We start from the raw sequence: 57,285 nt of genomic DNA, 5'->3' as shown, positions 1-57,285 counted from the left end.
GAGGTTTCTGAATGTTACCGAGTGGCACAAATGTGTAACCCATCGCCCAAACCTGAGGCAAAGGGCTACGCTTATGCCCCGAAAAACCGCGCCTTAGACACCCCGAGCCATAAGATTAAACGCCACACTTGCCGTGCTAGAAGGGTTTGCGAATAATAGGCCCGCAATTTGCAGCATCAACAGGTTTAATATCTTTTGTCTCTGCATAAAATTCAGAGGCTGTCAATGTGCTGGAACCGCTTTCTCAGTGCTTCTGTAAATTGTTGTCGCATTGAGGAAATATCGGCTTCCGGCCTGTCGTTAGAATGCCGATCACTCGCTCGTCGTCTCCACTGTTGAATTGGTGTAGGACGCAGCACCGCTATTCGGTTTCACTCAGTCGCATCGTGGGCCATGGCTCATACTGCTGTTTTGCCCTATACCGATGGAGTCCCAAGATGAAGAAACTCGTGCTGTTGGGCGCCCTGGCGCTGTCCGTGCTGTCCATGCAGGCTTTCGCTGAAGGCAAGCCCCTGAAAATTGGTATCGAAGCGGCCTACCCTCCGTTTGCCTCCAAGGCACCGGATGGCAGCATCGTCGGTTTTGACTACGACATCGGCAACGCCCTGTGCGAAGAGATGAAGGTCAAGTGCACCTGGGTCGAGCAAGAGTTCGACGGCCTGATCCCTGCGCTCAAAGTGCGCAAGATCGACGCGATCCTGTCGTCCATGTCCATCACGGAAGACCGCAAGAAGTCCGTGGACTTCACCAACCGTTACTACCTCAGCCCAGCGCAACTGGTGATGAAGGAAGGCACCACCGTCAGCGACAGCCTGGATGAATTGAAGGGCAAGAAGATCGGTGTGCAACGCGGTTCGATCCACGATCGTTTCGCCAAGGAAGTCTTGGCTCCTAAAGGCGCCACTGTTGTGCCTTACAGCTCGCAGAACGAAATCTACCTGGACGTGGAAGCCGGTCGCCTCGACGGCACCGTGGCCGACGCCACCCTGCTGCAAGACGGCTTCCTGAAGACGCCAGCCGGTAAAGGCTACGCGTTCGTGGGCCCACAGTTCACCGACGCCAAGTACTTCGGTGACGGCATCGGCATCGCCGTACGCAAAGGCGACAAGGAAAACCTCGACCGCATCAACGCAGCCATTGCCGCGATCCGTGCCAACGGCGAATACAAGAAAATCCAGGACAAGTACTTCGACTTCGATATTTACGGCGCTGACGCCAAGTAAATCGTCGCAGCGATCTGTCCGAAATGGCGCAAGCAACAGAATTCCTGCGGTTTGCGCCATTTTTTCATCCCCCTTTTCGAGGACCTGAATCATGTTGAAAGGCTACGGGGCCGTCATCCTCGATGGCGCATGGTTGACGCTTCAGCTCGCCTTGTCGTCCATGGCCTTGGCCATTGTTCTGGGTCTGATCGGGGTCGCGTTACGCCTGTCGCCGGTGCGCTGGTTGGCCTGGCTGGGTGACTTGTACTCCACGGTGATCCGCGGGATCCCCGACCTGGTGCTGATCCTGCTGATTTTCTACGGTGGTCAGGACCTGCTTAACCGCGTCGCGCCGATGCTCGGCTATGACGACTATATCGACTTGAACCCCTTGGCCGCCGGTATCGGCACCCTGGGTTTCATCTTTGGCGCCTACCTCTCGGAAACCTTCCGTGGCGCCTTCATGGCCATCCCCAAGGGCCAGGCTGAAGCCGGCCTGGCGTATGGCATGAGCAGCTTCCAGGTGTTTTTCCGGGTGATGGTGCCGCAGATGATCCGGCTGGCGATCCCCGGGTTTACCAACAACTGGCTGGTACTCACCAAGGCCACCGCGCTGATCTCGGTGGTGGGCCTGCAAGACATGATGTTCAAGGCCAAGCAGGCGGCTGATGCCACCCGCGAGCCTTTTACCTTCTTCCTCGCAGTGGCGGCGATGTACCTGGTGATCACCAGCGTGTCGTTGCTGGCCCTGCGTCATCTTGAGAAGCGCTACTCGGTAGGCGTAAGGGCGGCTGATCTATGATCTTCGACTACAACGTCATCTGGGAGGCCATGCCGCTGTACCTTGGCGGCCTGCTGACCACCCTGAAACTGCTCGCCATCTCGCTGTTCTTCGGCCTGCTCGCCGCCTTGCCCCTGGGCTTGATGCGTGTGTCCAAGCAACCGGTCGTCAACGGCGTTGCCTGGCTCTACACCTACGTGATCCGCGGCACGCCGATGCTGGTGCAGCTGTTCCTGATCTACTACGGCCTGGCGCAGTTCGAAGCGGTGCGCGAGAGCTTCCTGTGGCCGCTGCTGTCCAGTGCGACCTTCTGCGCGTGCCTGGCCTTTGCGATCAACACCAGCGCCTACACCGCCGAGATCATTGCCGGTAGCCTGTAGAACCGTAGACATCGTTTACATCTGAAACCGGGGACATCGTTTACACATTTGAGGCCTGGACGCGGGTCATACCTCGTCCAAGCCTCCCCAAGGGATAATCACACAGGTACAAATCCCAAGCTTCATCTTCAGCTTCTTTGAGCCCTATCCTTTCCCCGGACAGCGCCTCGCTGATAAATACCAACTTGCCGTTCCACTTGATCGATCCGTCCTGCCTGACGCTTCGAACTTTCATTTCTGCCGGATATTCCACATCGGGCAAGCATCCTGGATAAATTCGGGTGGACGGCACATACAAGTCTCCTGGACGTTTCATGCCGAGCGCTTCGTGAGGGCGTACGTAATTAAACTCATGCCTGAAATGCTCCAGCAAAAGCTGCTGCTCGACTAAGTTTTTCCCTAAGGGCAACTCAAGTTTCAAGCTACGGTGCATTCGTTCATGGCGACCATTCTGGGCGGGTCTTCCCGGCATGGTTCGCTCGGGATAAATACCCAGCCGAATCCACCAAACTGCCAGTGTGGATATTCTTGCCAGGCCAGGAGAGGCGAACGGTACCCCGTTGTCCGAACGGATAACTTCCGGCATGCCGTACTCCTGAAAAAGCCTCTCAAAGGCCTGTTTTACAGGCTGGGTCATGATCTTGGGATGGGCCCTGCACGCTAAAATCAGACGCGACGCATGGTCTGTGACGGTCAAAGGGAAGCACATCTGAGCATTAAGCATCTTGAACTGCCCTTTGTAGTCAGCACACCACGTCTTGTTAGGTTCGTCGGCCTTTCGCATTTGTGCGTGGGAAATGCTGTGTCGGCGTTTGAAGCGCCGCTTTTTGACGAGCCCAAGTCGGTCAAGCCATTGACCGGCCGTACTTGGAGAGGGCCAGGTGACGGAGGGATCTTCCAGCCGTAATAGTTCGAGAAGCTTTTTCGGCCCCCATTTATCGTGAGCCTCCTTCATCGCGACTACACGGGCCAAAATCTCGTCGTCGGTTTTATTTGGGCTGTTGTGAGGTCGCCGGGACAGTTCGGATAAAGACCTCAAGTCGCCGTCGTGCCGGGCAATCCACTTATCGACGGTAGGTCGGCTAACGTCAAAGCGGCGTGCCAACTGGCTTTTGGTGAAGTTGCCAGAAAGCCAATCAGCTACCAGCTTGATTCTTTGATTCATGGGGGACTCTTGGTTCCAGGGCATGATCAGTTACCTCCTGATCATGCGTATTAGCCTGTAAACCATGTCCCCGGTTAGAAATGTAAACGATGTCCCCGGTTTGTACCGCCTCAAGGCCACCCCCAATGGCGAGATCGAAGCGGCCAAGGCCATGGGCATGTCGCGCTACAAGCTGTACCGCCGCATCCTGCTGCCGTCGGCCCTGCGCCGCGCGCTACCGCAGTACAGCAACGAAGTGATCATGATGCTGCAGACCACCAGTCTCGCGTCCATCGTCACCCTGATCGACATCACCGGTGCCGCGCGCACGGTCAACGCGCAGTTTTACCTGCCGTTCGAAGCCTACATCACCGCCGGCGTGTTCTACCTGTGCCTGACCTTTATCCTGGTGCGCCTGTTCAAGTTGGCCGAGCGCCGCTGGCTGAGCTACCTGGCTCCACGGAAGCACTGATATGGAACGTATCGATCACCTGTTGCCCTGGGGCCACCTGGGCTGCGAGCGCCAACTGAGCGTGTTCCGTTTCGGCAGTGGCGAGCGCAAGGCCTATATCCAGGCCAGCCTGCACGCCGATGAATTGCCCGGCATGCGCGCCGCGTGGGAGCTGAAAAAACGCCTCGCCGAACTTGAAGCGCAAGGTGGCCTCAACGGCGTGATCGAGCTGGTGCCGGTGGCCAACCCGATGGGCCTGGGCCAGTTGCTGCAAGGCAGCCACCAGGGCCGTTTCGAAGTGGGCAGCGGCAAGAATTTCAACCGCGATTTCGTTGAGTTGAGCGAGCCGGTGGCCGAGTTGCTCACAGGCAAGCTGGGGGATGATGCTCACGCCAACGTGCGCATGATTCGCCAAGCGATGGCCGATGCGCTCAACGCATTGCCCGAGCCGAGCAGCCAATTGCAAGGCATGCAACGCATCCTGCTGAGCCATGCGTGCAGCGCCGATATCGTCCTCGACCTGCACTGCGACGCCGAAGCCGCACTGCACATGTACGCGCTGCCCCAGCACTGGCCGCAGTGGCGTTCGCTGTCGGCGCACTTGAATGTGAAAGTCGGTCTGCTCGCGGAAGATTCCGGCGGCAGCTCGTTTGATGAGGCCTGCTCGTTGCCGTGGCTGCGTCTGTCCCGCGCCTTTCCTGACGCGCAGATCCCGCTGGCCTGCCTGGCGACTACCTTGGAGTTGGGCGGTCAAGCGGACACCGGTCGTGACGAAGCGATCTTCCACGCCGAAGGCATCCTCGCGTTTCTCGCCGAGCAAGGCCTGATCAAGGGCGAATGGCCGGCGCCGCAACACGAACCGTGTGAAGGCGTGCCCTTCGAAGGCACCGAATTGCTGTTCGCGCCCCACGCCGGGGTGATCAGTTACCTGCGTAAAGCCGGCGACTGGATCGAGAAGGGCGAGCCGATTTTTGAAGTGATTGACCCCCTGGAAGACCGCGTGAGCATTATCTGCGCAGGCACCTCGGGGGTGTTGTTTGCCGTTGAACGGCTACGTTATGCCCAAGCGGGTTTCTGGCTGGCCAAGGTGGCGGGGCGCGAAGCGCTGCGTCACGGGCGCTTGCTCAACGACTGACCACCTGTTTTTGTGAGAACCGACCGCATGTACAAACTTGAAGTCCAAGACCTGCATAAACGCTATGGCAGTCATGAAGTGCTCAAAGGCGTGTCCCTGGCCGCCGCGGCCGGTGATGTGATCAGCATCATCGGTTCCAGTGGTTCGGGCAAAAGTACCTTTTTGCGCTGCATCAACCTGCTGGAGCAACCCCACGCCGGCAAGATCCTGCTCAATAACGAAGAGCTGAAACTGGTGGCCAACAAGGACGGCGCCATGAAGGCCGCCGACCCTAAGCAACTGCAACGCATGCGCTCGCGCCTGTCGATGGTGTTCCAGCATTTCAACCTGTGGTCGCACATGACCGCGATTGAAAACGTGATGGAAGCCCCGGTGCATGTGCTGGGCGTGTCGAAGAAAGAGGCCCGTGAAAAGGCCGAGCACTATTTGGCCAAGGTCGGCGTGGGCCATCGCAAGGATGCGTTCCCCGGCCACATGTCCGGGGGCGAGCAGCAGCGCGTGGCGATCGCCCGTGCCCTGGCGATGGAGCCTGAGGTGATGCTGTTCGACGAACCCACCTCGGCGCTGGACCCAGAGTTGGTCGGCGAAGTGCTCAAGGTGATGCAGGACCTGGCCCAGGAAGGCCGCACCATGGTGGTGGTGACCCACGAAATGGGCTTTGCCCGTGAAGTGTCCAACCAGCTGGTGTTCTTGCATAAAGGCATCGTCGAAGAGCGTGGCAACCCGCGGGAAGTGCTGGTCAACCCGCAGTCCGAGCGGTTGCAGCAGTTCCTGTCCGGCAGCTTGAAATAATCAAGGCCGCTGCTTTCCCCCTGTAGGAGCGAGCTTGCTCGCGAAGATCGTCAACGATAACGCGGGAAGCCTGATGCCCCGTGGTGTTCTCAGGTTTTTCGCGAGCAAGCTCGCTCCTACAGGAAAGCAGGTCTTTATCGTTTTTGAGCTTTGTGTTGGTTTACGGGCTAGCATTGGCCCACGGCTTCTTTCACTGTTTTCGCTCCGGATAGCACTCCATGACCGCCCATAAAATTGGTTTCCTGATTTGGCCCAGCACAAAAGCACTCACGCTTGCGCTGGCTGAGGAGGCCTTGCGCGTTGCTCAGCGGGTGCATCCGGATGTGGTCTACGAGTTGTCGTTTCTGCTCGCAGAACCGGCGACCGAAGGGGCCTGGCAATTGCCGGGTGAGCCGTGGGCCGGCAAGCTGGAAGGTTTCCAGAAGCTGTTCCTGTTGGCTGACGAACCGCCCACGGCTATTGCCTCCCAGCTCAGCACTGCGCTCAAGCAGTTGGTGCGTGCTGGTTGTGTGATCGGCGGCTTGTCAGCGGGTGTGTACCCGCTGGCTCAGTTGGGTCTGCTGGATGGCTACCGCGCCGCTGTGCACTGGCGCTGGCAGGACGATTTTGCCGAGCGCTTCCCTAAGGTCATTGCCACCAGCCACCTGTTCGACTGGGACCGTGACCGTTTGAGCGCCTGCGGTGGCATGTCGGTACTCGACCTGTTGCTGGCGGTGCTGGCCCGCGACCACGGCGCCGAGCTGGCGGGCGCGGTGTCGGAAGAACTGGTGGTGGAGCGCATCCGCGAAGGCGGCGAGCGCCAGCGCATTCCCTTGCAAAATCGCCTGGGCTCCAGCCATCCGAAGCTGACCCAGGCGGTGTTGCTGATGGAAGCCAACATCGAAGAACCGCTTACCACCGACGAGATCGCCCAGCACGTGTGCGTGTCGCGACGACAACTGGAACGGATCTTCAAGCAATACCTCAATCGCGTTCCCAGCCAGTACTACCTGGAACTGCGCCTGAACAAGGCGCGCCAGATGTTGATGCAAACCAGCAAATCGATCATCCAGATCGGCCTGTCCTGCGGCTTCTCGTCGGGGCCGCATTTCTCCAGCGCCTACCGCAACTTCTTTGGCGCCACCCCACGTGAAGATCGCAACCAGCGGCGCAGCAGCAGCCCGTTCGAGTTGTCGTCAGTGCCGTCCGAGCGCGGCTGAGCATCCTCGCTTATTCCTCCATGGGTCTCGGGGTTCCCGGGGCCATCAGCGCCACGCCGAACTCGTCGAACATCGCCTCTTCCACGCCCAGTTCGTAGCCTGTCTGGCGGTAATAGTCGCGCAGCAGCTCGATGCTCTGATCGGACAGTGGGTTGCCGCTGAGGTCGGAGTCATCGTTGAGTGGCAACGGCATTTCCAACAGGTCGCTGGGCACATCGACGATTTCGTTGTCACTCAAGTCCAGCACCCGCAGGCGGCCCAGGGCAAAGACGCCTTCCGGCACGTGTGTCAGCCCGCAGTTGTGCAGGTAGATCGACACTAGCCGTCCAAGGTTGCGGATGTCGGGAATAAATATCAGCGGGTTGTCACTCAGGTCCAGGTATTCCAGGTGGATAAGGCGTGAGAGCTGCTCTTTGCTCTCGCGGGTCAGACGGATATGGTTTTCCGCCAGCTTCAGATAGCGCAGGCGTCGGAGGCCGAACACCGAGGCGGGGATATCCAGCAGTGTGTGGCGTTCGAGGGTCAGGCTGACAAGGTTGGGGAAGCAGCGCAGCAGACCGTCCACTTGCTGGTTGGTACCGTCTCCGATGATCTCCAGCAGGCTCACGTGATCGAACTGCGCACTCAGCATCGGCATGTCCCCCAATAACTGGCCGTGGAACACCAGTTTATGGCTGTGGCGGGTGAAACCGTTGGAGTCGTCCAACTCGCCCTCCCGGCGCCAGCAGCGTTCGAGCAAATCCTTGAAGCCCAGGCGACGGATTTGTTCTTCGGCCCGCGCGCCCTCGTCCAGCACGGTGTCGAGCAGTGGGTCTCTGGAGGGGACCTCCATAGCCCAGGCTTGGAGGTGTGCCTGCAGGTCCTGATACTCGCCATCCAGGCGCGTGATGTGCAGGTCTACGGTGTCCAGGTCGCCCGGTAACTGGAAGTACACACGGCTGACCTCGCGGTTGTTGAGGCTTGGGTACAGTGCTTGTAGCTGTTGCAGTTGGGGTTGGGGGGCCGGCGCGTTCCAGTGCTCGCCAGTGGCCTGGCAGTAGGTTTTGATGCGGGCGAGGGTGTGCCGTGACAACGGATTATCCGACAGGTCAAAGGCTGCGCTGAGGGTGGCGGGCAGTTGGAAGCCTTGATCGGGAATCTGCTCGATGGCGTTGTGACTCAGGTCTACCCGTGTCCGGGCGATGTTGCCCGCCAGCAGCGCCGGTGGAATTTCCCGCAGGCCGGTGTTGCTCAGTGACAGGCTGGTCAGGGCTGTCAGGCGATTGAAGTCCGGTAGCCAGACCAGGCGGTTATTGGCCAGGTCCAGGTGTTGGAGGTGGGTCATGCTGGAAAGCACCTGGGCGCTGGCGGGGTTCAGTTCAATGGCGCAGCGATCCAGGCGCAGATGGGTCAGCCGCTCCAGTTGCGGCAGGGTCCTGGGCAAATGCATCAGGGTATAGCGCTCGATGGACAGGCGCTCCAACTGTGGAAAGCTGCGCAGAAACGCGTTGGGCTGCAGGGTGGATGCATTGCCGGACAGGCTCAGTGATGAGACATGGGGGAAGGGCGTGCTCAGGGCGGGAATATCGCCGCTGATGGGGTAGGGCAGGTTGAGTGTGAAGCGCGGGAGACGCCCTGGGGCGTGTGTGTCCTGCTCGGTTTCCCGACGCCAGCCGGCTTCGAGCGTGTCCACGAACAGTGAGCGATAGGTGCGCTCCTGGGCGGACACTTGCTCGTCGTCGGCCCAAGGTGCCAGCGTTTGGCGAATCCGCGGGTAGTCGATTTCAAGCTGCGCCAGCGCTGCGCGGCCTGCGTCCAGGTTGCCCGGGAAATCGAAGATGAGCTGATTGATGTCATTGTCCGACAGCGTTGGGTAAAGGCGTCTGGCGCTTTGGATTTCGGTGCCGGGCGCGTCAATGTCCCAGCGGCCACCGGTTCTTTGGTAGTACCCCTTGACCCGCTCCAGCGTGGGTCCCGACAGCGGGTTGCTGGAGAGGTCGAACTTGCGGCTGGTTTCTACCGGCAACTCGAACAGCGCCGGAGGCAGTTCGCGGATCTGGTTATTGGACAAAACCGCCAGTTCCAACTGTGGACGGTTCAGCAGGCCTGGCGGCAAATCACGGATGCCGGTGTAGCTCAGGTCCAAGTGTTGCAGGTGGGCCATGTGGGTAACGCTGGGCGTCAGGCCCAGAGGGTTGTTATACAGGTCCAGGGTCTTCAGGCGAGTCATGCTGCCAAGGGCCACCCGAGTTTCTTCGGTCAGGGTAATGTTGCAGTCGCTCAATATCAGCACGTCGAGGCTGGGCAGTTGCGCGATGCTTGGCGCAAGGCCACCCAGGTAAAACTGGCTGACGTTCAGGTGACGCAGGCGTGGGAACAACTGCACGAAGTCATTGATCTGCAGTGCGGTGTGCTGACCCTTGAGCTCCAGCAGGCTGATGTGCTCGAAGCGTGCCGTGAGCCTGGGCAGTTCGCCGTAGATCGGGATCGTCAGTTGCAGCTTGTGGCCATTGAGGAGCAGTTGGTCATGGTAGTGATCAATCGCGGTTTCCTGGCGCCAGCCGCGCCTGACCTCCTGGGCCCACAGGGCACGGTTGCGTCGCACGTACTGGTATTCCCGGGGCGTCAGTGGTGCTTCAGTGATGGGGTGGAAGGTGGGCGTCATGTGTTCCCAGACGGCGAGGTCGGTGTCCAGTTTGTTGTATTCGACCTGCAGGGTTATCAGGGTCGCCAAGGCGCCGCCGGGACGGCTTTCCAGGGTCTGTACCAGGTCGGCGATCTGTTCCGCAGGGAGGCTGGGCAGCAAGTGCTGGGCGCGCTGCTCAAGCGTGGGCTGCGGCTCGGCGGCTGGTGGCCGTGACGGCCCTGCTGCCTGATAACCGTCCATGCCGCCACGCAGGCGCATGACTGTGGGGTCGAACGTCGGTTTGCGGTAAGTGTCTGCGCTGAGCAAGGTGCGCAGCCTCTCGCGATCGAGCACGTGCTCGCCAATCGCCTGGCGCAGGCGCTCGCCCTGGCCGATGTGGATGTTCAGGGCGTCGCGCTGGCTATCGGGGATCGCCTGGAGGATGGCGGTGAAGAAATCGGTGTCGCCAAACACCGGGCCCTTCTCATCGACAGGCGTATAGCGGCCCGATTCGGTATGGATGACGATTCGCTTGAGCGGCGCGTCTTCGGCGCCGATAGCCTCCAGCAACGGGCCGTCGCTACGGTACTGCCGGACTTCCAGGCGCATGCGCGTCGACCATCCGGGCAGGCGCTCCAGGGACAGCAGCGCGAGCAGGTGAGTGTCGGGGTTGTCGACGGCGTCCAGGTAGAGCCCTTCGTAAGCACGGGTGGTGCGCACATCCAGTTGGGCGGCTGCGGCTTGCTCGGCTATATGCGTCGGCACCTTGCCTTGGTCGATGGCTTGCAACTCGTCGCCGGTGGCATTGGCCAGCAGTTCATGGGCGACGCTGACGGGCAGGCCGGGCTCGGGGGCGGCGTCGATGATTTTTTGCAGCGCTGCCCCCGGGCTATGTTCTTCGCTGCGGTAGCGGGAATCGAACAGCGAGAAGCGTTTTTCGTGGGCAAGGCGGGCGATCTTTTTGCGCAGGGCCGCGGCGCGAATAGACGCATGGGAGGCGGGCTGGTCGGCGGGTTCTTCAAGCAGTGCTTTACGCTCGGCTTCATCCAAACTCTCCACCAGCACGCGTAGCAGATCACCATTTTCCAATTGGCTTTCATGGATCTGTACCACGCTAGCGTCGGGCCGGCCAAGAAACTCCCATTGGGTTTTCCCTTGGGTATCCAGGAACCGCAAGGTCTTGGAGGCGGGCCACAGGCCGTAGCTGGTGAGTATCTGCAACTGTGTCTGAACGTCCGCCTGGCCATAGATGAGCGGGTCATCGCTGTTGAGTTGCGTGATGAAGTCTTGCAGCGCTAGATCGATCTTGAAGCGCTTGAGGGTATCGGCCAGCAGCGGCGGCGGCGTTTGCCCGGTGTGGTGCATCTGGCGCAGCGCGTTGTCGTGGGTACCGCTGACGCTGCGCGCCTGCTGCAAGCGCGCGTCATCCAGGCCTTCGGCCGGGTAGCCGAGACGCCGCATCAGTGTGGCGCTGTCCCAGCTCAGCGGGCGGTCCAACTCGGTAATCCAGGCGCCCTGGCCGTTGCTGATCACCTGCGGCTGGTAGGCCGACGCACGGCTGGGGTGCTGCACAAAATAGCGCTGGCTGATGGGGTCTTGCCGGACGGTGTAATAGTCGTCGCCCACCTGCAGCAGGTTTTTGCCGTTGAAGCGGTACACGCCTTTCTCATCAGGACGTACGCCGCTGGGCGGGCTCTGTTTGAGACGATAAGGCTCAAGATCGGGCTTCCACAGGCGTTCGCCGCCATCGGGTCTGGTCACGGGTGTGAGGCCATCCAGAAACCCCAGGCACTCACTCGGCAGCACTTTGCGCAGAATGCCCTGGGCGATGGGGATGCCTGTGGCAAACAGGCCCAATTGCACCAGTTGCTCGATAAACCCCATAGCATGTCCGAAGGCTTCCTGCACCTGGCCTTCAGCCCAGTCGATAACCCCTTCGAAGGCTTCGTCCAGCAATTGGTAGGCGGTGTAGCCGAGCATGAGCATGCCCAGTGGCGGCACAAAGGGGGTGGCAATCAGGGCGACGACTTGCAGCAGTGCCGAGGCGATTTTTTGCACCAGGTCCCAGCGCTCCCAGCGCGCTTTCTGGTTGGCGCTGGCGGTGCTCACTGCCTGGCTGCGCGCGTCGTTCAGCAGTTTGCTCAACTTCATCTGATGCAGGTAATGGAACAGCGGCTGCTTGATGGGAATGCCACGAAACTGCAGGTTTGCTCGCTCCACCTCGCTGCCGCGCCAACTGGGCAGCGGATCGCCCGGTGTATGCGAGTGCCAGGTCACTTGGCTCAGGCGGCCCGTGAGGTCGGCGAAAAAACGCCCCAGGTCGGCATGGTCGACAAAGCGGCTGAAGAAGTGCTGAAAGTCCGAGGCGCGCAACCGTGCGGTGAGCGCCTGGATAAACGCCTGCGTGCTGGCGTATTGCTTGATGGGGTGCTGCGGGTCGTCAGGGATATAGACGATCACCGGCACCGGCTCGCGGCTTGCATCCAGGTCCTGGGAAAACAGTACGATCCCGGTCAGGCGGCTGGACATGATCACCAGCTCATGAGCGACCCACATCGGGCAGTGCTGTCCGTGATCAATCAGGCTGTGGACCGCGTCGTAGCCGGTTTGCGGGATGTCGCCCTTGAGCAGTGCCATGTACAGCGAGCGTTTGAGCGCGCTGCTCAGGCTCTGCTCGACCTTGTATTGCAGGGCGGCCATGGCCACAGGGTTGTCCAGCCCCAGGTAATCTTCGAGATAGCGCTGATAGCGCCCGCCGATATCCAATTCACGGCAGAGGGTGGCAAATTGGGCAATGGTGATGCGTGCGTCAACCGCCGGCAGGCTTTGGAAATGCCCGGCGGCGTTGGGTTGGCTGCTGAAACCGGAGTTGCGCTCGTAGGCATCGGGCTGTGCTTCGGCGGGCTCGAAGTTGTGCAGCGCGGCGTTGAGCAGTGAAACGCTCCACGTACGCGAGGCCCCGGCCTGAACCCGAAACCCCGCAAGCGTCAATGGCACATAGAGTTGCAGCCAGGTGCTGCGCACATCCAGATCGACGCTGTATTGGCGCTTCAGCGCCGGTTGCAGCAGTTCGGCGCCGAAGGTTTGCGGGCTTTTGAGGCCGGCCAGAGCTTTGTCTACCTGATTCTGCCGGGTCCAGGCTTCGCCGTTGAGACGCTTGAGTTCGGCGTGCTGGGTGGCGGAGGCGTTTTTGTACCAGTCGGGAAAACTCCCGGACACTTCGCCCAGGGTGGAACGCCTGGCTGGCGTGGCGTCACCCAGCCAGTGGGGAATGGCCTGCATGACAATGGTGTGGCGAACTTCGCCGTTGGCGGGTGCGGGGAGGGGAGGCATGGGATCGATCCTTGACAGTATGAGTGTCTTTTCAGCAGACCAGTCGGCACGCGATCGACGGCGGTAGATAGTTGGTGCGGTGTGCTTCTGCGGATTCGCGAACATCACCTGCCCATGGAGCCGGCACACGGTTTAAACTGCGCCATTGCGACGCTATTTGTCGCATTGGCGTAAACCCGCCTAAATCGCGGGTTGGCGCTATAAGAAGTTGTCGCTTGGCGGCAAGGCCGCTCTGAAAACTGTCCTTACAATCCCTGCATCGCCCGCCAGTTCCAGGCAGGCGTTCCTCTTCAGGAGACTCCGATGTCCGTTGAGCAAGCCCCGGTGCAACGTGCCGATTTCGACCAGGTCATGGTTCCCAACTACGCCCCTGCTGCGTTCATCCCCGTGCGCGGCGCAGGTTCGCGCGTATGGGACCAGGCGGGTCGCGAGCTGATCGACTTTGCCGGCGGCATCGCGGTCAACGTATTGGGCCACGCCCATCCGGCGCTGGTCGGTGCATTGACCGAGCAGGCCAACAAGCTGTGGCACGTCTCCAACGTCTTCACCAATGAGCCGGCCCTGCGCCTGGCCCATAAGTTGATCGACGCCACGTTTGCCGAGCGCGTGTTCTTCTGCAACTCGGGCGCTGAGGCCAACGAGGCCGCATTCAAGCTGGCCCGTCGCGTGGCGTTCGACCGTTTCGGCAGCGAGAAGTACGAGATCATTGCCGCGCTGAACAGCTTCCACGGCCGTACCCTGTTCACCGTCAACGTCGGTGGCCAGTCGAAGTACTCCGATGGTTTCGGGCCTAAAATCACCGGCATCACCCACGTCCCTTATAACGACCTGGAAGCGCTGAAAGCCGCCGTATCGGACAAGACCTGCGCCGTGGTGCTGGAACCGATCCAGGGCGAAGGCGGCGTACTGCCGGCCGAACTGGCTTACCTGCAAGGTGCCCGCGAACTGTGCGACGCCAACAATGCGCTGCTGGTTTTCGACGAAGTGCAGACCGGCATGGGCCGCAGCGGCCATCTGTTTGCCTACCAGCACTACGGCGTGGTGCCCGACATCCTCACCAGCGCCAAGAGCCTGGGCGGCGGTTTCCCGATCGCGGCGATGCTCACCCGTGAAGACCTGGCCAAGCACCTGGTGGTCGGTACCCACGGCACCACCTACGGCGGCAACCCGCTGGCGTGCGCAGTGGCCGAAGCGGTCATCGACGTGATCAACACCCCTGAGGTGCTGGCCGGCGTCAACGCCAAGCACGACCTGTTCAAGGCGCGCCTGGAGCAGATCGGCAAGCAGTACGGCATCTTCACCGAAGTGCGCGGCATGGGCCTGCTGATCGGTTGCGTACTGAGCGATGCGTTCAAAGGCAAGGCCAAGGACGTGTTCAACGCGGCCGAGAAAGAAAACCTGATGATCCTGCAAGCCGGCCCCGACGTGGTGCGTTTTGCGCCGAGCCTGGTGGTGGAAGACGCGGACATCAACGAAGGCCTGGATCGTTTCGAGCGTGCGGTAAAAACGCTGACCCAAGCCTGATAGCGACACCTTCTGCCGGCTGGACTGGGTCAAAAATGTGGGAGGGGCGGTGCGACGATTCGACTTGCCCCCTCCCACACTGGAATATGCCCCACATGAAGATATGGGGTGTTCCTGACCTGTTCGGTATTTTTTTCCTGTGAGTTCTAGAGTTAAGGAGTGACACCATGCTGGTGATGCGCCCCGCGCAAATGGCTGATCTGGGCGAGGTACAGCGTCTGGCTGCGGACAGCCCGATTGGTGTCACCTCCTTGCCGGATGATGTGGAACGCCTGAGCGACAAGATCGCCGCCAGCGAAGCGTCCTTCGCGGCCGAGGTGAGTTTCAACGGTGAAGAAAGCTATTTCTTCGTGCTGGAAGACACCGAGACCGGCAAGCTCGCCGGCTGCTCGGCCATTGTCGCCTCGGCCGGTTACTCGGAGCCGTTCTACAGTTTTCGTAACGAGACCTTCGTGCACGCCTCCCGCGAGCTGAAGATCCACAACAAGATCCACGTGCTTTCCCAGTGCCATGACCTCACCGGAAACAGCCTGCTCACCAGCTTCTACGTGGTGCCGGAGCTGGTCGGTTCGCCGTGGTCGGAACTCAATTCCCGTGGCCGCCTGTTGTTCGTCGCCAGCCACCCCGAGCGCTTTGCCGACTCGGTGGTGACCGAGATTGTCGGCTACAGCGACGAGAACGGTGATTCGCCGTTCTGGGATGCCATCGGCCGCAACTTCTTCGACCTCAACTACGCTGCCGCCGAGCGCCTGTGCGGGCTGAAAAGCCGTACGTTCCTCGCCGAGCTGATGCCGCATTACCCGATCTACGTGCCGCTGTTGCCGGACGAAGCCCAGGAAGCCATGGGCCAGGTGCACCCGCGTGCGCAGATCACCTTCGACATCCTGATGCGCGAAGGCTTCGAGACTGACCACTACATCGACATCTTCGACGGCGGCCCAACGCTGCACGCACGGGTCTCGGGCATTCGCTCGATCGCCCAGAGCCGTGTGGTGCCGGTGAAGATCGGCGAGATGGTCAAGGGTGTCGGCCGCCAGTACCTGGTGAGCAACGCGCAGTTGCAGGATTACCGCGCGGTGATGCTGGAGCTGGACTACGCGCCGGGCAAACCGGTGACCCTGGACCTGGCAGCCGCCGAAGCCCTGGGTGTTGGTGAAGGTGCGAGTGTGCGCCTGGTAGCGGTATAAACAGAGTGTCGCGGGTGGCTGGCAGCAGCGGCCCGTCTGAGGAGATAGCATGATCGTTCGTCCCGTACGCAGCAGCGATTTACCGGCCCTGATTGATCTGGCGCGCAGCACCGGCACCGGCCTCACCACCTTGCCGGCCAACGAAGAGCGCCTGACCCACCGGGTTGGCTGGGCGGAAAAAACCTTTCGTGGCGACGCCGGGCGCGGTGATGCCGACTACCTGTTCGTGCTGGAAAACGACGAAGGTCGCGTGGTGGGGATTTCCGCCATCGCCGGTGCCGTCGGCCTGCGCGAGCCGTGGTACAACTTCCGGGTCGGCCTGACGGTCAGCGCCTCCCAGGAACTGAATATCTACCGTGAAATTCCGACGCTGTTCCTGGCCAACGACCTCACCGGCAATTCCGAGCTGTGCTCGTTGTTCCTGCATGCCGATTACCGCAACGGCCTCAACGGCCGCATGCTGGCCAAGGCGCGCCTGCTGTTTATCGCCGAGTTCCCACAGCTGTTTGGCAACAAGATCATCGCCGAGATGCGTGGCGTGTCCAACGACGCCGGGCGTTCGCCGTTCTGGGAAAGCCTGGGCCGGCACTTCTTCAAGATGGAATTCAGCCAGGCCGACTACCTGACCGGCGTGGGCAACAAGGCGTTTATCGCTGAGCTGATGCCCAAGTTTCCGTTGTACAGCTGCTTCCTTTCCGAGGACGCGCGCAACGTGATCGGCAAGGTCCACCCGGACACCGAGCCGGCGTTGAGCATGCTCAAGAGCGAAGGCTTCAGCTACCAGGGCTACGTCGATATTTTCGACGCCGGCCCGGCGGTGGAGTGCGAGACCGCCAAGATCCGTGCGGTGCGCGACAGCCAATCATTGGTGTTGGCCATCGGCACACCGGGGGACGACGCCACGCCGTTCCTGATCCATAACCGCAAACGCGAAGATTGCCGCATCACCGCCGCACCGGCGCGCCTGGCGGCAGGCACGCTGGTGGTCGATCCGCAAACCGCCAAGCGCCTGCAACTGGTGGTGGGTGATCAAGTGCGTGCCGTACCGTTGTCTGCTGCTCGGGAGTCGAAATAATGAATTCGTTGTATATCGCAGGTAGCTGGCTGGCTGGCCAGGGTGAGCTGTTTGAATCGCGTAACCCGGTGACCCAGCAGGTGCTGTGGGTCGGTAATGGCGCCACGGTCGAGCAGGTCGAGTCGGCCGTGCAGGCCGCGCGCCAGGCGTTCCCGGCCTGGGCCCGGCGCCCGCTGGAAGAGCGCATCAGCGTGCTGGAAGCCTTCGCCGCGAGCCTGAAAAGCCGCGCCGATGAAATCGCCCGCTGCATCGGCGAGGAGACCGGCAAGCCGCTGTGGGAGTCGGCCACCGAAGTCACCAGCATGGCCAACAAGATCGCGATCTCGGTGCAAAGCTACCGCGAGCGTACCGGCGAGAAGAGCGGCCCCCTGGGCGACGCCACCGCCGTATTGCGCCACAAGCCCCACGGCGTGGTGGCGGTGTTTGGTCCTTACAACTTCCCCGGTCACCTGCCCAACGGGCATATCGTCCCGGCGTTGCTGGCGGGTAACACCGTACTGTTCAAGCCCAGCGAGCTGACCCCGAAAGTCGCCGAGCTGACCGTGCAGTGCTGGATCGACGCCGGTTTGCCGGCGGGCGTGTTGAACCTGCTGCAAGGTGCGCGCGAGACCGGCATTGCGTTGGCCGCCAACCCCGGTATCGATGGGTTGTTCTTCACCGGTTCCAGCCGTACCGGCAATCATCTGCACCAGCAGTTCTCCGGGCGCCCGGACAAGATCCTGGCCCTGGAAATGGGCGGCAACAACCCACTGGTGGTGGACGAGGTGGCCGACGTGGATGCGGCGGTCTACACCATCATCCAATCGGCGTTTATCTCCGCCGGCCAGCGTTGCACCTGTGCCCGTCGCCTGCTGGTGCCGGAAGGCGCCTGGGGCGATGCGCTGCTGGCGCGGCTGGTGGCGGTGAGTGCGACGATTGAAGTCGGCGCGTTCGACCAGCAACCGCCGCCGTTCATGGGCTCGGTGATTTCCCTGGCAGCGGCAAAAGCCCTGATGGAGGCCCAGGAACTGATGTTGGCCAATGGCGCCGTGGCACTGTTGGAGATGACCCAGCCCCAGGACCAGGCCGCCTTGCTGACCCCAGGCATCATCGACGTAACCGGCGTGACCGAGCGCGAAGACGAAGAGCTGTTCGGCCCGTTGTTGCAGGTGATCCGCTACGCCGATTTCGCGGCGGCGATTGCCGAAGCCAACAACACCCAGTACGGCCTGGCCGCGGGCCTGTTGTCCGATTCCGAGGTGCGTTACAAGCAATTCTGGCTGGAAAGCCGTGCTGGCATCGTCAACTGGAACAAACAGCTGACCGGCGCCGCCAGCACCGCGCCATTTGGTGGGGTAGGGGCCTCGGGCAACCATCGCGCCAGTGCGTATTACGCGGCGGATTATTGTGCGTACCCGGTGGCGTCGCTTGAAACGCCAAGCCTGGTGGTACCGGCCACGCTAACCCCCGGCATTACGCTGATCTAAATGTGGGAGGGGGCTTGCTCCCGATGGCGATGTGTCAGTCACCTGATTGATCAACTGACAGACTGCTATCGGGAGCAAGCCCCATCCCACACTGGATTTGTGGTGTGTTGAAGATTTTTGAAGCCTATAAAAACAGATGTTCGTGGAGCCTCGCCGATGAAATCCTATGAAGTCAATTTTGACGGTCTAGTGGGGCCGACCCATAACTACGGCGGTTTGTCCTTCGGCAACGTCGCGTCCCAGAGCAACAGCCAGCAGCATTCCAACCCCAGGGAAGCGGCGTTGCAGGGCCTGCAGAAAATGAAAGCCCTGATGGACATGGGCTTTGTGCAAGGCGTGCTCGCGCCCCAGGAGCGTCCGGACGTAGCGGCGTTGCGCAACCTCGGTTTCAGCGGCACCGACGCCCAGGTCATCCAGCAGGCGGCCAAGCAGGCCATGCCGTTGTTGGTCGCCAGTTGCTCGGCATCGAGCATGTGGGTGGCCAACGCCGCCACCGTCAGCCCGAGCGCCGACACGGCAGATGGCCGCGTGCATTTCACCGCCGCCAACCTCAATTGCAAATACCACCGCAGCATCGAACACCCCACCACCAGCCGCGTGCTGGGGGCGATGTTTGCCGACCAGAAGCACTTTGCCCACCACGCCGCGTTACCGGCGGTGGCGCAGTTCGGCGACGAAGGTGCGGCCAACCACACGCGTTTCTGCCGTGAGTACGGCGACGCGGGCGTGGAGTTTTTCGTGTTCGGGCGCAGCGCGTTCGACCCCCGTTACCCGGCCCCGCAGAAGTACCCGGCGCGCCAGACCCTCGAAGCCTCCCAGGCCGTCGCCCGCCTGCATGGCCTGAAGGATGAAGGCGTGGTCTACGCCCAGCAGAACCCGGCGGTGATCGATGCCGGCGTGTTCCACAACGACGTGATCGCGGTGGGCAACGGCGAGGTGCTGTTCTATCACGAGGACGCATTCCTCAATACCGAACAGATGCTGGCCGAGTTGCAGGGCAAGTTGGGCAAGCTGGGCGGCAACTTCCAGGCGGTGTGTGTGCCGCGTGCCCAGGTCAGCGTCGAGGACGCGGTGCGTTCCTACCTGTTCAACAGCCAGTTGCTGACCCGCGCCGACGGTTCGATGTTGCTGATCGTGCCGGAGGAGTGCCGCGCCAACGAGCGCGTCTGGCAGTACCTGCAAGGCCTGACGGCGTCCGCTGGGCTGATCCGCGAAGTCAAAGTCTTCGACCTCAAGCAAAGCATGCAGAACGGCGGAGGCCCGGCGTGCCTGCGCCTGCGCGTGGCCCTGAACGAAACCGAGCTGGCAGCGGTGAACCCAGGGGTTATCATGACCGCGCCGTTGTACGACACACTGACCCAATGGGTCGACAAGCACTACCGCGACAGCCTGCGCGAAACCGACCTGGCTGACCCGCAATTGCTGCTTGAGTGCCGGACGGCACTGGATGAACTGACGCAAATCCTTAAACTGGGCTCGGTTTATCCTTTCCAGATCAATTAACGCCACCTCTTTTTACACCCTATGGCTGAGAATTATTTATGAGCACCGACACCCTGCAACTGATCCTTGAAGACACCGACGGTACCCAGCTGGAAACCTCCTGCACCCGCGTCGCCGTGGTCTGGCAGGGCAAGGAAATCTGGATCCAGCACGACGGCCGTGGCCAACTGCTGATCGGCGTGGACGTGGAAGAAGGCGACGCCGAATACGCCAACCTGTTGATGCGCCCCCTGGCCACCAACCTGATGAGCCTGCAACTGGAAATGGAACCGGCCGACGTTGAAGGTGATGACGACGATCACGTCCATGGCCCAGGCTGCAACCACTAAGGAAGCTGCGTATGCTCGCCCTCGGCAAACTGCTTGAACTGACCCTCGCCGGTCGCGAACCGGCGCAAAAAATTCAACTGACTGTCGACGGCGTGCAGATGCGCTGGCTCAGCGAGGGCGCACTCGAAGTGCGCCCGCCGCAGGCAACGGACAATGGCAGCGACCTGCTGCTGTCGTCCGGCATCCATGGCAACGAAACCGCGCCGATCGAATTGCTCGACCGCCTGTTGCATGGCATCGCCCGTGGGGAGATCAAGCCCCGCACCCGTATTCTGTTCCTGTTCGGCAACCCTGAGGCCATGCGCCGCGGCGAGCGTTACCTTGAACTGGACGTCAACCGGCTGTTCAACGGCCGGCATGAAAAAAACATCGGCCCCGAAGCCATGCGCGCCGCCGAGCTTGAACAACTGGCCCGCAGCTTCTTCAGCTTGCCTGGCCGTTCGCGCCTGCATTACGACCTGCACACCGCCATCCGCGGCTCGAAGATCGAGCAGTTTGCGCTGTACCCCTGGAAGGAGGGGCGCCAGCATTCACGTCACGAACTGGCGCGCCTGAACGCCGCTGGCATGGAAGCGGTGCTGCTGCAGAACAAGAGCTCGATCACCTTTACCGCGTTTACCTATGAGCAGCTGGAGGCCGAGGCTTTCACCCTGGAACTGGGCAAGGCACGGCCGTTCGGGCACAACCAGGGCGTGAATGTCTCCCGCCTGGAGCTGCGCCTCAAGCAGATCATCGAAGGCACCGAGCCTGAGACTGACAGCCTGGACGGGTTGAAATTGTTCGCCGTGTCGCGGGAAGTCATCAAGCACAGCGATGCATTCCTGCTGCACTTGCCGGCGGACGTGGAAAACTTTTCGGAATTGGAAAAGGGTTATCTGCTGGCCGAAGACGTGGCCAAGACCCGTTGGGTGATCGAGGAGGAGGGGGCGCGCATCATCTTCCCCAACCCGAAGGTGAAGAATGGCTTGCGGGCGGGGATATTGATTGTGCCAACCACAGAGGCCGGGTTGGCGTAGATCTGAGCCTTAACCTGGTCCAAATGTGGGAGGGGTGTAGCCCCCTCCCTCATCTTGTTTTGCAGTGTTGCTTAGACCGCTACCGCCCGTGGCTCGCTGCGACGGATCGCCCGCACCTTGTGCAGGGTGTCGGCGCATGTACGTGCAGCTTCCTGGCCCTTGTGCACGAAGTGCTCATGGAAGAACGCGGTGTGTTCGCTGCCGGCATGGAAGTGATGCGGCGTCAGGGACACCGAGAACACCGGCACTTCGGTTTCCAGCTGCACCTGCATCAGGCCGCTGACCACCGACTGGGCCACGAACTCGTGACGGTAGATCCCGCCGTCCACCACCAGCGCGGCGGCCACGATACCGGCGTAACGACCGGTCTTGGCCAGCAGCTTGGCGTGCAGGGGCATTTCAAAGGCGCCGCCGACTTCGAAGAAATCGATGTCCGATTCCTGGTAGCCCTGGGCGATCATTTCGGCGAGGAAGCCTTTGCGGGATTGGTCGACAATATCCTTGTGCCAGCAGGCCTGGATAAACGCGACGCGCTCGCCGTGATGGTTTTTGCTTTTGCTGTCGATTGCGGTGGGTTGCATGTTCTGACTCCTGTTTAAGAAAAAAACAGGGCGTTATGAATCGAATGGGATTTAAGGGTACGAACCGCCGAGTCATGCAGGCATGCGCTCGGCGTGCGGCCCTTAGGTGCCAATCCCGTTCTCTCTTCATCCGGACTATGACCGTCGGCCCCGGGATCACACCGGGTCTGCTGACCTTGTCGCCGTCCTGCGTGAGCAGTTCGAGGCGCCAAGCGCTCGCGGGCTATGCACCTTGCGTGCAATTACCGCCGGTGGGGAATTGCACCCCGCCCTGAGAACGTTGCCACCAGAACCCTGGTGGCGGAGAGTTTTTAACATGGTTTTTCATAAACTGCACGAGCGTCGTATCGATAAGCTATATCGGTTTGTTTGGTTGGTATTCGATTGAGAACGCGTGGGGCTTGATATTCCGCGGCTTTGCCCGCAGTAATCATCCTCATAAGAATCTTAATGAACCCCTTCGAGGCTTGTTTCATGTCTGTGATCGACCTGCGCAGCGACACCGTGACCCAACCCACCGCCGGCATGCTCGACGCCATGGCCAATGCCGCCAGCGGCGATGACGTCTACGGCGAAGACCCCAGCGTCAACCGCCTGGAGGCCGAGCTGGCCAAGCGCCTGGGCTTTGCGGCCGCGCTGTTCGTGCCCACCGGCACCATGAGCAACCTGCTGGCGCTGATGGCCCACTGTGAGCGTGGCGAGGAGTACATCGTCGGCCAGCAGGCCCACACCTATAAATACGAGGGCGGCGGCGCGGCCGTGCTGGGTTCGATCCAGCCGCAGCCGCTGGACGTGCAGGCGGATGGCTCCCTCGACCTGAATCAGGTGCTCGAGGCCATCAAGCCCGACGACTTCCACTTCGCCCGCACCCGCCTGCTGGCCCTGGAAAACACCATGCAGGGCAAGGTGCTGCCGCTGGACTACCTGGCGAAGGCGCGGGCGTTTACCCGCGAACATGGCCTGGCCCTGCACCTGGATGGCGCGCGACTCTACAACGCGGCGGTCAAGCTTGGGGTCGATGCGCGGGAGATCGCCCAGCATTTCGACTCGGTGTCGGTGTGCCTGTCCAAGGGCCTCGGTGCGCCGATCGGCTCGGTGCTGTGCGGCTCCACGGCGTTGATCGCCAAGGCACGCCGTTTGCGCAAGATGGTCGGCGGTGGCATGCGCCAGGCCGGTTCCCTGGCGGCAGCAGGGCTGTATGCCCTGGATCACCAGGTGCAGCGCCTGGCCGACGACCACGCCAATGCGCAATGGCTGGGCGATGAGCTGCGCAACGCCGGTTACGCGGTGGAGCCGGTGCAGACCAACATGGTCTACGTGCAGATCGGCGACCAGGCCCAGGCCTTGAAGACGTTTGCCGCCGAGCGTGGGATCAAGTTGAGTGCTGCGCCGCGCCTGCGCATGGTGACGCATCTGGATGTGAGCCGGGCGCAGATCGAGCAAGTGCTCAAGGCATTCGTCGATTTTTCGCGCAAATGAGTGTGCAGACCGTCTAATTGAACCTCTCTATCGCATAAACACGCTGTACCACCGGCAAAGGGCCGATATAATGCGGCCTTTTGCCGTCGCTCCGTCTGATGATGTTGCGCACTGGCCTTTGGCCGCAGCCTCCGTGGAAGAACCTATGAAAAGCGCAGAAATCCGTGAAGCCTTCCTTCGCTTCTTCGAAGAGCAAGGTCACACCCGTGTCTCCTCCAGCTCCTTGATCCCAGGCAATGACCCAACCCTGCTGTTCACTAACGCGGGGATGAACCAGTTCAAGGACTGCTTCCTGGGCCAGGAAAAACGCGCCTACACCCGCGCCACCAGCAGCCAGAAGTGCGTGCGTGCCGGCGGCAAGAACAGTGACCTGGAAAACGTCGGCTACACCGCCCGCCACCACACGTTCTTCGAGATGCTGGGTAACTTCAGCTTTGGCGATTATTTCAAGAAAGACGCGATTACCTTCGCCTGGACCTTCCTGACCGGCGTGTTGAAGCTGCCCAAGGAAAAACTCTGGGTGACCGTCTACGCGACGGACGACGAAGCGTATGACATCTGGACCAAGGAAATCGGGGTGCCCGTCGAGCGCATGATTCGTATCGGCGACAACAAGGGCGCGCCTTACGCGTCCGATAACTTCTGGACCATGGGCGACACCGGCCCATGCGGCCCCTGCACCGAGATTTTCTACGATCACGGCGCCGACATCTGGGGTGGCCCACCGGGCTCGCCGGAAGAAGACGGCGACCGTTACATCGAGATCTGGAACAACGTGTTCATGCAGTTCAACCGCACCGCCGATGGCGTGCTGCATCCGCTGCCAGCGCCTTCGGTAGACACCGGCATGGGTCTGGAGCGGATCAGTGCGGTGATGCAGCACGTTCACTCCAACTACGAGATCGACCTGTTCACCAACCTGTTGAGCGCGTCGGCCGCAGCCATTGGTTGTGCCAATGAAAGCCAGTCGTCCCTCAAGGTGGTGTCGGACCACATCCGTTCCTGCGGTTTCCTCATCGCCGACGGTGTACTGCCGTCCAACGAAGGCCGTGGCTACGTGCTGCGTCGTATCATCCGTCGCGCCTGCCGTCACGGTAACAAGCTGGGCGCCACTGGCAGCTTCTTCTACAAGATCGTGGCCGCGCTGGTTGCCGAGATGGGCGATGCCTTCCCGGAACTCAAGCAGCAGCAGGACAACATCGAGCGTGTGCTCAAGGCTGAAGAAGAACAGTTCTCCAAGACCCTGGAGCACGGCCTGAAGATTCTGGAGCAGGACTTGGCCGAGCTCAAAGGCACCGTGGTGCCGGGCGATGTCGTGTTCAAACTGTACGACACCTATGGCTTCCCGATGGACCTGACCGCCGACATCGCCCGTGAGCGCGAGCTGACCGTCGACGAAGCCGGGTTTGAGCGTGAGATGGAAGCCCAGCGCGTGCGCGCCCGTTCCGCCAGTTCCTTTGGCCTGGACTACAACACCCTGGTCAAGGTTGACGTGCCCACCGAGTTCACCGGTTACAAGGCGACCGTCGGCGCGGCCAGGATCGTTGCCATTTATAAAGACGGCAAGTCGGTCGACGTGTTGAGCGAAGGCGAAGAAGCGGTTGTGGTCCTGGACCAGACGCCGTTCTACGCCGAATCCGGTGGCCAGGTCGGTGACTGTGGTTTCCTGAGCTCGACCTCCGGTCGTTTCGAGGTGCGCGACACCACCAAGACCGGCGGTGCGTTCCTGCATCACGGCGTGCTGGTGCTGGGCAACCTGACGGTCGGTGCGCCGGTGGACACCCAGGTCGATGCCGACGTACGCCATGCCACCGCGCTGAACCACTCGGCCACGCACTTGCTGCACGCCGCGCTGCGCCAGGTGCTGGGCGAGCACGTCCAGCAGAAGGGGTCGTTGGTCGACAGCCAGCGCCTGCGTTTCGACTTCAGCCACTTCGAAGCGATCAAGCCTGAGCAGATCAAGGCCCTGGAAGACATCGTCAACGCTGAGATTCGCAAGAACTCCCCGGTAGAAACCGAAGAGACTGACATCGAGACGGCCAAGGCCAAGGGCGCCATGGCGCTGTTCGGCGAGAAGTACGGCGACAACGTGCGCGTGCTGAGCATGGGCGGCGACTTCTCGGTGGAGCTGTGTGGCGGTATCCACGCCAACCGTACCGGCGATATCGCCCTGCTGAAGATCATCAGCGAAGGCGGCGTGGCGTCGGGTGTGCGTCGTATTGAGGCGGTGACCGGCGCTGCGGCCCTGGCCTACCTGAATGCGGCTGAAGAACAACTCAAGGAAGCGGCCAGCCTGGTCAAGGGCAGTCGCGACAACCTGATCGACAAGTTGTCCGCCGTTCTGGAGCGCAACCGTGCGCTGGAGAAACAGCTGGAGCAGTTGCAAGCCAAGGCGGCCAGCGCTGCGGGCGACGATCTGTCGGCTTCGGCCGTTGACGTCAAGGACGTGAAAGTCCTGGCTGCACGCCTGGACGGTCAGGACGGCAAGGCGCTGTTGGCCCTGGTCGATCAGTTGAAGAACAAGCTCGGCCGCGCAGTGATCCTGCTCGGCAGTGTCCATGAGGAGAAGGTCGTGCTGGTTGCCGGTGTAACCAAGGACCTGACTGGCCAACTCAAGGCCGGTGATTTGATGAAGCAAGCCGCTGCGGCAGTGGGCGGGAAGGGCGGCGGTCGTCCGGACATGGCGCAAGGCGGTGGTGTAGACGCCAGTGCCCTGGACGCGGCCCTGGCCCTGACCGTGCCATTTGTCGAGGCAGGTATTTAAGGCACTGTTAACCTGCCCGTGGTCTAGTCACGGGCTGTTCTGTGCTGGTTGATTGGATATTAGGCGCCCCTTTACGGGCTGAGGCGGCTTGGAAATGGCTTTGATCGTACAGAAATTTGGAGGCACCTCGGTCGGCTCTGTCGAAAGAATCGAGCAGGTGGCCGACAAGGTTAAGAAATTCCGCGATGCCGGTGACGACCTGGTCGTGGTGCTGTCGGCCATGAGCGGCGAGACCAATCGCCTGATCGAACTGGCCAAGGCCATCAGTGGCGAGCAACAGCCGCTGCCGCGTGAGCTGGATGTGATCGTGTCCACCGGCGAGCAGGTGACCATCGCCTTGCTGGCCATGGCCCTGAACAAGCGTGGCGTGCCTGCCGTGTCCTACACTGGCAGCCAGGTGCGCATCCTCACCGACAGCGCGCACACCAAGGCGCGGATCCTGCAGATTGACGACCAGAAAATTCGCACTGATCTGAAAGCCGGTCGCGTGGTAGTTGTAGCGGGCTTCCAGGGTGTGGACGAGCACGGCAACATCACCACCCTCGGGCGTGGCGGTTCTGACACCACCGGTGTGGCCCTGGCTGCGGCCCTCAAGGCTGACGAGTGCCAGATCTACACCGATGTGGATGGCGTCTACACCACCGACCCGCGTGTGGTGTCCGTGGCCCAGCGCCTGGACAAGATCACCTTTGAAGAGATGCTGGAAATGGCCAGCCTCGGTTCCAAGGTGTTGCAGATCCGCGCGGTGGAGTTCGCCGGCAAGTACAACGTTCCGCTGCGCGTATTGCACAGCTTCAAGGAGGGTCCGGGCACCCTCATTACTATTGATGAAGAGGAATCCATGGAACAGCCGATCATTTCCGGCATCGCTTTCAACCGCGATGAAGCCAAGCTGACGATCCGTGGCGTGCCAGACACCCCGGGCGTGGCCTTCAAGATTCTGGGCCCTATCAGCGATGCGAATGTTGAAGTCGACATGATCGTGCAGAACGTCTCGCACGATAACACCACCGATTTCACTTTCACCGTGCACCGCAACGAGTACGATGCGGCGTTGAAAATCCTGGAGAACACCGCGAGCGAAATTGGCGCCCGTGAAGTGGTCGGCGATACCAAGATTGCCAAGGTCTCGATCGTAGGTGTGGGCATGCGTTCCCATGCCGGCGTTGCCAGCCGCATGTTCGGGGCTTTGGCCAAGGAAAGCATCAATATCCAGATGATCTCTACCTCGGAAATCAAAGTCTCGGTGGTGATTGAAGAGAAGTACCTGGAGCTGGCTGTACGCGCGCTGCATACCGCTTTTGAGCTGGATGCTCCGGCCCGACAGGGCGAGTGATGCAATGCCAGGAAGGCGCGGTTTACCGCGCCTTTCATTTTTTTGTAGGGCGCATGGTCTTTTGCGTGCGCTCGACAATACTTAGGCCGTTAGGGCTATGGCTATCGAGTCGTAGGTCGAACGCCTTTTTTTTGCAGACTGTTGTTCCTGAAATGAAATGCGTGAGGAGAAAGGTATGCTGATTCTGACTCGTCGGTGCGCAGAAAGCCTGATTATCGGTGATGGCGAAATCACCGTGACCGTGCTCGGCGTCAAAGGCAATCAAGTGCGTATCGGGGTTAACGCTCCGAAAGAGGTGGCGGTTCATCGCGAGGAAATCTTCTTGCGGATCAAGAAAGAGAAGGACGAAGAACCAAGCCTTTAATTTTTATCGTTTTTTATGTTTGCAAACGGGGATGAACGTGGTTAATATACGCCCCGTGTTGCGGAGAGCTGGCCGAGTGGCCGAAGGCGCTCCCCTGCTAAGGGAGTACACCTCAAAAGGGTGTCGGGGGTTCGAATCCCCCGTTCTCCGCCATTATTTGCTTAGTACGTTGCAATCTGGTTTTTTCGTTAAGTTGTTGAAATTAAACGAAAAAATAGCTTTACATAGAGATTGAACGGCCTATAATGCGCGGCAACAAATGCACTCGTAGCTCAGCTGGATAGAGTACTCGGCTACGAACCGAGCGGTCACAGGTTCGAATCCTGTCGAGTGCACCATTTAAGAGTTAGTTGCAGTAATGCAGGTAGCTCGGCTTCAACCAGTTGTGATCTGGTCTAAAAACACAATATGCACTCGTAGCTCAGCTGGATAGAGTACTCGGCTACGAACCGAGCGGTCACAGGTTCGAATCCTGTCGAGTGCACCATACAAACAAAAAGCCCGCCTAGTGCGGGCTTTTTTCCGTCTGGGGTTTGTGTGGATCCTTATCTTTTTCTCCTTCCTTATGTGTTTTCCATTCCGGTGATGGCGTCGCAGTTGAATAGGTGTGGCCAATACTCAACTTTGGCTCGCAAGCGCTTGTTCTTTCCAGTTTTTTGACGTTAAAACCGGACGCACGGTGTATCATTGCGCCCGTCAGCCCCGCCGGGGCTTATGGAATACCTCCATGGACTTACCCAGTAGTTACTCAGTACCCCGTTTTACCAATCATGAATTGACTGATTGATCCTTCCGGCGTGCCCCGCTGCTGGGAGTGGAGTTCGCCTATGACCGAAGTAGAAGTAAAGAAAACACAAGAAAGCCTGCAGGATCGCCTGGCTCAAGTCATCGAGCTGCTGCAGCGCCAGCGCGTGGTCGAAGATTTCACGCACCGCCAGGATGGTCCGAATAACGACCTTGTCGAAAACCTGGTCCACCGCCAGAACCTCGTCGAGTTGCAACGCAAGCTCGATGACCTGCACTCCGCCGACGTTGCCTACATTCTCGAAGCCTTGCCCCTGGATGATCGACTGACCCTCTGGCAGTTGGTCAAGGCCGACCGCGACGGCGACATCCTGCTCGAAGTATCCGACTCGGTCCGTGAAACCCTGATCGCCGACATGGACGATCACGAGCTCCTGGCGGCCGCCAGGGAGATGGACGCTGACGAACTGGCCGACCTGGCTCCAGAGTTGCCGCGTGATGTTGTCCATGAGTTGATGGAGGCTCTTGACGGCCAGCAGCGTGAGCGCGTGCGCTCCGCGTTGTCCTATGACGAGGATCAGGTCGGCGCACTGATGGACTTCGAGATGGTCACCATCCGCGAAGACGTCAGCCTGGAAGTGGTCTTGCGTTACCTGCGCCGGCTGAAAGAGCTGCCGAGTCATACCGACAAACTGTTCGTGGTCGACTATGAAGGCATTCTCAAGGGCGTGCTGCCGATCAAGCGCCTGTTGGTCAACGATCCGGAGAAAAAGGTTGCTGACCTGATGGCCAGCGATACCGTGAGCTTTCACCCTGATGAGGATGCCTACGACGCAGCGCAGGCCTTTGAGCGTTACGACTTGATCTCTGCCCCGGTGGTCGACAAGAACGGCAAGCTGATCGGCCGTCTGACCATCGACGAAATCGTCGACTTGATTCGTGAAGAGAGTGAAACCGAAGTCCTCAACATGGCGGGTTTGCGTGAAGAGGAAGATATTTTTGCGTCAGTCTGGCGTTCCCTGCATAACCGCTGGGCCTGGCTGGCCGTTAACCTGATTACCGCGTTTATCGCCTCCCGTGTGATCGGGCTGTTCGAAGGTTCCATCGAGAAGCTGGTGGCCCTGGCGGCATTGATGCCGATTGTGGCAGGCATTGGTGGTAACTCGGGCAACCAGACCATCACCATGATCGTACGCGCCATGGCGCTGGACCAGGTCAGTACCGCCAACTCTTCGCGCCTGCTGCGCAAGGAGTTGGCAGTGGGCCTGATCAATGGCCTGGTGTGGGGTGGGGTGATTGGCGTGGTGGCCTACTTGCTGTACGGCAGTTGGTCCCTGGGGGTGGTGATGACCGCTGCCATGACCCTCAACCTGCTGCTGGCGGCCCTGATGGGGGTGCTGATCCCCATGACCCTGGCACGCCTTGGGCGCGACCCGGCCATGGGCGCCAGCGTGATGATCACGGCCATGACCGACAGTGGTGGCTTCTTCATCTTCCTCGGTTTGGCGACGATCTTCCTGCTCTGATCTGTCTCGGCCGGGCGCCCTCTGCTACGTGATAAGAATGTCGAGCCCTGTGAATCCCGGGCAAAAAAAAAGCCAGCACAGGGCTGGCTTCGGCTTTCAGTGGCGGATCAATTGGCTTCTGCGGCCGCCTCTACGTCGTGCGCGATAAGCGAGACGAGGGCATTTTGCTGGCGGTGGGAGAGCTGACGAAAACGCTGCAGCAGTTCGCGTTCGTGCAGCGACAGCTCGGGGCTGTCCAGGCGCATGCTCAGTTCGTCACCCAGCGCACCTTCCTGAATAAGGCTCTGCTCCAGGCGCGCGATGATTTCGGAGTTCATGCTGCGGTGATGATTGCGAGCCACCTCGGCAATGCGTTCCCGCATTCCGTCTGGCAGACGTACGACGAACTTGTCAGCCGTACGGCTGGAATAAATTGCCTGTTTCAATGGGCGCATATATTTAACCGGTTAGTTCAGGGGAGCGGTTATTGGAATTGGCCGCAAGATGAGTGTTAAGACAAGACTCACGACCAAAGTTCAACCCGAATTGCAAAGAGGCCGCATCATGCCTCAGATTTGCCAGTTCCTTGGCGTCAATTCTGTGACAAATATTGAACTGCCTAGAGGCTTTATGCCAGCACTCATTTGCATTTTTGCGGACTGGTTGGAAAACTTTTCCATGAGTGATTCCACGATGGAACTTCCCGTAAGTCCAGGCCACCACAGGGTTTGAGGTCGCACATCCTATAGCAAAGTGGCCTTTTGCCCTTAGTTTTAAGACTAGTGGCAATTTGCCGATTTACTAGGACGAGGCGACATAAGGTAGGGGGAGGGCAGTGCAGAGAAGGGAGGGGTCAGCGTAAAACCGGGTCAAATTTGATTCGGCGACTCACGACGAGCGTCAACAGAAGCAGGCCTGCGAAAACGCCGGCGGCGACGAATGCGCTGGTTTGCCCATCCTGGGAGCTTGCACTCAGGCCCATAAGGCCAGTGGCGATGGTCAGGCTCAGGAACAGCCAGGCAAATTTGCTCATGATCAGCGTCCTTAAAAAACCCAGTGTTCAGATGCCGGCGCTGCCTGGGTGCCTTGAGTCAGGCGTACTGGCGCTTGTGCATTCGGTGTCATCACGGCCAGTTGCGGACGTTGTTGCAAGTGGTGGGGGACTGCCTGCTGGCTGATCTGGGCGGGGTCGTTGCTGCCAGTCGATTGAAAGTGGAACATCACCAGTGCAGCCAGGGCGACGGTGTTGAGAGCTAACAGAATGGCACTGTTCATGGTCATGTTCTCCGTTTAACGCACTGGCTGAATGGGGTTTGCAGGAGAACTGTTGCAGGTGTCGTGCCAATGTATTAATTCAATAAAATCAATGGCTTGAGTTTGATTTGGCGGGCTGAAGGATTGCAATTTGCAATGCTGGCATTTTGGGTGGTTGCATTTTGCACGATGAGGCCAGGTGCCCGTATTCGCGGGGCGAAACCGCAATTGCCCGGGCAAGGCTCGGCCTACACTTAAAAAGCCCACGGACGACATGACAAAACCCACCTCGGCCGTTAACATGCACGCCGTCCGTCGCAGTGCCCTTGGCCTGATGGCTGTCATTTGTCCCAGTAGCTCAATTGGATAGAGCATCCCCCTCCTAAGGGGAAGGTTGGCCGTTCGAACCGGCCCTGGGACACCAGATTCGTAGCCCATAGAGAAAGCCCCGTACAGAACCTCCTGGCGGGGCTTTTTTGTGCGTGCTCGATCTTTTTGCACGCAGGTCGAACCTTGCCGCCGATCAAGGTTCACAGCAGGTGCCGTGATGTATTTGTCGCAACCATGTACCTTGCGCGCCATCCGACAGCGTCTGAGCTGTTAAGCAAAATAATCCCCGGAAACAGCGCATGTTGCCTGTCCGGACCCGGTCACCCCGGACTATCATGCCGATAGCCCTGTCTCTCACCGCAAGGAGCCGCTCGGAACGCCGATGCGCCAGATCTGGAAATCTTTTCGAGCCCTTTATTTCGCCTCCTTGATGATGCTGATTGGCTCCGGCCTGCTCAGTACCTACCTGGCCTTGCGCCTGGCGGCCGACCATGTCGACAGCCTTTGGGTGGGTGCGCTGATGGCGGCCAACTACTTTGGCCTGGTACTGGGCGGCAAGATCGGGCATCGCCTGATTGCCCGGGTCGGGCATATCCGCGCCTATGCCACCTGTGCCGGGATTGTCGGTGCGGCGGTGCTGGGCCATGGCCTGGTCGATTGGCTGCCGGCCTGGATTGTGCTGCGGATAATCGTGGGCCTGGGTATGATGTGCCAGTACATGGTCATCGAGAGCTGGCTCAATGAGCAGGCAGATGCCAAGCAGCGTGGCGTAGTGTTCAGCGGTTATATGATCGCCTCCTACCTGGGTCTGGTATTGGGCCAGTTGATACTGGTGATGCATCCCCAGCTTGGCCTTGAGCTGCTGATGCTGGTGGCGCTGTGCTTCGCCCTGTGCCTGGTGCCGGTGGCCATGACCCGGCGCATTCACCCGGCGGCCTTGCATCCTGCGCCGATGGAGCCGCGCTTCTTTATCAAGCGCGTGCCGCAGTCGTTGAGTACGGTGTTGGGGGCGGGGTTGATCGTCGGGTCGTTCTACGGCCTGGCGCCGCTGTATGCCTCCCAGCAAGGGCTGAGCACCGAACAGGTGGGTCTGTTCATGGGTAGCTGCATTTTTGCCGGGTTGCTGGTGCAATGGCCCCTGGGCTGGTTGTCGGATCGTTATGATCGCGCGCTGCTGATCCGCTGCTTTGCCTTGTGCCTGGCGGTGGCGGCACTGCCGTTGGCAATCATGACCCAGGTGCCGCTGGAGGTGCTGTTCGTGGCGGGCTTCCTGTGTTCTCTCGTGCAGTTTTGCCTGTATCCCTTGGCGGTGGCGTTTTCCAACGACCATGTGGAAGGGGATCGCCGGGTATCGCTGACGGCCATGCTGCTGGTGACCTACGGTATCGGCGCCAGCGTCGGGCCGTTGCTGGCGGGTGTGGTGATGAAGCTGTTCGGCAGCCAGATGCTGTATGCGTTTTTCAGTCTGTGCGCGCTGATCCTGGTGTGGCGAATCCGGCCTAAGGCGGTGACCAATCTGCACCAGGTGGAAGATGCCCCCCTGCATCACGTGGCAATGCCCGACAGTATGTCGAGTTCACCGCTGGTGGCGGCGCTGGACCCGCGGGTCGACGAGCAGGTGGTGCAGGAGCAGATGCAGACTGTCCCTGATCCCGAGCCGCAGGTCGATCCGGAGCCGCCGGTGGATGAGCCCGTCTTCGAAGGGCCACCTGAGCCCCTGGGGCCGGACGAGCATCCTCACGAATTGAGCAGGGCGCGCCCCTGAAAATAAAAACGGGCAGATCCCAAAGGGTCTGCCCGTTTTTTTCTGCGATCGTTAAGGATCAAAAATCGTCGTCTTTGTCGAACCGTCGTGCTTCACGCTGCAGCTGGTACACAAAGCGCTCGACCTGGCGTTGCACCAAACCACTCATGTTGTGGAAGCGCACGCCGGCAAAGGTCGTGTTGATTCTTTCTTCGAAGTGCAGGTATCGCAGTTCGACGGCGGTGGTCATGCTGCCAAACGGCAGGGCTGCGATAAAACGGTCGTAGACCTGGCCCAGTTGCAGGCGCTCGGAAATATCCCCTTCAAAACGCAATTTGCAGCCGGTGGCGGAAATATCCAGCAGTTTGCCGTTGACCGGCAGCTGAAGTTTCTCGCCGCCCAGCTCGATATTCACCAGTTGCGCCAGCTTCAACGCGGCGCGGAAGGCATTGCGGCGCTGATGGTAGACCACCTCGTCCGGCAGGCTGCCGGTGTAGATACGGTGGCCGCCTTTTTCGCTGATGGTCAGGGTGCCTTTGCTTTCCCAGGCGACGCGTACGCCATCATGGAAACCTTCGATGCGAAAGGGTTCGCCGTTTTCGAGGTGGCGCTCGCCGTCGCGGGGGATCATTTCGTCCAGCGCCAGCATGTTGCTGTCGCGGTTGACGTCCACCAGGTAGCTCTGGAAGCGCTGGCTGCGTTCGTGGAAAGTGATGATCAGCGGATCATGGCTGTCTTGCAGCATCCGCAAGGTGCCGGCGATTTCCAGAGGCGTGGTGAGGACCTTGGGTGGCTGCGGGGCATCTTCCGCATTAAGGGCGTTGAACACGGTTCTTCCATCTCCAGACAAAATACGACTACACGCAAGAACCGGCATTTTGCCAGCATGTGGCGCGCCTTGGATAGGGCGCGCTGTAAACCGGTGTCAGGCTTGGCTGCGGGTGCTTGGCTTGACCAGGCGCGAGGTGGAGCCCTGGGCGTTATAGAGTGCCGGAGGCTCTCCGCCGTGGAGTATACGCAACTGGTTGGCGGTCGTGGCTTGCTGAAGCTGGATCGACTGACCGTTAAGCAGGTTGGCTTCCTGGCACTGGGCGAGCAATTGGTTGAGTTCTTTGCTCTGGGCCAGCAGTTGATCGCCGACCGAGGAGTGGCTGGCCAACTGCGCCAGGCCGTCGTGGTCTGCCGGCAGGCCGAGGCTGATGAGGATCTGGCTGCGTTTTTTGCCGTGCTGTTCCAGCAGGACGATCAACGACTGCTTGAGTGCCAGAATTTCTTCCAGCAGCGGCATGTCCCGGCCATAGAGGGCCAGTGATTCTTCTTTGAGCAGCTCGAGCAATTGTTGCGTCGGCGCTAGATCATCAATGATCAGTTGAAGCAAATGTTCGTCGTGATGCATGGCTGGCCTTGGGTTTTAAGCGTCCAAAAGCCCTGCGCAGGCCTTTGCCTAGCGCTCGGCTTCGAAGTTAAGCAGCTTGCTGGCTACACGGTTGCTGTCGACTTTATAGCTGCCATCGGCGATCGCCTGTTTCAATTCGGCCACGCGGGCTTTATTGACGACCGGTTGATCGCGCAGCGAGTCAGTGACCTTCTGCAACTGTTGAGCCTCATTGCTCAGGTGTACGGATTCCCCGCTCTGGCTGGCACTGGCCTGTTCTGCCTTGGCGGGCAGCGCCGGGGCCTTGGCTTCTACGTTGTCCTTGGGACTGGTGGTGCGCGTAGTGCCTGACGTCGTCGGGGTGTTATTCAAACGGCTGAAATCGATGACCATGATAAAAAAACCTCTGGGTATTTGGACGCTTGCCATGTTTTCGGCCATACCCGGACAAACTTTAGGCGCGAATGACAATAAATCTCCGCACGGGGCCTCTCGTGCACAGTGTAGGAAAACCCAGCGTCCTGTACCAGTAATCTATAAAGCGACCTCGACTTGCCCTGGGGCTGTCACCCGCGCCTTGATCACGCGGTTGGAGTTGAGGTTCTTGACGCGAATCTGTTCGCTCATGCCGCCGTTGGACAGTGCTTCGCCCGGCATTTTCACATTCAAGCCGCCGCTGCTCGCGGAAATCACCACCTGATCGCCCTTGCGGATGACCTCGGCCTGTTCCAGGTGCACCAGCGTAATCACCTGATCGGTGACCACTGGTCGGGTCAATTTCTGCCCGATGGCCTGGTCCAGGGATGTCAGGTAGCCCTGGCTGATCTGGCTGATGTCGCGTTCACGCAATACAACGTCCTCGAAACCGATGATGCCCGTGCGTTTCAGTGGGCGGGCAACCACCACCACGTCACGGAACAATTTGACCTGGGCCGGTACGAACACGGTCCAGGGCGAGGCGCCTTCGCAGCGTACCTTTACCGTTACGCGCCCGATGGGTTGGGCGGGACTTTCCAGGGTCGCTGTCAATTCCTTGTCGCACATCGGCATACGCAGACGCGGGTCCAACTGGTTGACCTGGATTTCATAACGCCCCGGCGTCTGTGTGGTTGCCAGATAATCTTCTACAGTGAACTCAAGAAAGCCTTGAGTGACGCCGATAAGTAGATCAGGCAAGGTGACGTTCTCTGCACGGGCCGTGGTGCCCAGGCTGAAGGCAAGCAGCGCCAGCGGTACGCAGAGCAATCTGCAAAACCGTGTCAGGTGAAGGCGTCGGGAAACTGTCGTTTTAATGTCCATAATTCAACAAATAGCAAAGCTCGTGCCGTTTTAGTGTTGGGGGCGCGCCGCCCTTGTAGGTATAGCCAAAGGTTTTAGCGTAGGAGTCATGGCATGGCAGGAGTAATGGATTCAGTAAACCAGCGCACACAGCTGGTAGGGCAGAATCGCCTGGAGTTGCTGCTGTTTCGCCTGGATGGCAAGCAGCTGTATGGCATCAACGTATTCAAGGTGCGGGAAGTGCTGCAATGTCCCAAGCTGACGATCATGCCCAAGTCCAGTCCGGTGGTGTGCGGTGTGGCGAATATTCGTGGTGCGACTATCCCGATTCTTGACCTGGCCCTGGCCACCGGTTCGGCTGGCCTGCAGGATCGCGAGAACCCGTTCGTGATCATTACCGAGTACAACACCAAGACCCAGGGTTTCCTGGTGCGCTCGGTGGAACGCATCGTCAACATGAACTGGGAAGAGATCCATCCGCCGCCCAAGGGCACTGGTCGCGATCACTACCTCACGGCGGTGACGCGGGTCGATAACCAGTTGGTGGAGATCATCGACGTGGAGAAGATCCTCGCCGAAGTGGCGCCCACCTCGGAGTCGATTTCCGTGGGTGTGGTCGACGCCGAAACGGCCCACAAGGCGGTCTCGCTGCGTGTGCTGACGGTGGATGACTCCTCGGTGGCGCGCAAACAGGTGACTCGCTGCCTGCAAACCGTCGGCGTGGACGTTGTCGCCCTCAATGACGGGCGCCAGGCGTTGGATTACCTGCGTAAGCTGGTGGATGAAGGCAAGAAGCCGGAAGAAGAATTCTTGATGATGATCTCTGACATCGAGATGCCGGAAATGGACGGCTATACCCTCACTGCTGAGATACGCAGCGATCCACGCATGCAAAAACTGCATATCATCCTGCATACTTCGTTGTCGGGCGTATTCAATCAGGCGATGGTCAAGAAAGTCGGTGCCGATGACTTCCTGGCCAAATTCCGCCCTGATGACCTGGCATCCCGGGTAGTCGACCGGATCAAGGCAGCAGATCACGGCTAGGGTTTTCCCCTGGCGGTCATACGATTTTAGAGGCGGTATCAGTGTCTACGGGTAATTTGGATTTTGAACAGTTCCGGGTCTTCCTGGAAAAAGCCTGTGGCATATTGCTCGGTGAAAACAAGCAATACCTGGTATCCAGCCGTCTTAACAAACTGATGGAGCAGCAGGGCATCAAGTCCCTGGGCGAGTTGGTTCAACGGATCCAGGGCCAGCCGCGCAGTGGCCTCAAAGAGATGGTGGTCGATGCCATGACCACCAACGAAACCCTATGGTTTCGCGATACCTACCCCTTTGAAGTGCTCAAGAGCAAAGTGCTGCCGGAGGCCATCAAGGCCAGCCCGGGCCAGCGCCTGCGTATCTGGTCGGCCGCCTGCTCTTCGGGTCAGGAACCGTACTCGATTTCGATGTCCATCGATGAGTTCGAGCGGACCAACATGGGCCAGCTTAAAGCCGGGGCGCAGATCGTCGCCACCGACCTGTCCGGCACCATGCTCACCAATTGCAAGACCGGCGAGTACGACAGTCTGGCCCTGGGCCGTGGCTTGTCCCAGGAACGCCTGCAACGTTACTTCGACCCGAAAGGGGCAGGGCGTTGGGCGGTCAAGGCGCCGATCAAGAACCGTGTTGAGTTTCGCTCGTTCAACCTGCTCGACAGCTACGCCAGCCTGGGCAAGTTTGACATGGTGTTCTGCCGCAACGTGCTGATCTACTTCTCGGCCGAGGTGAAGAAAGACATCCTGTTGCGCATCCACGGCACCCTCAAGCGTGGCGGCTACCTGTTTCTCGGTGCATCCGAGGCGCTCAATGGTTTGCCGGATCACTTCCAGATGGTGCAATGCAGCCCTGGGATCATCTACCAGGCTAAATAATCAGGCCACATAATAATATGGGAGGGGGCTTGCCCCCTCCCATATTTGTTTCTGCGGCAAAGTTAAAGAAAGCGGCAACTCCCCATTGCCGCTTTACTGGCGCCACGCGGAAACCCGTTGCCGCTTTTCTGGCATTGCCGCCGGCAAGCTCCTCGCAACCCCTTGATTTACGGGGGTATCAGATATTGGCATGCGCCTTGCTATAACCCTGTTAACAGCAGGTCAGCCTAAAGGTTTCCGCCATGAGCATCAGCTTCGATAAAGCGCTCGGTATCCACGAACAAGCCCTGGGCTTCCGCGCCCAGCGTGCCGAAGTCCTGGCCAACAACATTGCCAACGCCGACACCCCGAACTACAAGGCTCGGGACCTGGATTTTTCCGCCGTGCTCGCCGCACAGCAGGACAAGACCAAGAACGGCACCTTCGCCTTGAACATGACCAACAGCCGTCATATCGAAGCGCAAGGCCTGAGCAGTGGTGACGAGTCGCTGCTGTATCGCACGCCGATGCAGCCGTCGATCGACCAGAACACCGTCGACGCCCAGCTGGAGCAATCGGCCTATGCCGAGAACTCGGTGAACTTTCAGGCCAGCTTTACCCTGCTCAACAGTAAATTCAAAGGGCTGATGTCAGCCCTGCGTGGAGAGTAAGCCATGTCCCTGTCCAGTGTTTTCAATATTGCCGGCAGTGGCATGAGCGCGCAGACCACGCGCTTGAACACCGTCGCCAGTAACATCGCCAACGCCGAGACCGTGTCTTCGAGCATCGACCAGACCTACCGCGCCCGTCACCCGGTGTTCGCCACCATGTTCCAGGGCGGCCAGAGCGGTGGCAGCGATTCGCTGTTCCAGAACCAGGACGCCGCCGGCCAGGGCGTGCAGGTCCTCGGTGTGGTCGAAGACCAGAGCAACCTCGAGGCCCGTTACGAGCCGAACCATCCTGCCGCGAACGAAAAGGGTTATGTCTATTACCCCAACGTCAACGTGGTCGAGGAAATGGCAGACATGATCTCCGCCAGCCGCTCGTTCCAGACCAACGCGGAAATGATGAACACCGCCAAAACCATGATGCAGAAGGTCCTGACCTTGGGTCAGTGATAAGGGGCGCCAAATAATGGCCATCGTTGATACCACGACCAACACGGCAGTCCAGGACCTTTTCAACTCCAAGGTCAAGACCGCCACCGACAACACCACCGTCGCCGACGCTACCAAGACGGCGACGGGCAGCCAGTCCCTGGGCAAGGATGCGTTCCTGCAACTGCTGGTGACCCAACTGAAAAACCAGAACCCGCTGTCGCCTCAGGACAACGGTGCGTTCGTGGCCCAGCTGGCGCAATTCAGCAGCCTGGAAGGCATCAACACCCTGAACGACTCGGTCAATGCGATCTCCAGTAACTTCAGCTCCTCGCAGGCGCTGCAGGCTTCGTCGCTGGTGGGGCGCTCGATCATTACCCAGACCAACAAGGCCTTGGTGGACACGAGCAAGAGCATGACCGGTTCGGTGGCGGTGACTGCGGCGACGGGCAACGTCTCGATCAAGATCTCCGATAAAGACGGCAACGTGGTGCGCACTATCGATATGGGTGCCCAAAGCGCGGGTTCGTCAGACTTTATCTGGGATGGCAAGAACGAGAACGGTGAGGTCGCCCCGGCCGGCACCTACACCTTCGCGGCGACGACCAAGAACGACAAGGGTGAGTCGGTGGCCATGGCGACTTCGTTGCCGGCAACGGTGACCAGCGTGACGTTGAGCAAGACCGGCGGCGAAATGCTGCTGAACCTTGCAGGTGGCATGGGCAGCGTCAAGCTGTCGCAAATTCAGACTATCGGTACATAGAGCCGGCTAAATACGGCAGAGGGAGAGAAACATGTCTTTTAATATCGGCCTTAGCGGCCTCTATGCGGCCAACAAACAACTGGACGTAACCGGCAACAACATTGCCAACGTTGCGACCACTGGCTTCAAGTCGTCCCGTGCGGAATTCGCGGATATCTACGCCGCGTCCAAACTGGGCACCGGCCAGAACAGCATCGGCAACGGTGTGAACCTGGCAGCGGTGTCCCAACAGTTCACCCAGGGTGACGTCAACAACAGCGGCGGCGTGCTGGACATGGCGATCCAGGGCGGTGGCTTCTTCGTGCAGAAGGGCAGCGATGGCTCGCTGGAATACACCCGTAGCGGTGCCTTCCGTGCCGACAAAGACGGCTATATCACCAACAACACCGGTACCTCGCGCCTGCAGGGCTACGCGGCAGATGACGACGGCAAGATCATCAAAGGCGGCTTGACCGACCTGCAATTGAACCTGTCGTACCTGCCACCGAAGGCGTCCACCAAAGTGGACTCCACCAGTAACCTGAACTCGTCGGAGCCGGTGATCAACCAGACCACCAAGCCGTTCGACCCGACCGACACCACCACTTTCACCACCCAGTACAGCACCACCCTCTATGACTCCCAGGGCAACTCCCACGAGATGGTGCAGTACATGGTGAAAACCGACGCCAACCAGTGGAGTTCCTACACGCTGATTGACGGTCGTAACCTGGATGGCTCCAAGCCTACCACCACCGGTACTACTGCTCCCGTGCCGTCGATATTGAGCTTTGACGGTGCAGGTAAACTGACGGGTATCAGCACCGGTGGTGTGGCGGGCACGACCCTGACGCTCACCGGTTGGATCCCGGGCTCGGTGACCAACGGCGTATGGACGGCTAACAAGGCTACAGCGCCAAACATTGCCGTCAACATGGCCAATATCACCCAGTACAACTCCGCCAGTTACCGCAACCCGCCGACCACCGATGGTTACGCCACTGGCCAGATCACCGGCCTGAAAATCGACGGCAATGGCGTAATGTTCGCCACGTTCAGCAACCAGCAGAGCAAGGCCATCGGCCAGATCTCCCTGGCCAGCTTCAACAACGAGCAAGGCCTGCAACCATCGGGCGGCACCACCTGGAGAGAGACCTTCGCCTCGGGCCAGCCGGGTTACGATGCCCCGCAATCCGGTACCCTGGGTTCGATCGTGGCCAACTCCCTGGAGAACTCCAACGTCAACCTGACCAACGAGCTGGTGGACCTGATCAAGGCCCAGAGCAACTACCAGGCGAACGCCAAGACCATCTCCACCCAGAGCACCATCATGCAGACCATCATTCAGATGACCTGATGCCATGGCGTAATGCGCTTGTTTAAAAACCCCTCGATCGAGGGGTTTTTTTTTGACAAGAATCGAATGGAACATTCTGTGCCTGTCGCGTCACCCATCATCCGAAAGCCATTGAGCTATCTGACATCGGGAGAGGGGGCATGGGGAGCTTATTATCGGAGGTTGGCCATCACAGCAGCAATTCGCATTTTCATACTGTAGGACCGGGGTGGTATCCGGCTTGGGGGGGGGGGCCGACTGCGCATAAGGACAGCGTCGGAAACCTGCTCAGGGCACTTGAGGATGCGAAAATTACTGGCAAGAGCCAACTTGTCAGAGAGCTGCGCGACAAACTTTATGAAAAACGCGAGGAGCTCGGCGATGCAAGGTTCAAGGGCATCCTTAATGAGTTGATCGGGGCGGATGAAACATCTAATGCGCCTCGTGCGTCCCATGGGTTTCTCAGGGAGCAGTTAAGGGAATGGTTCTCTGAGTCAGGTGTGGCGCCGGGAGGCGGCGGTAGTCACGGCCGCAGTGGTGGGGTGAGTGGCGGTTACGGGAATAACAGTAGTGTTTTCGGTGGTGGGCCACGTGATTCTGGTGGTGGGCCACGTAATTCTGGCGGTCCGCTTTTCAGTGGGGCAGACCTCGGTGATTATCGGCCCGATTTGTCTCTTGATAACCCCGGTAAAAAACCCAAGGACGTCTTTACCGGATTTAGTCAGGGGGCCGAGGGTAACTGTGGAACCGTCTCTGCGATCAAAGCGTCAATGATGCATTTTGGTCAGAAGGCTACTGATGTTTTTAAGGAGGTGAAAGAGGCTGGGGATGGCTACGACGTAACCATGCGGGACGGCTATAAGCTTCATCTCACTAAGGATGAATTGAGGCAGGCTGCCATCGCAGCGAACTTCAAGGGTGATGATAAGGAGCTGATGAAGGAAGCCATTTTTATGTTTGCCGTAAGTGCCAAGCGCGCCCAAGAAGAAGGCAACGATGGTAAGGGGGGGATGACTTACGCGCAGGCGCTTGCTTCGTTAAATGATGGGGAGTGGAGTAAGGAAGCCTTTGATCGTCTGGGCTTGAAGAACCACGTCAGGCAAGTGAGCCTGGACGATTTGGCCAAAGGGGTCGTCGGTACTGCCGACACGTCTTTGCATTCGGTGGCAGTGGTTCACGGCAGAAAGGAGCTGTGGGGGAAGGTCGGAGGGCGTCCAACTGAAGGCATAGCCTTTGGTTTCATATGACTTGTGCCGCGGATGCCGGCGCCAAATAAAGTCGTTGCGGTGTTTGTTGCAACCCCCCCCGATAAACCCTACTGCATCCAGGTCTATCGGGGGGGGAGCAAGCCCTGGGCATTCAGCCCCGGGATCGGCTCAGCTTATTGACAAGCTTCGCAATCCGGCTCGTCGATCGCGCAGGCCTTTGGCACTGGCGCCGGGCCGGCAGGCGCGGCGAGCACCGAATCATCACCGTGGTTACCGCTGGACACAGCGTTCAGCTTACCGGTGTTGATGGTCGACTTCTCGGTGCTGGTCGCGGCCAGGGCACGGAGGTAGTAAGTGGTTTTCAGGCCACGGTACCAGGCCATGCGGTAGGTCACGTCGAGCTTCTTGCCCGATGCGCCGGCGATGTACAGGTTCAGGGACTGAGCCTGGTCGATCCACTTCTGGCGACGGCTGGCGGCATCGACGATCCACTTGGTGTCCACTTCGAAGGCGGTCGCGTAGAGCTCTTTGAGTTCCTGCGGGATGCGTTCGATCTGCTGCACGGAACCGTCGTAGTACTTCAGGTCGTTGATCATGACCGAGTCCCACAGGCCGCGGGCTTTCAGGTCGCGGACCAGGTACGGGTTGATCACGGTGAATTCGCCCGACAGGTTCGATTTCACATACAGGTTCTGGTAGGTCGGTTCGATCGACTGCGATACGCCCGTGATGTTGGCGATGGTCGCGGTCGGTGCGATGGCCATGATGTTGGAGTTACGGATGCCTTTCTGCACACGGGCACGTACCGGTGCCCAGTCCAGGGATTCGTTCAGGTCAACGTCGATGTACTTCTGGCCACGCTGTTCGATCAGGATCTGTTGCGAATCCAGCGGCAGGATGCCCTTGGACCACAGCGAACCCTGGAATGTCTCGTAGGCGCCGCGCTCGTCGGCCAGGTCGCAGGAAGCCTGGATCGCATAGTAGCTGACCGCTTCCATGGACTTGTCGGCGAACTCGACCGCAGCGTCCGAACCGTAGGGAATGTGCTGCAGGTACAGTGCGTCCTGGAAGCCCATGATGCCGAGGCCGACCGGACGGTGCTTGAAGTTGGAGTTCTGCGCCTGTGGCACCGAGTAGTAGTTGATGTCGATCACGTTATCGAGCATGCGTACGGCGGTGTTGACGGTGCGTTCCAGTTTGGCGGTGTCCAGCTTGCCGTTGACGATGTGGTTCGGCAGGTTGATCGAGCCCAGGTTGCAAACGGCGATCTCGTCCTTGTTGGTGTTCAAGGTGATCTCGGTGCACAGGTTCGAGCTGTGGACCACGCCCACGTGCTGCTGCGGGCTGCGCAGGTTGCAAGGGTCCTTGAAGGTCAGCCATGGGTGGCCGGTTTCGAACAGCATGGACAGCATCTTGCGCCACAGGTCCTTGGCCTGGATGGTCTTGAACAGCTTGACCTTGCCTGGGTATTCGGTGAGGGCTTCGTAGTACTCGTAGCGCTCTTCGAAGGCCTTGCCGGTCAGGTCGTGCAGGTCCGGCACTTCGGATGGCGAGAACAGGGTCCACTTGCCGTCATCGAAGACGCGCTTCATGAACAGGTCAGGGATCCAGTTGGCGGTGTTCATGTCGTGGGTACGACGACGGTCATCACCGGTGTTCTTGCGCAGCTCGATGAACTCTTCAATGTCCATGTGCCAGGTTTCCAGGTAGGCACACACGGCGCCTTTGCGTTTGCCGCCCTGGTTGACCGCTACGGCGGTGTCGTTCACGACTTTCAGGAACGGTACGACGCCCTGGGACTTGCCGTTGGTGCCCTTGATGTACGAACCCAGTGCGCGCACTGGTGTCCAGTCGTTGCCCAGGCCACCGGCGAATTTGGACAACATGGCGTTGTCGTGGATCGCGTGGTAGATGCCCGACAGGTCATCCGGCACGGTGGTCAGGTAGCAGCTCGACAGCTGTGGACGCAGGGTACCGGCGTTGAACAGGGTCGGAGTGGACGACATGTAGTCGAAGGACGACAGCAGGTTGTAGAACTCGATCGCACGGTCTTCCTTGTGCTTCTCTTCGATCGCCAGGCCCATGGCCACGCGCATGAAGAACACTTGCGGCAGTTCGAAGCGGATCCCGTCCTTGTGGATGAAGTAACGGTCGTACAAAGTTTGCAGGCCCAGGTAGGTGAACTGCTGGTCGCGCTCGTGATTGATCGCCTTGCCGAGTTTTTCCAGGTCGAAAGTGGCCAGGATCGGGTTCAGCAATTCGAATTCGATACCTTTGGCGATATAGGCAGGCAGCGCCTTGGCGTACAGGTCGGCCATCTCGTGGTGGGTGGCGCTGTCGGCCACGCCCAGGAAGCCCAGGCCTTCGGCACGCAGGGTGTCCATCAGCAGGCGCGCGGTCACGAACGAGTAGTTCGGCTCGCGTTCAACCAGGGTACGGGCGGTCATCACCAGGGCGGTGTTGACGTCGGTCAGGGCCACGCCGTCGTACAGGTTCTTCAGGGTTTCGCGCTGGATCAGGTCACCGTCGACTTCTTCCAGGCCTTCGCAGGCCTCGGTGATGATGGTGTTCAGGCGGCCCAGGTCCAGCGGGGCGAAGCTGCCGTCGGCCAGGGTGATGCGGATCGACGGGTGCGCTTGCACGGCGGCTTCTTCGGCCGGGGTGCGGACGGCACGTTCCTTGGCGCGCGAATCGCGGTAGATCACGTAGTCGCGGGCCACTTTCTGCTCGCCGGCACGCATCAGGGCCAGTTCGACCTGGTCCTGGATTTCTTCGATGTGGATGGTGCCGCCCGACGGCATGCGACGCTTGAAGGTCGCGGTGACCTGTTCGGTCAGGCGGGCAACGGTGTCGTGGATGCGCGACGAGGCAGCAGCGGTGCCGCCTTCAACTGCAAGAAACGCTTTGGTGATGGCGACGGTGATTTTGTCATCGGTGTAAGGAACGACAGTCCCGTTACGCTTGATCACGCGCAATTGGCCAGGTGCAGTGGCGGACAGATCCATATTCGAATCAGCGGCCTGCGGCACGGAGCCTTGCGGGTTCTCGCGAGTTGTGTCGGTTTGCATGGGGGGTTGTCTCCACATTTCTATATTTATTTGGGCACCATCACGGTGCCCACCGTTCCGTCCTGAAGCACTTACAGCAGGCCTGGGCCTGGCATAACAACTTCGGGACAGGAGGAAGGGAGCTGATCGCGCCGCTTCCATGCCGAAGTCTTCGGTTCGGGGCTCAAACGCCCTTGGCCGTATTCCTGGTGGGTGACAGTTGCCAGGTTCAAGCACTGCAACACCCGTACCGTTTTCCGCTGTTGGAGCTGGAAAACGGCTGCCATCCGCTTGAGCGGTTTGGGCTTTCAAAAAATGCTTGGATTAGACCCAACAGGAGCAAGAAAGGGCTTGAGTTTCTTGTCTGATTTGTGTTGGGTCTTTTCGCTGAAAACCCTACATGTAGGGTTTTTTTAGCGCCGAGCTACAAGATAATGCGTTTTGGGGGGCTTAGCAACGTACTGCCTGTGGATAACGTTGTGGGTAAAATGTGTATGAAACGTGGAACACCCGTGTAGGCCGCAGCACTGCTGGATTCGGCCGTTTGTCACTGAATATTCCAAGTTGAAAACAGTCGGTTGGATTTTTGAGGGCGCGAACCCTATCACAGAAAAGCGCGATCACCGAATGGATTTCCCGGCTTGTGCGAGAGGGCTTGGGCATGACTACAATCGGCCTCTGTTATGCCCTCAAAACATTACAAATAAGGTGTGGCCTCCTCGGCCAACGCATCCCTTTATAACAACGAGGATCACCCGTGGAGCAAGAAGCCTGGCACATCCTGATCGTCGAGGACGACGAGCGACTCGCCGAGTTGACCCGCGATTACCTGGAAAGCAACGGCCTGCGGGTTTCCGTGGAAGGTGATGGCGCCCTGGCTGCGGCGCGGATCCTCGCCGAGCAACCGGACCTGGTGATTCTCGACCTGATGCTGCCCGGCGAAGACGGCCTGAGCATTTGCCGCAAAGTGCGCGAACGCTACGACGGCGTGATCCTGATGCTCACCGCCCGCACCGACGACATGGACCAAGTGCTCGGCCTGGACATGGGCGCCGACGACTACGTGTGCAAACCCGTGCGCCCGCGCCTGTTGCTCGCGCGTATCCAGGCCCTGTTGCGCCGCAGTGAGCCGGCCGAACCCGCCAGCGTGGAAAGCCAGCGCCGCCTGCAATTCGGCCCGCTGCTGGTGGACAACGCCCTGCGCGAAGCCTGGCTGCAGGGTGACGGTATCGAGTTGACCAGTGCCGAGTTCGACCTGCTGTGGCTGCTGGTGGCGAATGCCGGGCGCATCCTGTCCCGCGAAGAAATCTTTATCGCCCTGCGCGGCATAGGCTACGACGGCCAGGACCGCTCCATTGATGTGCGCATCTCACGGATTCGCCCGAAAATCGGCGATGACCCGATCCACCCACGGCTGATCAAGACCATCCGCAGCAAAGGCTATCTGTTCGTCCCTGAAGCCGCTGCCGATATGCCGTTGTGAACTCGATCTTCCTGCGTATCTATGGCGGCATGTGCGCGGCGCTGATTCTGGTGGCGCTGCTCGGCGTGCTGGCCCTGCATCTGCTCAACGAGGTGCGCAGCGGCCAATACCGCGAGCGCCTGGCCCATGGCACCTTTGCCTTGATGGGCGATAACCTGCAGCCCATGAGCCCCATCGAACGCCAGCGCGCCCTGGCCGTGTGGGAACGTTTGCTCGGCATCCCCCTGGAATTGCGCGGCCTCACCGATGCCCAACTGGACCTCAGCCAGCGCACCCGCCTGCAACGCGGCCAGGTGCTGGTGGAGCAGACCGGCCCCCATGCCGCCCGGGTGCTGCGCCTGGTCAGCGATAAGGAACAGTGGGTGCTGACGGGGGAGGTGCAGCAGATCAGCGAGCAACTGGCCCGCGCGACCATTTACCTGCTGGCCGATGAACTGGTGCGCTTCCCCGTGGCCGAGCAGCCGCAACGGCTGGCGGATATAAAGGAAGCCAAGGGCTTTGGTTTCGAAATGCACCTGATGACCCTGGATCAGGCCGATATGGACGACGACCAACGCCGCCGTGTATCGGAGGGCGATACGGTCATGGCCCTGGGCAAGGGCGGCGATTCGATCCGCGTGTTTGCCGGCATGGTCGGCACGCCCTGGGTGCTGGAGCTCGGCCCGCTGTACCAGATGAGCCCGTACCCGGCGCAATGGCTGGTCCTGATCGCCTTGATCGGCCTGACCCTGATCGGCCTGATTGTCTATCTATTGGTGCGTCAGCTTGAGCGCCGGCTCCGAGGCCTGGAAGCCGCCGCCACGCGCATCGCCAAAGGCAACCTCGAGGTGCGTGTGCCGGCCCGGGGTGCCGACTCGGTGGGGCGCCTGGCGGCGGCCTTTAATGGCATGGCCGAGCACCTGCAGCAACTGCTGGCAATCCAGCGCGAACTGGTGCGCGCGGTGTCCCATGAACTGCGAACACCGGTGGCACGCCTGCGCTTCGGCCTGGAGATGATCGGCGACGCCGCCACGCCTGAAGCGCGGCGCAAGTACCTGGAAGGCATGGACAGTGATATCCAGGACCTAGACGGCCTGGTGGATGAAATGCTCACCTACGCAAGGCTTGAGCAGGGTGCGCCGGCGTTGATTTTCCAACGGGTCGATCTCGATGCGCTGCTTGATCAAGTGATCGGCGAATTATCGCCACTGCGCCCGCAAGTGACTGTGGCCAGGGGGATTTGCCTGTCGTCGGCACATTGGGATGACGCTTGGGTCGATGCCGAACCGCGCTACTTGCACCGCGCCCTGCAAAACCTGGTGAGCAACGCCATGCGCCACGCCCAGGGCCAGGTGTTGATCAGTTATCAGGTGGGCCAGGTGCGCTGTCGCATCGATGTGGAGGACGACGGGCCCGGTGTCCCGGAAAGTGCCTGGGAGCGTATCTTCACGCCGTTCCTGCGCCTGGATGACAGCCGCACCCGTGCCTCGGGCGGGCATGGCCTGGGGTTGTCGATTGTGCGGCGCATCATTTATTGGCACGGCGGGCGAGCGTTGATCAGCAAGAGCAACAACCTGGGCGGCGCCTGCTTCAGCCTGAGTTGGCCCAGAGATCAAGACAAACCCTGACGTCTTATCCCACGCCGAGCAAATCCGTAGCAGCTGCCGAGCGCAAGCGAGGCTGCGTCGGCCGCGCTACCGATCTAACGTCGAGTTGCGCGTGGCGCAGCCTCGCTAAGGCTCGACAGCTGCTACGGCTACCAGGCTCAACAGTTGGCCATCATTCACTGAGTATTGCGCCGATAGTTCCTTGCCGTGGCACCACTCGCTGGACAGGTCGGTGAGCAAGCGCAAGCGCACATGCCCGGCCTCTGACCACTCCACCACCTCGGCATGTTCAAAATAAAAGCGCTTCTGCACGATCGGGTAGAGCGCCTTGAACAAACTCTCCTTGACCGAAAACGTCAGCGTCACCAGCAAGGCGATCTGTTCTCGCGGCACATCAGCCATACGCTGCAGCTCTTGCACCGTCAGAATTTCCCCGGCCAGGCGCTCCGCCCGTTCCAGGCTCAGCAGGTTCTCCAGGTCCATCCCCAACCCACGCCATTGCGCCTTGTGCCCGACAATCGCGGCGGCATGCCCGGTGCTGTGGGTAATGGAACCGCTGATGTGGGCGGGCCACACCGGTGCGCGGTCTTCGCTGATCGCCGGGATGCAGTTGATCTGATCGAGCTGTTGCAGGGCCGCGCGCGCGCACAGGCGGCCGGCGAGAAACTCGGCCTGACGCTTGGCCACCGAACGCTGGATACTCGCCGGTGGCGGCACGGCGCAATGCTGGAAGTCGCCAGGTGCCAGCAATGCAGGATCGAACCGGGTGCTGAGAAACACCGTGCCCGGCAAGGGGTCGGGCAGCGGCCAATGGGCGTCGAGTGGGGTGCAGCAAGCGGGTAGGGGCGTCATGGGCGGTATTTTGCCGAGTTGATGGGCAAGAGGATAGCCCGCCGTGATTCAGGCGAGGTTCAAAGCCTGTTCAGGGGGAGTTCAGGGGCGCTTGCGTAGTCTGGCCTCACAGCCAAACGCGTAATGAGGTAACACCATGACTGCGATCAAGAAGCTGATGTTGGCCTTAACCATGCTCAGTGCCACCGTCGGGGTTCAGGCCTCCGATGGTGCCTTTGCCGCATTCGGTCGTGAGAAAACCAAGAAGTCCAGCATCCTGATGCAGCGCGTCAGCATCGAAGATGCTGGCAGTCAGCCCACGCCCTGGGGGCAGTCCCTTGGCCAGGCCACCCCGCAGCCGAGCTATCGCGCCGGCTATGAACACCTGAGCGGCCGGTTCAACGGTATTAAACTGCGCCCGCAAGACCTGCAGGGCCGCTATGATATCCCTCTGTCGGACAGTTGATTTGCTTTGGAGAGCCTTATGAAATTGCTGGTGGTGGAAGATGAGGCGCTGTTGCGCCATCACCTGTTTACCCGCCTGACCGACAGCGGCCACGTGGTCGAGGCCGTGGCCAATGCCGAAGAGGCCCTGTACCAGACCGGTCAATTCAACCATGACCTGGCGATCATCGACCTGGGCCTGCCCGGCATGGGCGGCCTGGACCTGATCCGCCAACTGCGCAGCCAGGCCAAGACCTTTCCGATCCTGATCCTCACCGCGCGTGGCAACTGGCAGGACAAGGTCGAAGGCCTGGCCGCCGGGGCCGACGACTATGTGGTCAAGCCGTTCCAGTTCGAAGAGCTGGAGGCGCGGATGAACGCCTTGCTGCGCCGCTCCAGCGGGTTTACCCAGTCGACCATCGTCGCCGGGCCCTTGCTGCTGGACCTCAACCGCAAGCAGGCGTCCCTCGATGAACAGCCCCTGGCATTGACCGCCTATGAATATCGCATCCTCGAATACCTGATGCGCCATCACCAGCAGGTCGTCGCCAAGGACCGCCTGATGGAGCAGCTCTACCCCGACGACGATGAGCGCGATCCGAATGTGATTGAAGTGCTGGTCGGCCGCCTGCGCCGTAAGCTGGAAGGCCCGGCGGGGTTCAAGCCGATCGACACCGTGCGTGGCCTGGGCTACCTGTTCAATGAGCGCTGCCGTTGATTCGCTCGCTCCGTGTGCGCTTGATGCTGGCGGCCGCCACCCTGGCCGTGCTGTTTATGCTGGGCCTGTTGCCCGCCATGCAGGGCGCGTTCAGCCTGGCATTGCAGGATTCCATCGAGCAGCGCCTGGCGTCGGACGTCACCACCCTGATCTCCGCCGCGCGGGTGGAAAACAATCGCCTGCTGATGCCGGCGCAGTTGCCGGATGAGCGCTTCAACCTCACCGATAGCCGGTTGCTCGGCTATATCTATGACCGCGAAGGCCACCTGGTGTGGCGTTCGCGGGCCACCCGGGACGAAAACATCAACTACAAGCCGCGCTATGACGGGCGCGGCAATGAGTTTGCGCGGATTCGCGAGGCCGACGGGCAGGAGTTCTTCGTCTATGACGTCGAGGTCAGGCTGCTCGGCGGCAAGAGTGCGGCGTTCAGTATCGTGGCCCTGCAACCGGTGCGCGAATACCAATTGACCCTCGAAGGCCTGCGCGAAAACCTCTACCTGGGCTTCGGCGCGGCACTGCTGGTGCTGCTGACCTTGCTGTGGCTGGGCCTGACCTGGGGTCTGCAGGCCCTGCGGCGATTGAGCCAGGAGCTTGACCAGATCGAAGGCGGTACCCGCGAAAGCCTCTCCGAGCAACACCCGCGCGAATTGCTGCGTCTCACCGGCTCCCTTAACCGCCTGCTGCACAGCGAGCGCGAACAACGGGCACGTTACCGCGACTCCCTCGATGACCTGGCCCACAGCCTGAAAACGCCGCTCGCCGTGTTGCAAAGCGTGAGCGAAGACATGGCGCAACGTCCGGAAGATCGCGACCAGGCCTGGGTGCTGCAATCCCAGATCGAACGCATGAGCCAGCAGATCGGCTACCAGCTGCAGCGTGCCAGCCTGCGCAAAAGCGGCCTGGTGCGCCATCAGGTGCGCCTGGAACCGGTAGTGCAAAGCCTCTGCGATACCCTGGGCAAGGTCTACCGCGACAAGGGCGTCGCGGTGTCCTTTGAACTGCCGGACGAATGCGATGTACCGATCGAGAAGGGCGCCCTGCTTGAATTGCTCGGCAACCTGCTGGAAAACGCCTATCGGTTGTGCCTGAGTGAAGTGCGCGTCAGCCTGGTGGAAAATTCCGAAGGGCTCGAGTTGTGCATCGAGGACGACGGCCCCGGGGTGCCGCCGGACCAGCGTGCACGGATTCTGCAACGGGGCGAGCGCCTGGACCGTCAGCATCCGGGGCAGGGGATCGGGTTGGCGGTGGTCAAGGACATCATAGAAAGCTACGGCGCACGACTGACCCTGGGGGATTCGCCGCTGGGTGGGGCGGCGTTCAAGATTCACTTTCCGTCTGTGTGATCTTCAGTGGCTGGGCTGGCCCTGTCCGGGCATAAGTATCTACACATCTTGAGCCGAGCCCCCTGCTACGCGTTATCCTACTGAAGTTGTGTAGATACTTATGCCTATCGGGGGCTTGCACCCCGATGAGGCCCTCACAAACAACACCCCTCTAATTCTCCTGCGCCCGATAGGCCCCCGGTGTCAGTCCCGTCCACTTCTTGAACGCCCGATGAAACGCCGACGGTTCGGAGAACCCCAGCTGCTCGGCGATCGCCTGCAAGGACAAATCCGCCCGCCCCAGGTGGTAGATGGCGATGTCCCGCCGCAATTCATCCTTAAGCGCCTGAAAGCTGGTGCCTTCTTCGCGCAAATGTCGGCGCAGGGTTTGCGGGCTGACGTGCAAGTGCTGGGCGACGGCCTCCAGGTCTGGCCAAGGCGTGCGGTCGCGGCTCAACAAGCGTCGCAGCTGGCTGCTCAAGCTGTCGCCTTCATCCGGGCGTGACAGCAGGTCGGCGGGGGAACGCTCAAGGAAATGCTTTAGGGTACGTTCGTCCTGCAACAATGGCAGGCTCAGGTAGCGGGCGGGAAACACCAGGCTGCTGTGCGGGGCACCGAACACCTGGGCGCAGGGGAACAGCAGGTCATATTCAGCGGCGTGGGCCGGCATCGGGTAGCTGAACGTGGCCTGGTGCAAACGAATGCGCTGGCCGATCAGCCAACTGCCCAGGCGGTGCCAGATCACCAGCAGGCATTCGCTGAGGAAGTGATCCGGGTCCCACAGGTGAGAATCATCCAGGCTCAGGCGGGCCATTTCGCCTTCTCGTGTCAGCTGCCAGCGCGGGCCTTGTGGGAATAGGCTATAAAATAATAAGCCGCGTTCCAGAGCCTTCTCCAGGGTGCGGCAGTGGATCAGCGCATGGCACATCATGGCGAAGGTGCCGCGTTTGCTCGGGCCGTCGGCGAACCCCAGGTACTCATCGTCCAGTGCCAGCCAGAGCATTTGCAGCAGCCGGGTGAATTGCTCGGGCGCAATGCGGGCGCGAGGTTCGGTCAACAGTTCCGGGGTGATGCCCAGCTGTTGCAACAGGCCCGAATAGTCGTAACCGGTTCGACGCGCACCGCCCAGGGCTGCCCGGGCGTAATGGCTGGCGATGGTACGTTCACGCATGCGGGGCCCTCGTCCATGGAAGGGCGGATGGTAGTCATCACCCGGCAGGGCAACAAGGCGGATATCCGCCAAATTGTAGGACGGGATTGGGCAGTGCGGCGGAAATCCGCCAGCCGATTCGGCTCTTCGGAGGGGGCTTTGAAATCCGCAGCCCTGATGTCTTAAGGCCCCCAGGGGGTTTTCAGCAAAGTGGCACGGCGTTTGCGATAAGGATTACAGCGCAGGCCTGGTGCTACAGGCTTCGCAAACAACAAATCCCTCCAGTGCAGGAGGGTTCGCAATTCAAGTGTCGTGGGCAATGGCGGATATTTGCCACACGGGACGATTGAGGAACTCTGCAATGACGACTCGTCAGCCAATCTACAAATCCCTGTATTTCCAGGTGATCGTTGCAATCGTTATCGGTATTTTGCTCGGTCACTTCTACCCGCAGACCGGTGTGGCGCTCAAGCCACTGGGTGACGGCTTCATCAAGCTGATCAAAATGGTCATTGCCCCGATCATCTTCTGCACCGTTGTCAGCGGCATCGCCGGCATGCAAAGCATGAAATCGGTCGGCAAAACCGGTGGCTACGCGCTGCTGTACTTCGAAATCGTTTCCACCATCGCACTGCTGATCGGCCTGATCGTGGTGAACGTCGTGCAACCGGGCGCCGGCATGCACATCGACGTGGCAACCCTGGACGCCTCCAAAGTGGCGGCCTACGTCACTGCCGGTAAAGACCAGAGCATCGTTGGCTTTATCCTCAATGTGATCCCGAACACCATCGTCGGCGCCTTCGCCAACGGCGACATCCTGCAAGTGCTGATGTTCTCGGTGATCTTCGGTTTCGCCCTGCATCGCCTGGGTGCCTACGGCAAGCCGGTGCTGGACTTCATCGATCGCTTCGCCCACGTGATGTTCAACATCATCAACATGATCATGAAGCTCGCGCCAATCGGTGCCCTGGGCGCCATGGCGTTCACCATCGGTGCCTACGGTGTAGGTTCCCTGGTGCAGTTGGGCCAGTTGATGATCTGCTTCTACATCACTTGCCTGCTGTTCGTGCTGGTGGTGCTGGGCGGTATCTGCCGCGCCCACGGTTTCAGCGTGATCAAACTGATCCGCTACATCCGTGAAGAACTGTTGATCGTACTGGGTACTTCTTCCTCCGAGTCCGCACTGCCACGCATGCTGATCAAGATGGAGCGTCTGGGCGCGAAGAAATCCGTAGTCGGCCTGGTGATCCCGACCGGTTACTCCTTCAACCTCGACGGTACCTCGATCTACCTGACCATGGCGGCCGTGTTCATCGCCCAGGCGACTGACACCCACATGGACATCACCCACCAGATCACCCTGCTGCTGGTGCTGCTGCTGTCCTCCAAAGGTGCTGCTGGCGTGACCGGTAGCGGCTTTATCGTACTGGCAGCCACCCTGTCGGCTGTCGGCCACCTGCCGGTTGCCGGCCTGGCGCTGATCCTGGGTATCGACCGCTTCATGTCCGAAGCCCGTGCACTGACCAACCTGGTGGGTAACGCCGTTGCCACCCTCGTTGTGGCCAAGTGGGTCAAGGAGCTGGACACCGACCAACTGCAAAGCGAGTTGGCTTCCGGTGGTCGCAGTATCTCCGACACCCGTGAAGAAGATGACCTGGGCGTGGCCGAAGGCCCTGCACCGGTGATCAAGTAAGCCGCTGATGGCGTGAACCCACGCTGACAGCTATCCGCAAACGCCCCGACTGGTTCGGGGCGTTTGCGTTTGTGCGGGATTACTTTTTTGCAATATTTTCACTTAGAGTCAGCGACTGATGAAATTCGCGCTACGCGGCATGTTCCAAACGCAGACTGGCAGGAGGATATATGGACAGTGTTGATTTAAATGTCCTGCGCAGCGTGCTCGAATGGCGCCGCGCCGGGCAGCAGGTGGTGTTGTACAGCGTTGTGCAGACGTGGGGCAGCGCGCCGCGTCCACCGGGCGCCATGTTGGCGTTGCGGGGGGATGGCGTGGTGATCGGCTCGGTGTCCGGCGGTTGCATCGAGGACGACTTGATCGCCCGCTTGCAGGATGGCCGCCTGACGCAAGACGGGCCGCCGGTGCAGTTGGTGACCTACGGCGTGACGCGCGACGAGGCGGCGCGTTTCGGCCTGCCATGCGGCGGCACCCTGCGCTTGACCGAGGAGCGGGTGCAAGACTGGGCCTGGGTCGCGCAGTTGCTGGAGCGTTGCGAGGCGCATGAAATTGTCGCGCGGGAACTGGACCTGGTCTCCGGCGAAGTCACGTTGAGCAGTGCGAACAAGACCGATGTGGTCACCTTCGATGGCGAACGCCTGCGGGCTATCTACGGCCCGCGCTGGCGCCTGCTGTTGATCGGTGCCGGGCAACTGTCGCGCTACGTGGCGGAAATGGCGCGCCTGCTGGATTTCGAAGTACTGATATGCGATCCGCGTAGCGAGTTTGTCTACGGCTGGGAAGAGCAGCACGGCCGCTTCGTGCCGGGTATGCCTGATGAGGCGGTGCTGAATATCCAGACCGACGAGCGCACGGCCATTGTCTGCCTGACCCATGATCCGCGCCTTGATGATATGGCGTTGCTGACGGCGCTGAACTCCAGTGCCTTCTACATCGGTGCGCTGGGTTCGCGGGTCAATAGCCAGACGCGTCGCGAGAACCTGGCGGCGCTGGGTTTGTCGACGGATGCGATTGCGCGTTTACATGGGCCGATTGGCCTGCATATCGGTAGCCATACGCCGGCGGAGATCGCCTTGTCGTTGATGGCGGAAATTGTCGCGATCAAGAACGGCGTGGCGCCGATGCAGAAAAAGCCCCTGCCGGTGGTTGCTGAGTAATGGTGACGGCGATTGTCTTGGCGGCGGGGCAGGGCAGCCGGTTCCGAGCCGAAGCGGGGGCTGACCAGGATAAGTTGCTGGCCGATTGCCTGGGCCGTGATGGGGTGATGCGTCCGGTGATCGAGCAGGTATTGGTGAATTTGCCGGATCGCCTGGTGGCGCGCTGGCTGGTGACCTCGCCGGATCGCAAGGAGGTCATTCGGTTGGCCGAAGTGTATGGCTGCCAGGTCTTGCCGTTGCAGTCAGCCGGCATGGGCGAGAGCATCGCCGCAGCCGTCGCGGCCAGTGCCTCGGCGGATGGCTGGCTGGTGGTGTTGGGGGATATGCCGTTTATCCAATCATCGAGCATTGAACGGGTGATTGACGTGCTGGAGGAGGATGGCATCAGCGTGCCGGTGCAGGCGGGTGACTATGGGCATCCAGTGGCCTTTGGTCGCGCTTTTGGTCCGGACCTGATGGCGCTGACCGGGGATCGTGGAGGCAAGCCATTGTTCGCACGTGCCCGGGTGCGGGAAGTGCAGGTGGAAGATGCGGGTGTTCTGTGGGATGTGGATCTGCCGAAACGGTTAATTTTTAACCCAGACTAAATTTGATCTTCGTTGTTTTCGAGATCTATAAAAAAGCCCCGCCTGATCACTCAGGCGGGGCTTTTTAGTGGCGGATGGAATCAGGCGAGGGGTTTAGGCTCGTGTTCTTCTTCCAGGGCCTTGTGCTCTACCACTGCTTCAGCAGCAGTGTGCTCAACCACGGTTTCAGCAACCGGGGCTGGCGCCTCGACAGCTTCGACTACGGCTGGAGCGGCAGCAGCAGCGGCGGCAGCTGCCTCAGCTTCCTTGCGACGACGACGCACTTCACGTGGGTCGTTCGGCGCACGGCCGTTTTCGGTCAGGGCGCTGGCCGGTGCCGCTTCTACCACGGGTGCTTCGACTTCGGCTACCACCGGTGCTTCAACAACCACCGGTGCAGACTCGACGGCTGGCGCAGGCTCGGCAACCACTGCTTCGGCAACCGGCGCAGGCGCTTCTTCTACCACCGGTGCAGGCGCTGGTGCTTCAACCGGGGCGGCAGGTTCGGCAGTCCACTGGAAGGCGGTCTGTTCTTCGCGAACTTCACGCACTGCCGGGGCAGCTTCTTCGACAGCCGGGGCTTCAGCGGCGGCTTCAACTACTGGCTGAGGCTCAACAACCGGAGCGGCTTCAACTGCAACCACTTCGGTTTCTGGCTGGGCGTCGCGGATCGGTGCCACTTCCACTTCCGGAACCACTGGGGCTTCGACAGGGGTAGTTGCTTCAACGACCGGTGCTTCAACCACTGGGGTCTCGGTAACTGGCGCTTCTACAGCAGCGGTTTCTTCAACAGTGGCAGTCGCGCGTTCAGCCTGTTCATGCGCCTGGGCTTCAGCCGGTGCGCTGATCACCGAGCTGGCAACCGCTGCGGTAACGGCCAGGCCGGCAGCCAGTTCGGCACCGGTCGGTTCGTGGGTGGCGGCTTCTGCGTTCTCGCCGGCCTCTTCCGAGCCTTCGATCACATTGCCATTGGCATCACGCTGACGCTCACGGCGGTTGCTGCGACGACGCTGGCCACGGGAGCGGCGGCGTGGACGATCGCCTTCGGCGTTGTCCTGGCCGTCTTCCTGCAATTGCTCTTCGCCGGCCAGTACTTCTTCTTCGCTGGCGGCAGCGGCTTGCTCGGCACGTGGT

The 57,285-nt window shown here is 60.3% G+C and carries 47 protein-coding genes, 4 tRNA genes, 2 pseudogenes and 1 riboswitch (1 of these 54 only partly in view); of the genes and pseudogenes, 39 read left to right on the top strand and 14 right to left on the bottom strand.

Annotated elements, in window-relative coordinates:
* Nucleotides 1–437 precede the first annotated feature (437 nt).
* The 3 genes and pseudogenes from BLW22_RS22635 to BLW22_RS22625 form a co-directional block, all read left to right on the top strand.
* Complete coding sequence (locus tag BLW22_RS22635) at nt 438–1,223, top strand: ABC transporter substrate-binding protein (RefSeq protein WP_065926197.1); 786 nt, start codon at nt 438–440, stop codon at nt 1,221–1,223.
* A 91-nt stretch (nt 1,224–1,314) separates the two neighbouring features.
* Complete coding sequence (locus BLW22_RS22630) at nt 1,315–2,004, top strand: ABC transporter permease (protein ID WP_010208305.1); 690 nt, start codon at nt 1,315–1,317, stop codon at nt 2,002–2,004.
* Nucleotides 2,001–2,360 (top strand): annotated as a pseudogene (locus tag BLW22_RS22625) (ABC transporter permease subunit); the annotation flags it as partial. The gene BLW22_RS22630 and the pseudogene BLW22_RS22625, both read left to right, overlap by 4 nt.
* 43 nt (nt 2,361–2,403) lie before the next feature.
* Here the strand turns inward: BLW22_RS22625 and BLW22_RS22620 are convergent.
* Nucleotides 2,404–3,552 carry an integrase core domain-containing protein gene (locus BLW22_RS22620; protein WP_065924691.1) on the bottom strand — a complete coding sequence of 383 codons (1,149 nt, stop codon included), beginning with the start codon at nt 3,550–3,552 and terminating at the stop codon, nt 2,404–2,406.
* A gap of 85 nt (nt 3,553–3,637) precedes the next feature.
* Between BLW22_RS22620 and BLW22_RS22615 the strand changes: the two are divergent.
* The 4 genes and pseudogenes from BLW22_RS22615 to argR form a co-directional block, all read left to right on the top strand.
* A pseudogene (locus BLW22_RS22615) lies at nt 3,638–3,979 on the top strand (ABC transporter permease subunit); the annotation flags it as partial.
* A gap of 1 nt (nt 3,980) precedes the next feature.
* On the top strand, nt 3,981–5,093 hold the full coding sequence (locus BLW22_RS22610) for a succinylglutamate desuccinylase/aspartoacylase family protein (RefSeq protein ID WP_074847502.1): 1,113 nt from the start codon (nt 3,981–3,983) through the stop codon (nt 5,091–5,093).
* Nucleotides 5,094–5,120: 27 nt separating this feature from the next.
* A complete protein-coding gene (locus BLW22_RS22605; RefSeq protein ID WP_010208310.1) occupies nt 5,121–5,885 on the top strand; it encodes an ABC transporter ATP-binding protein in 765 nt (254 codons plus the stop codon).
* 218 nt (nt 5,886–6,103) lie between these two features.
* Nucleotides 6,104–7,084, top strand: coding sequence for a transcriptional regulator ArgR (argR, locus tag BLW22_RS22595; RefSeq protein ID WP_065947832.1), 981 nt, complete (start codon nt 6,104–6,106; stop codon nt 7,082–7,084).
* A 10-nt stretch (nt 7,085–7,094) separates the two neighbouring features.
* On the opposite strand, the gene BLW22_RS22590 is transcribed toward argR, so the two are convergent.
* Nucleotides 7,095–13,022 (bottom strand): leucine-rich repeat domain-containing protein, encoded by a 5,928-nt coding sequence (locus BLW22_RS22590; protein WP_074847500.1) that lies wholly within the window; start codon nt 13,020–13,022, stop codon nt 7,095–7,097.
* A gap of 303 nt (nt 13,023–13,325) precedes the next feature.
* Here BLW22_RS22590 and BLW22_RS22585 point away from each other — a divergent pair, with 303 nt between their 5' ends.
* The 7 genes from BLW22_RS22585 to astE all read left to right on the top strand — a co-directional run bounded on the left by BLW22_RS22585 (nt 13,326) and on the right by astE (nt 21,122).
* Nucleotides 13,326–14,546, top strand: a complete 1,221-nt coding sequence (locus BLW22_RS22585; protein ID WP_027607765.1) for an aspartate aminotransferase family protein — start codon at nt 13,326–13,328, stop codon at nt 14,544–14,546.
* 167 nt (nt 14,547–14,713) lie between these two features.
* Entirely contained in the window at nt 14,714–15,733 is a 1,020-nt protein-coding gene (gene aruF / locus BLW22_RS22580) for an arginine/ornithine succinyltransferase subunit alpha (RefSeq protein ID WP_003175655.1), read from the top strand.
* Between the two features lie 49 nt (nt 15,734–15,782).
* Nucleotides 15,783–16,808 carry an arginine N-succinyltransferase gene (gene astA / locus BLW22_RS22575; protein WP_027607767.1) on the top strand — a complete coding sequence of 342 codons (1,026 nt, stop codon included), beginning with the start codon at nt 15,783–15,785 and terminating at the stop codon, nt 16,806–16,808.
* On the top strand, nt 16,805–18,274 hold the full coding sequence (gene astD, locus BLW22_RS22570) for a succinylglutamate-semialdehyde dehydrogenase (RefSeq protein ID WP_162494273.1): 1,470 nt from the start codon (nt 16,805–16,807) through the stop codon (nt 18,272–18,274). Before astA ends, astD begins: the two co-directional genes overlap by 4 nt.
* A 156-nt stretch (nt 18,275–18,430) precedes the next feature.
* Entirely contained in the window at nt 18,431–19,777 is a 1,347-nt protein-coding gene (gene astB, locus BLW22_RS22565; RefSeq protein WP_065926192.1) for an N-succinylarginine dihydrolase, read from the top strand.
* A gap of 38 nt (nt 19,778–19,815) precedes the next feature.
* Nucleotides 19,816–20,106 carry a hypothetical protein gene (locus tag BLW22_RS22560; RefSeq protein ID WP_027607770.1) on the top strand — a complete coding sequence of 97 codons (291 nt, stop codon included), beginning with the start codon at nt 19,816–19,818 and terminating at the stop codon, nt 20,104–20,106.
* An 11-nt stretch (nt 20,107–20,117) separates the two neighbouring features.
* Nucleotides 20,118–21,122 (top strand): succinylglutamate desuccinylase, encoded by a 1,005-nt coding sequence (astE, locus tag BLW22_RS22555; protein ID WP_065926191.1) that lies wholly within the window; start codon nt 20,118–20,120, stop codon nt 21,120–21,122.
* Between the two features lie 71 nt (nt 21,123–21,193).
* On the opposite strand, the gene BLW22_RS22550 is transcribed toward astE, so the two are convergent.
* A complete protein-coding gene (locus BLW22_RS22550) occupies nt 21,194–21,703 on the bottom strand; it encodes a 6,7-dimethyl-8-ribityllumazine synthase (RefSeq protein WP_065926190.1) in 510 nt (169 codons plus the stop codon).
* Between the two features lie 113 nt (nt 21,704–21,816).
* Nucleotides 21,817–21,986, bottom strand: a riboswitch (FMN riboswitch).
* Nucleotides 21,987–22,177: 191 nt separating this feature from the next.
* Between BLW22_RS22550 and ltaE the strand changes: the two genes are divergently transcribed.
* The 8 genes from ltaE to mgtE all read left to right on the top strand — a co-directional run bounded on the left by ltaE (nt 22,178) and on the right by mgtE (nt 29,916).
* Nucleotides 22,178–23,182: a low-specificity L-threonine aldolase gene (gene ltaE, locus BLW22_RS22545; protein ID WP_074848228.1), complete on the top strand. Its 1,005-nt coding sequence runs from the start codon at nt 22,178–22,180 to the stop codon at nt 23,180–23,182.
* A 145-nt stretch (nt 23,183–23,327) separates the two neighbouring features.
* Nucleotides 23,328–25,946: an alanine--tRNA ligase gene (alaS, locus tag BLW22_RS22540; RefSeq protein ID WP_065926189.1), complete on the top strand. Its 2,619-nt coding sequence runs from the start codon at nt 23,328–23,330 to the stop codon at nt 25,944–25,946.
* Between the two features lie 94 nt (nt 25,947–26,040).
* The gene (locus BLW22_RS22535) at nt 26,041–27,282 is read left to right on the top strand and encodes an aspartate kinase (RefSeq protein ID WP_027607775.1); all 1,242 of its coding nucleotides are present in this window, start codon (nt 26,041–26,043) and stop codon (nt 27,280–27,282) included.
* Nucleotides 27,283–27,457: 175 nt separating this feature from the next.
* A complete protein-coding gene (gene csrA, locus BLW22_RS22530; RefSeq protein WP_003233512.1) occupies nt 27,458–27,646 on the top strand; it encodes a carbon storage regulator CsrA in 189 nt (62 codons plus the stop codon).
* A 62-nt stretch (nt 27,647–27,708) separates the two neighbouring features.
* Nucleotides 27,709–27,799, top strand: a tRNA-Ser gene (locus BLW22_RS22525).
* Nucleotides 27,800–27,907: 108 nt separating this feature from the next.
* Nucleotides 27,908–27,984, top strand: a tRNA-Arg gene (locus tag BLW22_RS22520).
* A gap of 72 nt (nt 27,985–28,056) precedes the next feature.
* Nucleotides 28,057–28,133, top strand: a tRNA-Arg gene (locus tag BLW22_RS22515).
* A gap of 340 nt (nt 28,134–28,473) precedes the next feature.
* Entirely contained in the window at nt 28,474–29,916 is a 1,443-nt protein-coding gene (mgtE, locus tag BLW22_RS22510) for a magnesium transporter (protein WP_065926188.1), read from the top strand.
* Between the two features lie 107 nt (nt 29,917–30,023).
* Here the strand turns inward: mgtE and BLW22_RS22505 are convergent, their stop codons facing one another.
* The 3 genes from BLW22_RS22505 to BLW22_RS22495 all read right to left on the bottom strand — a co-directional run bounded on the left by BLW22_RS22505 (nt 30,024) and on the right by BLW22_RS22495 (nt 31,170).
* Nucleotides 30,024–30,350, bottom strand: coding sequence for an Arc family DNA-binding protein (locus BLW22_RS22505; protein ID WP_003175643.1), 327 nt, complete (start codon nt 30,348–30,350; stop codon nt 30,024–30,026).
* 398 nt (nt 30,351–30,748) lie between these two features.
* Nucleotides 30,749–30,928 (bottom strand): PA3371 family protein, encoded by a 180-nt coding sequence (locus tag BLW22_RS22500; protein ID WP_074847498.1) that lies wholly within the window; start codon nt 30,926–30,928, stop codon nt 30,749–30,751.
* An 11-nt stretch (nt 30,929–30,939) separates the two neighbouring features.
* On the bottom strand, nt 30,940–31,170 hold the full coding sequence (locus BLW22_RS22495; RefSeq protein WP_065926187.1) for a hypothetical protein: 231 nt from the start codon (nt 31,168–31,170) through the stop codon (nt 30,940–30,942).
* Between the two features lie 326 nt (nt 31,171–31,496).
* Between BLW22_RS22495 and BLW22_RS22490 the strand changes: the two genes are divergently transcribed.
* Together BLW22_RS22490 and BLW22_RS22485 are read left to right on the top strand one after the other, a co-directional pair.
* Nucleotides 31,497–31,573 (top strand) — tRNA-Arg (locus tag BLW22_RS22490).
* A gap of 288 nt (nt 31,574–31,861) precedes the next feature.
* The gene (locus tag BLW22_RS22485) at nt 31,862–33,244 is read left to right on the top strand and encodes an MFS transporter (RefSeq protein WP_065926186.1); all 1,383 of its coding nucleotides are present in this window, start codon (nt 31,862–31,864) and stop codon (nt 33,242–33,244) included.
* Nucleotides 33,245–33,302: 58 nt separating this feature from the next.
* Here the strand turns inward: BLW22_RS22485 and BLW22_RS22480 are convergent, their stop codons facing one another.
* From BLW22_RS22480 to flgA, 4 genes are all read right to left on the bottom strand, one after another.
* Nucleotides 33,303–34,052, bottom strand: a complete 750-nt coding sequence (locus BLW22_RS22480) for a flagellar brake protein (protein WP_065926185.1) — start codon at nt 34,050–34,052, stop codon at nt 33,303–33,305.
* Between the two features lie 96 nt (nt 34,053–34,148).
* On the bottom strand, nt 34,149–34,619 hold the full coding sequence (locus tag BLW22_RS22475; RefSeq protein WP_074847497.1) for a flagella synthesis protein FlgN: 471 nt from the start codon (nt 34,617–34,619) through the stop codon (nt 34,149–34,151).
* A 48-nt stretch (nt 34,620–34,667) separates the two neighbouring features.
* Complete coding sequence (gene flgM, locus BLW22_RS22470; RefSeq protein WP_065939081.1) at nt 34,668–34,991, bottom strand: flagellar biosynthesis anti-sigma factor FlgM; 324 nt, start codon at nt 34,989–34,991, stop codon at nt 34,668–34,670.
* A 141-nt stretch (nt 34,992–35,132) separates the two neighbouring features.
* Nucleotides 35,133–35,897, bottom strand: a complete 765-nt coding sequence (flgA, locus tag BLW22_RS22465; RefSeq protein ID WP_074847496.1) for a flagellar basal body P-ring formation chaperone FlgA — start codon at nt 35,895–35,897, stop codon at nt 35,133–35,135.
* A 93-nt stretch (nt 35,898–35,990) separates the two neighbouring features.
* Here flgA and BLW22_RS22460 point away from each other — a divergent pair, with 93 nt between their 5' ends.
* From BLW22_RS22460 to BLW22_RS22430, 7 genes are all read left to right on the top strand, one after another.
* Nucleotides 35,991–36,923, top strand: a complete 933-nt coding sequence (locus BLW22_RS22460) for a chemotaxis protein CheV (protein ID WP_027607784.1) — start codon at nt 35,991–35,993, stop codon at nt 36,921–36,923.
* Nucleotides 36,924–36,964: 41 nt separating this feature from the next.
* Entirely contained in the window at nt 36,965–37,792 is an 828-nt protein-coding gene (cheR, locus tag BLW22_RS22455) for a protein-glutamate O-methyltransferase CheR (RefSeq protein ID WP_027607785.1), read from the top strand.
* Between the two features lie 242 nt (nt 37,793–38,034).
* Nucleotides 38,035–38,442, top strand: coding sequence for a flagellar basal body rod protein FlgB (gene flgB, locus BLW22_RS22450; RefSeq protein ID WP_003175633.1), 408 nt, complete (start codon nt 38,035–38,037; stop codon nt 38,440–38,442).
* Between the two features lie 3 nt (nt 38,443–38,445).
* Nucleotides 38,446–38,889 carry a flagellar basal body rod protein FlgC gene (flgC, locus tag BLW22_RS22445; RefSeq protein ID WP_024076985.1) on the top strand — a complete coding sequence of 148 codons (444 nt, stop codon included), beginning with the start codon at nt 38,446–38,448 and terminating at the stop codon, nt 38,887–38,889.
* 16 nt (nt 38,890–38,905) lie between these two features.
* Nucleotides 38,906–39,631, top strand: a complete 726-nt coding sequence (gene flgD, locus BLW22_RS22440) for a flagellar hook assembly protein FlgD (RefSeq protein WP_027607786.1) — start codon at nt 38,906–38,908, stop codon at nt 39,629–39,631.
* A 31-nt stretch (nt 39,632–39,662) separates the two neighbouring features.
* On the top strand, nt 39,663–40,967 hold the full coding sequence (gene flgE, locus BLW22_RS22435) for a flagellar hook protein FlgE (protein WP_065926182.1): 1,305 nt from the start codon (nt 39,663–39,665) through the stop codon (nt 40,965–40,967).
* 140 nt (nt 40,968–41,107) lie between these two features.
* Nucleotides 41,108–42,193, top strand: a complete 1,086-nt coding sequence (locus tag BLW22_RS22430; RefSeq protein ID WP_141690792.1) for a hypothetical protein — start codon at nt 41,108–41,110, stop codon at nt 42,191–42,193.
* Between the two features lie 134 nt (nt 42,194–42,327).
* Here the strand turns inward: BLW22_RS22430 and BLW22_RS22425 are convergent, their stop codons facing one another.
* Nucleotides 42,328–45,222: a ribonucleoside-diphosphate reductase subunit alpha gene (locus BLW22_RS22425; RefSeq protein WP_065947763.1), complete on the bottom strand. Its 2,895-nt coding sequence runs from the start codon at nt 45,220–45,222 to the stop codon at nt 42,328–42,330.
* Between the two features lie 736 nt (nt 45,223–45,958).
* On the opposite strand from BLW22_RS22425, the gene BLW22_RS22420 reads away from it, so the two are divergent.
* Nucleotides 45,959–46,684 (top strand): response regulator, encoded by a 726-nt coding sequence (locus BLW22_RS22420; protein WP_065926179.1) that lies wholly within the window; start codon nt 45,959–45,961, stop codon nt 46,682–46,684.
* Entirely contained in the window at nt 46,681–48,291 is a 1,611-nt protein-coding gene (locus BLW22_RS22415; RefSeq protein WP_065926178.1) for an ATP-binding protein, read from the top strand. The genes BLW22_RS22420 and BLW22_RS22415 overlap by 4 nt, the downstream gene beginning before the upstream one ends.
* A gap of 105 nt (nt 48,292–48,396) precedes the next feature.
* Here the strand turns inward: BLW22_RS22415 and BLW22_RS22410 are convergent, their stop codons facing one another.
* Nucleotides 48,397–49,122 carry a 4'-phosphopantetheinyl transferase family protein gene (locus BLW22_RS22410; protein ID WP_074847494.1) on the bottom strand — a complete coding sequence of 242 codons (726 nt, stop codon included), beginning with the start codon at nt 49,120–49,122 and terminating at the stop codon, nt 48,397–48,399.
* A 136-nt stretch (nt 49,123–49,258) separates the two neighbouring features.
* On the opposite strand from BLW22_RS22410, the gene BLW22_RS22405 reads away from it, so the two are divergent.
* From BLW22_RS22405 to BLW22_RS22395, 3 genes are read left to right on the top strand one after another with little or no spacing between them, the layout of a single operon-like run.
* Nucleotides 49,259–49,567, top strand: a complete 309-nt coding sequence (locus BLW22_RS22405; protein ID WP_065926176.1) for a hypothetical protein — start codon at nt 49,259–49,261, stop codon at nt 49,565–49,567.
* Nucleotides 49,568–49,585: 18 nt separating this feature from the next.
* Nucleotides 49,586–50,263: a response regulator gene (locus BLW22_RS22400; RefSeq protein WP_017138377.1), complete on the top strand. Its 678-nt coding sequence runs from the start codon at nt 49,586–49,588 to the stop codon at nt 50,261–50,263.
* Nucleotides 50,260–51,606, top strand: a complete 1,347-nt coding sequence (locus BLW22_RS22395) for an ATP-binding protein (RefSeq protein WP_065926175.1) — start codon at nt 50,260–50,262, stop codon at nt 51,604–51,606. Before BLW22_RS22400 ends, BLW22_RS22395 begins: the two co-directional genes overlap by 4 nt.
* A gap of 151 nt (nt 51,607–51,757) precedes the next feature.
* Here BLW22_RS22395 and BLW22_RS22390 read toward each other — a convergent pair whose 3' ends face one another.
* Nucleotides 51,758–52,756, bottom strand: a complete 999-nt coding sequence (locus BLW22_RS22390) for an AraC family transcriptional regulator (RefSeq protein WP_074847493.1) — start codon at nt 52,754–52,756, stop codon at nt 51,758–51,760.
* A gap of 340 nt (nt 52,757–53,096) precedes the next feature.
* Here BLW22_RS22390 and BLW22_RS22385 point away from each other — a divergent pair, with 340 nt between their 5' ends.
* The 3 genes from BLW22_RS22385 to BLW22_RS22375 all read left to right on the top strand — a co-directional run bounded on the left by BLW22_RS22385 (nt 53,097) and on the right by BLW22_RS22375 (nt 56,172).
* Nucleotides 53,097–54,428 carry a dicarboxylate/amino acid:cation symporter gene (locus BLW22_RS22385; RefSeq protein WP_074847492.1) on the top strand — a complete coding sequence of 444 codons (1,332 nt, stop codon included), beginning with the start codon at nt 53,097–53,099 and terminating at the stop codon, nt 54,426–54,428.
* Between the two features lie 170 nt (nt 54,429–54,598).
* Nucleotides 54,599–55,585: an XdhC family protein gene (locus tag BLW22_RS22380; RefSeq protein WP_074847491.1), complete on the top strand. Its 987-nt coding sequence runs from the start codon at nt 54,599–54,601 to the stop codon at nt 55,583–55,585.
* Complete coding sequence (locus BLW22_RS22375; protein WP_074847490.1) at nt 55,585–56,172, top strand: nucleotidyltransferase family protein; 588 nt, start codon at nt 55,585–55,587, stop codon at nt 56,170–56,172. Before BLW22_RS22380 ends, BLW22_RS22375 begins: the two co-directional genes overlap by 1 nt.
* An 80-nt stretch (nt 56,173–56,252) precedes the next feature.
* Here BLW22_RS22375 and rne read toward each other — a convergent pair whose 3' ends face one another.
* A protein-coding gene (gene rne / locus BLW22_RS22370; RefSeq protein WP_083381384.1) for a ribonuclease E crosses the window boundary here: on the bottom strand, nt 56,253–57,285 show its final stretch. Its footprint extends 2,165 nt past the window's final position; 1,033 of the gene's 3,198 nt are visible here — the last part of the coding sequence; its start codon lies off the right edge, out of view; the stop codon is at nt 56,253–56,255.

Source organism: Pseudomonas marginalis, from assembly GCF_900105325.1.
GTDB lineage: Bacteria > Pseudomonadota > Gammaproteobacteria > Pseudomonadales > Pseudomonadaceae > Aquipseudomonas > Aquipseudomonas marginalis.
This window is presented reverse-complemented; position numbering and strand designations above follow the sequence as displayed.

What these genes read in the sequence shown, in the direction of transcription:
- BLW22_RS22635 (WP_065926197.1), top strand. Translation starts at nt 438, where the DNA reads ATGAAGAAACTCGTGCTGTTGGGCGCCCTGGCGCTGTCCGTGCTGTCC.
- BLW22_RS22630 (WP_010208305.1), top strand. Translation starts at nt 1,315, where the DNA reads ATGTTGAAAGGCTACGGGGCCGTCATCCTCGATGGCGCATGGTTGACG.
- BLW22_RS22620 (WP_065924691.1), bottom strand. Translation starts at nt 3,552, where the DNA reads ATGCCCTGGAACCAAGAGTCCCCCATGAATCAAAGAATCAAGCTGGTA.
- BLW22_RS22610 (WP_074847502.1), top strand. Translation starts at nt 3,981, where the DNA reads ATGGAACGTATCGATCACCTGTTGCCCTGGGGCCACCTGGGCTGCGAG.
- BLW22_RS22605 (WP_010208310.1), top strand. Translation starts at nt 5,121, where the DNA reads ATGTACAAACTTGAAGTCCAAGACCTGCATAAACGCTATGGCAGTCAT.
- argR (WP_065947832.1), top strand. Translation starts at nt 6,104, where the DNA reads ATGACCGCCCATAAAATTGGTTTCCTGATTTGGCCCAGCACAAAAGCA.
- BLW22_RS22590 (WP_074847500.1), bottom strand. Translation starts at nt 13,022, where the DNA reads ATGCCTCCCCTCCCCGCACCCGCCAACGGCGAAGTTCGCCACACCATT.
- BLW22_RS22585 (WP_027607765.1), top strand. Translation starts at nt 13,326, where the DNA reads ATGTCCGTTGAGCAAGCCCCGGTGCAACGTGCCGATTTCGACCAGGTC.
- aruF (WP_003175655.1), top strand. Translation starts at nt 14,714, where the DNA reads ATGCTGGTGATGCGCCCCGCGCAAATGGCTGATCTGGGCGAGGTACAG.
- astA (WP_027607767.1), top strand. Translation starts at nt 15,783, where the DNA reads ATGATCGTTCGTCCCGTACGCAGCAGCGATTTACCGGCCCTGATTGAT.
- astB (WP_065926192.1), top strand. Translation starts at nt 18,431, where the DNA reads ATGAAATCCTATGAAGTCAATTTTGACGGTCTAGTGGGGCCGACCCAT.
- BLW22_RS22560 (WP_027607770.1), top strand. Translation starts at nt 19,816, where the DNA reads ATGAGCACCGACACCCTGCAACTGATCCTTGAAGACACCGACGGTACC.
- astE (WP_065926191.1), top strand. Translation starts at nt 20,118, where the DNA reads ATGCTCGCCCTCGGCAAACTGCTTGAACTGACCCTCGCCGGTCGCGAA.
- BLW22_RS22550 (WP_065926190.1), bottom strand. Translation starts at nt 21,703, where the DNA reads ATGCAACCCACCGCAATCGACAGCAAAAGCAAAAACCATCACGGCGAG.
- ltaE (WP_074848228.1), top strand. Translation starts at nt 22,178, where the DNA reads ATGTCTGTGATCGACCTGCGCAGCGACACCGTGACCCAACCCACCGCC.
- alaS (WP_065926189.1), top strand. Translation starts at nt 23,328, where the DNA reads ATGAAAAGCGCAGAAATCCGTGAAGCCTTCCTTCGCTTCTTCGAAGAG.
- BLW22_RS22535 (WP_027607775.1), top strand. Translation starts at nt 26,041, where the DNA reads ATGGCTTTGATCGTACAGAAATTTGGAGGCACCTCGGTCGGCTCTGTC.
- csrA (WP_003233512.1), top strand. Translation starts at nt 27,458, where the DNA reads ATGCTGATTCTGACTCGTCGGTGCGCAGAAAGCCTGATTATCGGTGAT.
- mgtE (WP_065926188.1), top strand. Translation starts at nt 28,474, where the DNA reads ATGACCGAAGTAGAAGTAAAGAAAACACAAGAAAGCCTGCAGGATCGC.
- BLW22_RS22505 (WP_003175643.1), bottom strand. Translation starts at nt 30,350, where the DNA reads ATGCGCCCATTGAAACAGGCAATTTATTCCAGCCGTACGGCTGACAAG.
- BLW22_RS22500 (WP_074847498.1), bottom strand. Translation starts at nt 30,928, where the DNA reads ATGAGCAAATTTGCCTGGCTGTTCCTGAGCCTGACCATCGCCACTGGC.
- BLW22_RS22495 (WP_065926187.1), bottom strand. Translation starts at nt 31,170, where the DNA reads ATGAACAGTGCCATTCTGTTAGCTCTCAACACCGTCGCCCTGGCTGCA.
- BLW22_RS22485 (WP_065926186.1), top strand. Translation starts at nt 31,862, where the DNA reads ATGCGCCAGATCTGGAAATCTTTTCGAGCCCTTTATTTCGCCTCCTTG.
- BLW22_RS22475 (WP_074847497.1), bottom strand. Translation starts at nt 34,619, where the DNA reads ATGCATCACGACGAACATTTGCTTCAACTGATCATTGATGATCTAGCG.
- flgM (WP_065939081.1), bottom strand. Translation starts at nt 34,991, where the DNA reads ATGGTCATCGATTTCAGCCGTTTGAATAACACCCCGACGACGTCAGGC.
- flgA (WP_074847496.1), bottom strand. Translation starts at nt 35,897, where the DNA reads ATGGACATTAAAACGACAGTTTCCCGACGCCTTCACCTGACACGGTTT.
- BLW22_RS22460 (WP_027607784.1), top strand. Translation starts at nt 35,991, where the DNA reads ATGGCAGGAGTAATGGATTCAGTAAACCAGCGCACACAGCTGGTAGGG.
- flgB (WP_003175633.1), top strand. Translation starts at nt 38,035, where the DNA reads ATGAGCATCAGCTTCGATAAAGCGCTCGGTATCCACGAACAAGCCCTG.
- flgC (WP_024076985.1), top strand. Translation starts at nt 38,446, where the DNA reads ATGTCCCTGTCCAGTGTTTTCAATATTGCCGGCAGTGGCATGAGCGCG.
- flgD (WP_027607786.1), top strand. Translation starts at nt 38,906, where the DNA reads ATGGCCATCGTTGATACCACGACCAACACGGCAGTCCAGGACCTTTTC.
- flgE (WP_065926182.1), top strand. Translation starts at nt 39,663, where the DNA reads ATGTCTTTTAATATCGGCCTTAGCGGCCTCTATGCGGCCAACAAACAA.
- BLW22_RS22430 (WP_141690792.1), top strand. Translation starts at nt 41,108, where the DNA reads ATGGGGAGCTTATTATCGGAGGTTGGCCATCACAGCAGCAATTCGCAT.
- BLW22_RS22425 (WP_065947763.1), bottom strand. Translation starts at nt 45,222, where the DNA reads ATGCAAACCGACACAACTCGCGAGAACCCGCAAGGCTCCGTGCCGCAG.
- BLW22_RS22410 (WP_074847494.1), bottom strand. Translation starts at nt 49,122, where the DNA reads ATGACGCCCCTACCCGCTTGCTGCACCCCACTCGACGCCCATTGGCCG.
- BLW22_RS22405 (WP_065926176.1), top strand. Translation starts at nt 49,259, where the DNA reads ATGACTGCGATCAAGAAGCTGATGTTGGCCTTAACCATGCTCAGTGCC.
- BLW22_RS22400 (WP_017138377.1), top strand. Translation starts at nt 49,586, where the DNA reads ATGAAATTGCTGGTGGTGGAAGATGAGGCGCTGTTGCGCCATCACCTG.
- BLW22_RS22390 (WP_074847493.1), bottom strand. Translation starts at nt 52,756, where the DNA reads ATGCGTGAACGTACCATCGCCAGCCATTACGCCCGGGCAGCCCTGGGC.
- BLW22_RS22385 (WP_074847492.1), top strand. Translation starts at nt 53,097, where the DNA reads ATGACGACTCGTCAGCCAATCTACAAATCCCTGTATTTCCAGGTGATC.
- BLW22_RS22380 (WP_074847491.1), top strand. Translation starts at nt 54,599, where the DNA reads ATGGACAGTGTTGATTTAAATGTCCTGCGCAGCGTGCTCGAATGGCGC.
- BLW22_RS22375 (WP_074847490.1), top strand. Translation starts at nt 55,585, where the DNA reads ATGGTGACGGCGATTGTCTTGGCGGCGGGGCAGGGCAGCCGGTTCCGA.